Annotated in this window: 49 protein-coding genes and 1 pseudogene (1 of these 50 running past the window's edge); 14 read left to right on the top strand and 36 right to left on the bottom strand. The window is 58.0% G+C overall.

Going from position 1 to position 57,671, the window contains the following annotated elements:
- The 3 genes from A9Q02_RS23005 to A9Q02_RS23015 form a co-directional block, all read right to left on the bottom strand.
- Positions 1-1,812: DUF389 domain-containing protein (locus A9Q02_RS23005; RefSeq protein ID WP_097655422.1), on the bottom strand; the 1,812-nt coding region annotated here is incomplete at its 3' end.
- 13 nt (positions 1,813-1,825) lie between these two features.
- On the bottom strand, positions 1,826-3,850 hold the full coding sequence (locus tag A9Q02_RS23010; RefSeq protein ID WP_172451305.1) for an ArnT family glycosyltransferase: 2,025 nt from the start codon (positions 3,848-3,850) through the stop codon (positions 1,826-1,828).
- Between the two features lie 21 nt (positions 3,851-3,871).
- Entirely contained in the window at positions 3,872-4,768 is an 897-nt protein-coding gene (locus A9Q02_RS23015) for a YihY/virulence factor BrkB family protein (RefSeq protein ID WP_097655424.1), read from the bottom strand.
- 362 nt (positions 4,769-5,130) lie between these two features.
- On the opposite strand from A9Q02_RS23015, the gene A9Q02_RS23020 reads away from it, so the two are divergent.
- The 4 genes from A9Q02_RS23020 (at position 5,131) to A9Q02_RS23035 (ending at position 9,003) form a co-directional block, all read left to right on the top strand.
- The gene (locus tag A9Q02_RS23020; protein ID WP_245860825.1) at positions 5,131-6,108 is read left to right on the top strand and encodes an ATP-grasp domain-containing protein; all 978 of its coding nucleotides are present in this window, start codon (positions 5,131-5,133) and stop codon (positions 6,106-6,108) included.
- Positions 6,109-6,114: 6 nt separating this feature from the next.
- Positions 6,115-7,494: a circularly permuted type 2 ATP-grasp protein gene (locus tag A9Q02_RS23025; RefSeq protein WP_097655425.1), complete on the top strand. Its 1,380-nt coding sequence runs from the start codon at positions 6,115-6,117 to the stop codon at positions 7,492-7,494.
- 143 nt (positions 7,495-7,637) lie between these two features.
- A complete protein-coding gene (locus tag A9Q02_RS23030) occupies positions 7,638-8,201 on the top strand; it encodes a bifunctional adenosylcobinamide kinase/adenosylcobinamide-phosphate guanylyltransferase (protein ID WP_097655426.1) in 564 nt (187 codons plus the stop codon).
- Between the two features lie 13 nt (positions 8,202-8,214).
- On the top strand, positions 8,215-9,003 hold the full coding sequence (locus A9Q02_RS23035; RefSeq protein ID WP_097655427.1) for an alpha/beta hydrolase: 789 nt from the start codon (positions 8,215-8,217) through the stop codon (positions 9,001-9,003).
- 135 nt (positions 9,004-9,138) lie between these two features.
- On the opposite strand, the gene A9Q02_RS23040 is transcribed toward A9Q02_RS23035, so the two are convergent.
- From A9Q02_RS23040 to A9Q02_RS23050, 3 genes are read right to left on the bottom strand one after another with little or no spacing between them, the layout of a single operon-like run.
- Positions 9,139-10,491, bottom strand: coding sequence for a TrkH family potassium uptake protein (locus tag A9Q02_RS23040; RefSeq protein ID WP_097655428.1), 1,353 nt, complete (start codon positions 10,489-10,491; stop codon positions 9,139-9,141).
- Positions 10,492-10,496: 5 nt separating this feature from the next.
- Positions 10,497-11,849 carry a TrkH family potassium uptake protein gene (locus A9Q02_RS23045; RefSeq protein ID WP_097655429.1) on the bottom strand — a complete coding sequence of 451 codons (1,353 nt, stop codon included), beginning with the start codon at positions 11,847-11,849 and terminating at the stop codon, positions 10,497-10,499.
- Positions 11,846-12,520 carry a potassium channel family protein gene (locus A9Q02_RS23050; protein WP_097655430.1) on the bottom strand — a complete coding sequence of 225 codons (675 nt, stop codon included), beginning with the start codon at positions 12,518-12,520 and terminating at the stop codon, positions 11,846-11,848. The genes A9Q02_RS23045 and A9Q02_RS23050 overlap by 4 nt, the downstream gene beginning before the upstream one ends.
- Before the next feature lie 136 nt (positions 12,521-12,656).
- On the opposite strand from A9Q02_RS23050, the gene A9Q02_RS23055 reads away from it, so the two are divergent.
- From A9Q02_RS23055 to A9Q02_RS23070, 4 genes are all read left to right on the top strand, one after another.
- Positions 12,657-13,442: a TatD family hydrolase gene (locus tag A9Q02_RS23055; RefSeq protein ID WP_097655511.1), complete on the top strand. Its 786-nt coding sequence runs from the start codon at positions 12,657-12,659 to the stop codon at positions 13,440-13,442.
- 12 nt (positions 13,443-13,454) lie between these two features.
- On the top strand, positions 13,455-15,842 hold the full coding sequence (locus A9Q02_RS23060) for a DUF4129 domain-containing transglutaminase family protein (protein ID WP_097655431.1): 2,388 nt from the start codon (positions 13,455-13,457) through the stop codon (positions 15,840-15,842).
- A 54-nt stretch (positions 15,843-15,896) separates the two neighbouring features.
- Entirely contained in the window at positions 15,897-17,201 is a 1,305-nt protein-coding gene (locus A9Q02_RS23065) for a sugar ABC transporter substrate-binding protein (protein WP_245860826.1), read from the top strand.
- Between the two features lie 219 nt (positions 17,202-17,420).
- Positions 17,421-17,789: a roadblock/LC7 domain-containing protein gene (locus A9Q02_RS23070; protein WP_097655432.1), complete on the top strand. Its 369-nt coding sequence runs from the start codon at positions 17,421-17,423 to the stop codon at positions 17,787-17,789.
- 88 nt (positions 17,790-17,877) lie between these two features.
- Here the strand turns inward: A9Q02_RS23070 and A9Q02_RS23075 are convergent, their stop codons facing one another.
- The 3 genes from A9Q02_RS23075 to A9Q02_RS23085 form a co-directional block, all read right to left on the bottom strand.
- Complete coding sequence (locus A9Q02_RS23075) at positions 17,878-19,248, bottom strand: sensor histidine kinase (protein ID WP_097655433.1); 1,371 nt, start codon at positions 19,246-19,248, stop codon at positions 17,878-17,880.
- Positions 19,245-19,937 carry a response regulator transcription factor gene (locus A9Q02_RS23080; RefSeq protein WP_097655434.1) on the bottom strand — a complete coding sequence of 231 codons (693 nt, stop codon included), beginning with the start codon at positions 19,935-19,937 and terminating at the stop codon, positions 19,245-19,247. Before A9Q02_RS23080 ends, A9Q02_RS23075 begins: the two co-directional genes overlap by 4 nt.
- Before the next feature lie 85 nt (positions 19,938-20,022).
- Entirely contained in the window at positions 20,023-20,604 is a 582-nt protein-coding gene (locus A9Q02_RS23085; RefSeq protein ID WP_097655435.1) for a hypothetical protein, read from the bottom strand.
- Positions 20,605-20,792: 188 nt separating this feature from the next.
- Between A9Q02_RS23085 and A9Q02_RS23090 the strand changes: the two genes are divergently transcribed.
- On the top strand, positions 20,793-21,152 hold the full coding sequence (locus tag A9Q02_RS23090; protein WP_097655436.1) for a hypothetical protein: 360 nt from the start codon (positions 20,793-20,795) through the stop codon (positions 21,150-21,152).
- A gap of 76 nt (positions 21,153-21,228) precedes the next feature.
- On the opposite strand, the gene A9Q02_RS23095 is transcribed toward A9Q02_RS23090, so the two are convergent.
- From A9Q02_RS23095 to A9Q02_RS23190, 20 genes are all read right to left on the bottom strand, one after another.
- Complete coding sequence (locus A9Q02_RS23095) at positions 21,229-23,856, bottom strand: heavy metal translocating P-type ATPase (protein ID WP_097655437.1); 2,628 nt, start codon at positions 23,854-23,856, stop codon at positions 21,229-21,231.
- Positions 23,857-23,892: 36 nt separating this feature from the next.
- Positions 23,893-24,108 (bottom strand): heavy-metal-associated domain-containing protein, encoded by a 216-nt coding sequence (locus A9Q02_RS23100; protein ID WP_097655438.1) that lies wholly within the window; start codon positions 24,106-24,108, stop codon positions 23,893-23,895.
- Positions 24,109-24,123: 15 nt separating this feature from the next.
- Positions 24,124-24,402: a metal-sensitive transcriptional regulator gene (locus A9Q02_RS23105; RefSeq protein WP_097655439.1), complete on the bottom strand. Its 279-nt coding sequence runs from the start codon at positions 24,400-24,402 to the stop codon at positions 24,124-24,126.
- 113 nt (positions 24,403-24,515) lie between these two features.
- A complete protein-coding gene (locus tag A9Q02_RS23110) occupies positions 24,516-25,724 on the bottom strand; it encodes a DNA double-strand break repair nuclease NurA (RefSeq protein WP_097655440.1) in 1,209 nt (402 codons plus the stop codon).
- Between the two features lie 9 nt (positions 25,725-25,733).
- On the bottom strand, positions 25,734-27,716 hold the full coding sequence (locus A9Q02_RS23115) for an acetoacetate--CoA ligase (protein WP_097655441.1): 1,983 nt from the start codon (positions 27,714-27,716) through the stop codon (positions 25,734-25,736).
- 193 nt (positions 27,717-27,909) lie between these two features.
- Entirely contained in the window at positions 27,910-28,500 is a 591-nt protein-coding gene (locus tag A9Q02_RS23120) for a 2Fe-2S iron-sulfur cluster-binding protein (protein WP_097655442.1), read from the bottom strand.
- A 227-nt stretch (positions 28,501-28,727) separates the two neighbouring features.
- Positions 28,728-28,961 carry a ribbon-helix-helix domain-containing protein gene (locus A9Q02_RS23125; protein ID WP_097655513.1) on the bottom strand — a complete coding sequence of 78 codons (234 nt, stop codon included), beginning with the start codon at positions 28,959-28,961 and terminating at the stop codon, positions 28,728-28,730.
- Positions 28,962-29,040: 79 nt separating this feature from the next.
- Positions 29,041-29,673: an HD domain-containing protein gene (locus A9Q02_RS23130; protein WP_097655443.1), complete on the bottom strand. Its 633-nt coding sequence runs from the start codon at positions 29,671-29,673 to the stop codon at positions 29,041-29,043.
- A complete protein-coding gene (locus A9Q02_RS23135; protein WP_097655444.1) occupies positions 29,667-30,449 on the bottom strand; it encodes a glycosyltransferase family 2 protein in 783 nt (260 codons plus the stop codon). The genes A9Q02_RS23130 and A9Q02_RS23135 overlap by 7 nt, the downstream gene beginning before the upstream one ends.
- A 12-nt stretch (positions 30,450-30,461) precedes the next feature.
- Positions 30,462-32,468, bottom strand: coding sequence for a protein O-mannosyl-transferase family (locus A9Q02_RS23140; RefSeq protein ID WP_097655445.1), 2,007 nt, complete (start codon positions 32,466-32,468; stop codon positions 30,462-30,464).
- A complete protein-coding gene (locus A9Q02_RS23145; protein ID WP_097655446.1) occupies positions 32,468-32,833 on the bottom strand; it encodes a DUF192 domain-containing protein in 366 nt (121 codons plus the stop codon). Before A9Q02_RS23145 ends, A9Q02_RS23140 begins: the two co-directional genes overlap by 1 nt.
- A 3-nt stretch (positions 32,834-32,836) precedes the next feature.
- Positions 32,837-33,754 carry a type II secretion system F family protein gene (locus A9Q02_RS23150; protein ID WP_097655447.1) on the bottom strand — a complete coding sequence of 306 codons (918 nt, stop codon included), beginning with the start codon at positions 33,752-33,754 and terminating at the stop codon, positions 32,837-32,839.
- A gap of 2 nt (positions 33,755-33,756) precedes the next feature.
- Positions 33,757-34,752 carry a type II secretion system F family protein gene (locus A9Q02_RS23155; protein WP_097655448.1) on the bottom strand — a complete coding sequence of 332 codons (996 nt, stop codon included), beginning with the start codon at positions 34,750-34,752 and terminating at the stop codon, positions 33,757-33,759.
- Between the two features lie 81 nt (positions 34,753-34,833).
- On the bottom strand, positions 34,834-36,234 hold the full coding sequence (locus A9Q02_RS23160; RefSeq protein ID WP_097655449.1) for a TadA family conjugal transfer-associated ATPase: 1,401 nt from the start codon (positions 36,232-36,234) through the stop codon (positions 34,834-34,836).
- Positions 36,235-36,244: 10 nt separating this feature from the next.
- Positions 36,245-37,531, bottom strand: coding sequence for a CpaE/TadZ family protein (locus A9Q02_RS23165; protein ID WP_097655450.1), 1,287 nt, complete (start codon positions 37,529-37,531; stop codon positions 36,245-36,247).
- Positions 37,532-37,592: 61 nt separating this feature from the next.
- Positions 37,593-38,624, bottom strand: a complete 1,032-nt coding sequence (gene cpaB / locus A9Q02_RS23170) for a Flp pilus assembly protein CpaB (RefSeq protein ID WP_097655451.1) — start codon at positions 38,622-38,624, stop codon at positions 37,593-37,595.
- 86 nt (positions 38,625-38,710) lie between these two features.
- Positions 38,711-41,395 carry a Kelch repeat-containing protein gene (locus A9Q02_RS23175; protein ID WP_097655452.1) on the bottom strand — a complete coding sequence of 895 codons (2,685 nt, stop codon included), beginning with the start codon at positions 41,393-41,395 and terminating at the stop codon, positions 38,711-38,713.
- A 138-nt stretch (positions 41,396-41,533) separates the two neighbouring features.
- On the bottom strand, positions 41,534-44,473 hold the full coding sequence (locus tag A9Q02_RS23180) for a TadE/TadG family type IV pilus assembly protein (RefSeq protein WP_097655453.1): 2,940 nt from the start codon (positions 44,471-44,473) through the stop codon (positions 41,534-41,536).
- A gap of 203 nt (positions 44,474-44,676) precedes the next feature.
- A complete protein-coding gene (locus A9Q02_RS23185) occupies positions 44,677-45,348 on the bottom strand; it encodes a TadE family protein (protein ID WP_245860827.1) in 672 nt (223 codons plus the stop codon).
- A 28-nt stretch (positions 45,349-45,376) separates the two neighbouring features.
- Entirely contained in the window at positions 45,377-45,985 is a 609-nt protein-coding gene (locus A9Q02_RS23190) for a TadE/TadG family type IV pilus assembly protein (protein WP_097655455.1), read from the bottom strand.
- 686 nt (positions 45,986-46,671) lie between these two features.
- On the opposite strand from A9Q02_RS23190, the gene A9Q02_RS23195 reads away from it, so the two are divergent.
- The 3 genes and pseudogenes from A9Q02_RS23195 to A9Q02_RS25010 form a co-directional block, all read left to right on the top strand.
- The gene (locus A9Q02_RS23195) at positions 46,672-47,133 is read left to right on the top strand and encodes an SRPBCC family protein (protein ID WP_097655456.1); all 462 of its coding nucleotides are present in this window, start codon (positions 46,672-46,674) and stop codon (positions 47,131-47,133) included.
- Position 47,134: 1 nt separating this feature from the next.
- Entirely contained in the window at positions 47,135-47,380 is a 246-nt protein-coding gene (locus tag A9Q02_RS25005; RefSeq protein ID WP_245860828.1) for a hypothetical protein, read from the top strand.
- A gap of 12 nt (positions 47,381-47,392) precedes the next feature.
- A pseudogene (locus tag A9Q02_RS25010) lies at positions 47,393-47,716 on the top strand (redoxin domain-containing protein); the annotation flags it as partial.
- A 76-nt stretch (positions 47,717-47,792) separates the two neighbouring features.
- On the opposite strand, the gene A9Q02_RS23205 reads toward A9Q02_RS25010, so the two are convergent.
- The gene (locus A9Q02_RS23205) at positions 47,793-48,491 is read right to left on the bottom strand and encodes a hypothetical protein (RefSeq protein WP_097655458.1); all 699 of its coding nucleotides are present in this window, start codon (positions 48,489-48,491) and stop codon (positions 47,793-47,795) included.
- Between the two features lie 288 nt (positions 48,492-48,779).
- Between A9Q02_RS23205 and A9Q02_RS23210 the strand changes: the two genes are divergently transcribed.
- Positions 48,780-49,748, top strand: a complete 969-nt coding sequence (locus tag A9Q02_RS23210; RefSeq protein WP_245860830.1) for a thiamine pyrophosphate-dependent dehydrogenase E1 component subunit alpha — start codon at positions 48,780-48,782, stop codon at positions 49,746-49,748.
- A 46-nt stretch (positions 49,749-49,794) separates the two neighbouring features.
- On the opposite strand, the gene A9Q02_RS23215 is transcribed toward A9Q02_RS23210, so the two are convergent.
- Both A9Q02_RS23215 and A9Q02_RS23220 read right to left on the bottom strand, forming a co-directional pair.
- On the bottom strand, positions 49,795-50,151 hold the full coding sequence (locus A9Q02_RS23215) for a hypothetical protein (protein ID WP_097655460.1): 357 nt from the start codon (positions 50,149-50,151) through the stop codon (positions 49,795-49,797).
- A 534-nt stretch (positions 50,152-50,685) separates the two neighbouring features.
- Positions 50,686-51,135 carry an Hsp20/alpha crystallin family protein gene (locus tag A9Q02_RS23220; protein WP_097655461.1) on the bottom strand — a complete coding sequence of 150 codons (450 nt, stop codon included), beginning with the start codon at positions 51,133-51,135 and terminating at the stop codon, positions 50,686-50,688.
- A gap of 724 nt (positions 51,136-51,859) precedes the next feature.
- On the opposite strand from A9Q02_RS23220, the gene A9Q02_RS23225 reads away from it, so the two are divergent.
- A complete protein-coding gene (locus tag A9Q02_RS23225) occupies positions 51,860-52,549 on the top strand; it encodes a response regulator transcription factor (protein ID WP_097655462.1) in 690 nt (229 codons plus the stop codon).
- A 59-nt stretch (positions 52,550-52,608) separates the two neighbouring features.
- On the opposite strand, the gene A9Q02_RS23230 is transcribed toward A9Q02_RS23225, so the two are convergent.
- The 4 genes from A9Q02_RS23230 to A9Q02_RS23245 all read right to left on the bottom strand — a co-directional run.
- A complete protein-coding gene (locus A9Q02_RS23230) occupies positions 52,609-53,634 on the bottom strand; it encodes a Gfo/Idh/MocA family protein (RefSeq protein WP_097655463.1) in 1,026 nt (341 codons plus the stop codon).
- Between the two features lie 11 nt (positions 53,635-53,645).
- On the bottom strand, positions 53,646-55,121 hold the full coding sequence (locus A9Q02_RS23235) for a sugar transferase (protein WP_097655464.1): 1,476 nt from the start codon (positions 55,119-55,121) through the stop codon (positions 53,646-53,648).
- A gap of 96 nt (positions 55,122-55,217) precedes the next feature.
- The gene (locus tag A9Q02_RS23240; protein WP_097655465.1) at positions 55,218-56,567 is read right to left on the bottom strand and encodes an NAD(P)/FAD-dependent oxidoreductase; all 1,350 of its coding nucleotides are present in this window, start codon (positions 56,565-56,567) and stop codon (positions 55,218-55,220) included.
- A gap of 34 nt (positions 56,568-56,601) precedes the next feature.
- Positions 56,602-57,671, bottom strand: partial view of a DegT/DnrJ/EryC1/StrS family aminotransferase gene (locus tag A9Q02_RS23245; RefSeq protein ID WP_097655466.1) — the 3' portion only. Its footprint extends 31 nt past the window's final position; the window shows 1,070 of its 1,101 coding nt (coding positions 32-1,101); its start codon lies beyond the right edge, outside the window; the stop codon is at positions 56,602-56,604.

Genomic DNA, 57,671 nt, shown 5'->3' on the forward strand with positions numbered 1-57,671 from the left:
TGCATAGCCTGTGTTGAAACAGAACGTGTATCCCGAAGCGATATCATCTAGCCTCACACCTCTGGGCACGCTCCGCCCGAGGTTTTGCTCCATAGCCTCGCGCCCCTGCGCGACCTGCTCTCTGGTGAGCGGCATGTCGGCTGTCTGCCGCATCGTTGCAATAATGCGCAGCGGGTCACTCCGGCGTAGTTCGACGCTGACCAGTTCCGCATTGGGAAAAGCCGTCCGTAGTTCACGCTCGATCCGTGCATTCGACAGCGGATTGACGGCAAAGCCGACGATCAGGCTGAGGATGAGCCCAAACATTGCAATACTGATCAGTGAGCCGATGCGCCGGACGCGAGCGGCTTCGGCGGGGGGCGGGCGCATGCCAAGGTAGACAAAGGTTGTCGTAGCGGCAAACATGATGGCGCTAATGTTGGTGAGAAAGAGGAGGAGCCCCCCCTGGTAGAGGGGGCTGTCACCAATGGCGACGGCAATGCCGACAGTACAGATAGGCGGCATCAAAGCGGCGGCGATCGCGACGCCAGCCAGGGCAGCCGGAATATCTTTACGGGCTTGCGCGTAGGCGGCGATCACGCCGGCAGCGAGCGCGACACCAAGGTCAACCAGGCTTGGATTGCCCCGCGCCGCCATTTCGCTCGTCACGATCAACCCCGGGCTCAGCAATCCAATTATCCATGCCACCCCAAAGGCAACGACAAAGCCCTCAACAAGGGTCAACACGGCTTGCCGGATGATGCTCGTGCGCCCCCCGGCGATGCCGGACGCAAAGGCGATCAAGGGCGACATCAAGGGGGCCACGAGCATGGCTCCGATGATGACCGCATTGCTGTTCGATAAGAGACCCAAGGAGGCGAGGATGGCGGCAATCACGACCAGCACGTTGTAATCGAGACTCGTGCGGCTCATCTGGTCGGCACGACTCAACAATTCACGTTGCTCGACTGGGGTCACGGTTGGGCGCAGCCAGCGTTTGATCCAGGTGAACAACGAGGGGTTCGGGCTTGCCTGGGTCGCGCCTCGCTCGCGAATCACCAGCACGACAGGCCCGTCAGCGCCACGCAATAACGCTTTGGCGACCCGGTTGTAGAACCAGTCCTCTTCGTCGGCATGGGCGTAGTCGTAGCCCGTCACAAGCATTGTCTGTTCATCGGTACGTTTGAAAATGCCCCGTATCGGATCATCATCGTTGATATGGGTGCGCGCGAGATTCGGGTCAAGTGCCAGTTCCTCAAGCCTCCGCCGCAGATAACGCCGGGTTGCGCCACCGGTCTGGGCTTCGCCTACCGTCACCATCTGCATCGGACGCCCCAGATGTTCGGCCAGTTGGCTACCAACCCGTAAGGCTTCCTTCGACAGATCGGTCACATCGCAGGCCACCGTGATCTGCCTGATCTCGGCTGTGCCTGGACGGTAGATGACCACCGGGCACGGCGAGGTCGCCGCGATATTCTCGGCGATCGAACCAATCCCCGAACGTTGGGCAGGATCGCGACTGAGGCCAAGAAGAATCAGATTGCTCCCATATTCACGTGCAACATCAAGCACACCCCGTGCTACACTCGATGCATTGACGCCCAGCGTCTTGACCGGCGTGCCTTGCTCGTTCAGCCGCTTCACGACCTGCTCGATGGCACCGACATTCTCTGCTTCATCTTCCACCGAACCAAGCGAAACGGTTAGGACGATGATGCGCGCCTGATCGCCTTCCGAGAGCAACTCGGCAAGCCGAACCATCTCTTCAACTGGCTCTGGCTCATCGGCCGCGACAATGACGGTGCTTTTGCGTGAACGAAGATTTCGTGCCACGTATGATCCTCATCTACATATCTGGGCGATAGACAAAAAAGAGCGGCTCATCGTCAAGTGGCGACGGCACAACTTCAAGCGTACCATCGGGGAACCGGGGCGTGATGAACGCAAGCTCATCGCGACGTTCGGGCAGCAAGATAAAGACCAGGGGTTCACCAAGATTGGCAAGTTCGCCTCCGATGGGTGCTGTCAGTGGCTCGGTCACGTCCAGCCCTCGGCTTTCCCCTGTCAGATACAGAATCGTCCCGAACCCGTAATACATCCGTGGCGCTCCAAGAAAGACGACGAGTGCTTCCGGGTCAACCCGTTCAAGCACGTAGCCGGCCATGCTTGTCGCTACCAGGCTATTGGTGTGACCATAGATCCGGCGTGGTGTGTAATCAACGACATAATAGCGCACGCTGAGCAGGCTTAAAACAAGCGCAATCGTGCCAATGGTGAGCCAGAAACTGCGCCCCACTTGCACCGCGATCGCTGCCCAGACCCCGCGCAGAAAGAGCGCGAGGCCAAGGATGACAAAGAAGACCGCCGGCTGCGCCGTGGTGATCAACCGTTGCAATGAGGGCGGATTTTCGGTCAAGACCCCCCCAATAATGACGGCCCCGCCCCACCAGGCGACGAGTGGAAAGAGCCGCCGGTTCCCCAGATGCAGGATTGCATAGCCCAGGCCGAGAATGAAAAAGGCTCCTTCGACCAGCCCAAAGAGCGGATCATGCGTACCGTACCAGAACGTCGGATCAGAGATGGCATTGTAGAGCAGGATGGCCTTCCAGAACTGGGTCGTCATAATCTCCAACGCACTTTGACCCAGAATGACCTGTTCCCGCTCGAGCCACCCGCTCTGAAAGACGCCAACGGCATTGATGCGGGCGTTGAAATCGTCAGGAAACCGGAAGGCGTACTGAATCATTGGTGCCGCCGTCACCAGACCCACGCTCAACAGGGCGACGATCCCGCTCTGCTGCTCACGCCACAGCTGCTTCCCGTCACGGATCAGCAGGAGGAGCAGCACGGCAATCGCCAGCACAACTGTCAGGCGTGCGCCGGCGTAAAAGAAGTGCGCCAGCCCGATCACCATGCCGCTCAACCCCCATGCCAGTGGGTCGCGCCGATCGTACCCCCGATAGAGCAACAGCAGCATCAGGGCCACAAACAGGCCGTCGGCAATCTGATTCGAGCCGAGCCGCGAGAAGTGCAGATGGTAGTGAAACCCGGTCAGCAAGATCACCGTTCCCAGCGCAAGACCGGGGTTGGTCAGGCGGGCCACCAACAGATAGGTGACCGGGATCGTCAGCGTGCCAATCAGCGCCCAGGGCAGTCGCAACCCGACAAAGGTATGCCCAAAGAGCGCGATCGTCGGCGCGTTGAAGTAGAAACTCATCGTCGGGACGCCAAGCCACCCTGTACTAAAGGGATTGTTGATCTCGCCCCGCAAGACTTTCATTGCTTCGAGACCCTGTGACCCCTCGTCGCCGCCGAGGGTTGCCGGCATTGCGTCGAGTTGCCAGACCCGCAACACCAGCGCTACCAGCGTCAACCCCGCCAGTGGCATCCAGGGCTGTGCTTTGGCAAGGGTGGGCCAGCGCAGACGAGGCCATGTGCTCGGCGCTGGCGCAAAGGCCGCCAGACTGCACCCGATGGCGAGGATCCACAAGAGGGCATACCAATTGTATCCACTCGCCGGACTTGGCAGCGCCAGACCCGCCAGCAAGATGAGCGTGGCAACGACTGCGGCCATCAGCAACCCGATCCGCCAACGCTCGTCGGTCAATGTCACTGCTGGCACCGATGGCTGCGTCTCGCGTGGCGCGGGCCGCAACAGCATCTCGCGACTCACCCCTCTAAGGGCCAGCATCAGTATTGGTACCGCCAGTAAGGCGGACGCCAGTGCCCAGCCATCAAAAGCACGCAGGCTCAGCCAGCGCATCTGCGCAAAGAGAGCTAGCCCAAAGGCTGCGAGCAGCAACACCGGGATCAGCACCGTTTCACGATACGAGCTCTTGGCACCCGATGCAACGTTAGAGGGGGAGGGCATCTGACTTGAATCCATGCACATCTACTCAGTTTTTTGCAAGACCGCGATCGGCTGCCCTTTGCGTGTCCCAAAGATATAGGTCCAGGCAAACGAGATCTCGCCGCCGATCAAGATGACCTGGGCCGACAGAAAGATCCAGAGCAACAGTGTCATCATGCCACCAACCGCCCCATAGGAAGCATAATTGATGTTGGCAAAGATCAGGCTTGCCACCGATTGCAGCAGCGCAAAGCCAATTGAGGCGATAAAGGCAGCCGGAAAAACATCGCGCCAATAGATCCGCTGGCTCGGCAGCAGCTTAAACATCGCCGCAAAGACCAGGGTCAAGAGCACGAGCGTCACCCCAACCTGACCAAGCAGATACAAGAGATCTTGCCCTGGTAACCAGTCGGTATAGCTACCTACGATGCTCATCGCGACATTCGCCATCATTGCGAGCAGGATCACGGCGGCACTGATCAACAGCATACCAAACGCCGCCAGCCGATTCAAGATCATTGCGACTGCTGCCGCTACCAGCCCAGGCTTCTTGCCGTTCATCCCCGGTCGGATCTCCCAGATTACATCGAAAGAGCGACTGAGCGCGGCAAAGATGCCCGAAGCGGTCATAAAGAGCGTCGCAAAGCCGAGCAAGCCGGCATTGAGCCGATTATCGCGAAAATTCGCGAGCGTCTGGGTAATCAATGCCCGCACTTCGTCCGAGCCAACCAGCACCAGCAGTTGCTCTTGCACCTCGACACTATCAACATCAATCAAAAAGCCGACCAGACTCACGACGACGAGAATCATGGGAAAAAAAGAAAAGACCGCAAAATAGGCAATGGCAGCCGCCAGATTATTCACCAGATCTTTCTGGTATTTTGCCAACGTAACCTGCCCCAGCCGCACCACGGGATTCGCCCGTACGCGATCAAGCATCGTTATTACCCCTTCCTCCTAAGCTTCGGGTTGTCACACTCCAAACCCATGCGTGCGCTGGCGCAATGCCTGGGGCCATAAGGTAGCCTAAATGCAATACTTTTCAAATAAGCTCACGCGAAGACGCGAAGACGCGAAGGGTGAAGCTCACCTACGCAAAAACCTTTGCGCCTTTGCGCCTTTGCGTCAAAATAGCCGCCTTATTTGCAAGGTATTGAGCCTAAATGCTGCTACCTTGGCGTGGCGCGAAGCCAGCTTAGCTTGGCTTCGCGCCACGCAAGAAATCCTTGCATACGATACCACAGATAGCACTGTGTGGTACAATTCAAAGCGCTTGGCACGCCGGTATAGCAGGAGTAGATGTGAGCACCAAAAAAATTGGCGTCATTGTGGGCCGCGAATGGTCATGGCCCCCCGCCTTTATCGAAGAAGTTAATCGCCGCGATCAGGGTGTGACCGCTGAGTTTGTGAAACTCGGGGGTACGATGATGGCTGAACCATGTGAATACGATGTGATCATCGATCGAATTAGCCATGAAATTCCGTATTACCGAACGTATCTCAAAAATGCGGTGCTCTCGGGAACCCATGTTATCAACAATCCCTTCTGGTGGAGTGCCGATGACAAGTTTTTTGGCGCAAGCATCTGTACGCGGCTTGGCATTGCGCATCCGCGAACGATCGCGCTGCCATCCCACTCTTATGTTGAGGGCGTGGTCGATGAGTCGCTGCGCAACCTGAAATATCCTATTCCCTGGAGCGACCATGTTGAGTATGTCGGCGGCTTCCCCGTTATTCTCAAACCAGCCTGGGGCGGCGGCTTCAAGCAGGTCTACCGGGTCAATAATTTTGAGGATCTCTGGCGTGCCTATAATGAGACGACAACCGAGTGTATGATGCTCCAGGAGTATATCGCCTGGGAGAAATACGTCCGCTGTATCGTGATTGGCCGCAAAGAGATCATGACGATCAAGTTTGATGCCAATGCTCCATGGCCGCATCGCTACTTCCGCGATGACAACTACCTGACCCCCGAAGAGGGCCAGATCGTCACGGCGAATGCGCTCAAGATCAACGAGGCGCTCGGGTATGATATGAATACCGTCGAGTTTGCGTTGAAAGACGGCGTGCCTTACGCGATCGATTTTACCAATCCGGCCCCTGATTTTGATGTCAACTCTTTGACCCCGCACTATTTTGACTGGGTCGTCAAGAAGATGGCTGACTTTACGATTGATCTGGCGCTCAAGGGTCGTGCTATGCCGAGCGATTATGCCTGGGGCCGACTCATCGCAGCGGCGACCCCGGCCACTCCGCTGGCGTCGTCCCAGGGTGAGTGAGGTACTATGAGTCTCTCGGCTGCAATTGACGCCTACCATCGTCTGCTCTCCCCCGAATTGGCGACCGCTTCGTGGGCGCATCTTACCAGTGCCATGCGTGAGCGCCAGCTCTATTTCGGTGACCGTCCGTTGACGACCGTGCTGCGCCCGCGCCTTGTCAGCGAAACGCAATATGCCTGGTTGCAGCAGGGCGTCAACCTTGTTGCCGAAGCTGCCCGTACGGTCGTGGCCCCCGCTCGTGAGGGCGGGGCCGCTGGTCAGGCGGTGCGCGATATCCTGCTGTTGACGCCCCAGGAAGAGGCGCTTCTTGCGATGCATCCGGGCTACCTTGAGCCGAGCGCCCATTCACGCATGGATACCTTTCTGACCGTTGATGGCACGTCGCTGCAGTTTGTCGAGTATAACGCTGAGAGTCCTGCGGCGATTGCGTATGAAGACCTGTTGAGCGAGGTCTTTCTGGCGACGCCGGTGATGCAAGAATTTATGCGTCACTATACGCTCCGTGCATTGCCTGCCCGCCACCGTTTGCTCGAGACGTTGCTTGCCTCATGGCGCGAGGCTGGTTCGCCTGGCGGTGAGCCGACGGTCGCGATTGTTGATTGGTACGGCTTGCCGACCGCAACCGAATTTGTGCTCTTTGCTGATTTTTTTGCCGCCCATGGCCTCACGGCGGTGATCTGTTCACCTGATGAGTTGCAGTTCCGTGAGGGGCAACTTCTGGCTGAGGTCGCGGGCAAGACGACGCCTGTTACCATCGTCTTCAAGCGCGTGCTCACGACTGAGTTTTTGCTGCACTACGGTGATGCGGCGCTTGACCATCCGCTGGTGCAGGCCTATGCCGCCGGGGCGTGTGTCATCGTCAACTCCTTCCAGGCCAAACTGCTCCACAAAAAATCGCTCTTTGCCCTGCTCTCGGATGCGCAGTTTACCAGCGCGCTTAGTCAAGCGCAGCAAGCCGCTCTCGCTGCCCATATTCCCTGGACCCGTGTCGTTCGCCCTGGGTCAACAACCTATCAAGACGAGCACATCGACCTGCTCCCCTTTATTCGCGAGAACCGCGATCGTCTGCTGCTCAAGCCCAATGACGACTATGGTGGCAAGGGCATTACCATTGGCTGGGAAGCCAGTCGTGATGAGTGGGAGGCAGCCCTCACCGCCGCGCTCCGCGAACCGTTTGTCGTCCAAGAGCGTGTCCAAATTGCCTACGAACCCTATCCGACGCTTGTTGATGGCAAGGTCGAAATTACTCAGCGACTCGTCGATACTGACCCCTTCCTCTTTGGCTCGCACGTCGAGGGGAGCCTCTGTCGCTTGTCAACCGTCACGCTGCTCAACGTCACCGCTGGTGGCGGGAGTACCGTGCCCGTCTTTGTTATTGAAGCCTGATCCGTTGGGGCGCGGCGTGCGCTTACGGGACGCGCTGGGGCGCCGCGTGCGCTTACTGGGGCGTGGGGTGCGGCACGCCGCGCCCTTACTGGAAGACGGCTATCTATCCTGCCCTCATCTCAGGGTCGAGGTTTTTATCTGCTATGAGCGCAATTACCCTTTTTATTGGTGGCACCCGCAGTGGCAAAAGCCTTTGCGCCGAACGTTATGCGGCCCAATTCGAACTCCCGGTACTCTACATCGCAACTGCCGAACTTGATGATGATGATATGGAACTGACCATTCGGATCATGGATCACCAGATCCGTCGTCCTCTCTCTTGGACAACCTTTGAGCAGCCGACGAACCTGGTGATGGCGATGGAACATGCCCCACCTGGCACGGTTGTTTTGCTCGATTGCTTCTCACTCCTGGCTCACAACCTGCTGGAAGCTCATCGAGACGCTCCTGCCCAGGCTTCCGCAATCCTTGCCGGGGAACTGGATGCCATTCTTGCCATGACCAGTGAGCGGAACCTGACCCTGATCATCGTCACCAAAGAGCTTGGGATGGGGTTTGTTGCCGATAGACCCGAAGATCGGGCCTATCACAACCTGCTCGGGCTTGTCAACCAACGGATCAGCGCCGTTGCCGATGAAGTCTACCTGGTCATTGCCGGGCTTCCCATTGAGTTGAAACACCTCGCACCGGCCTGGCATCGTGCGTAGCAGGAAGGTGCCTATGCTTCTTCGTCTGCTTGTTCTCTGCCTGTTGCTCTATCTGCTCGTCTGCGTCGTCATCTTTCTCTGGCAAGAGCAGTTGATCTTCTTTCCTGAGCGCAATCAGCCGGGGACCCGGTATGTCTTTGGCCATCCTGCTGAGGAGGTCTGGTTGAACGCCGAAGGCGCTCAACTCCATGCCCTCTGGTTTCGTGTCCCAGACCCGCAGGGGGTTATTCTCTATCTCCATGGGAACGCCGGGAGTCTGCGGACATGGGGGGCGGTCGCGCCAGAGCTCGTGGCGTATCAGTATGATCTGCTCATCATTGATTATCGCGGGTATGGTCAGAGTAGCGGTCAGATCCGCCGTGAAGCGGATGTGTATGCCGATGCTGAAGCTGCCTATGCCTGGATCCTTGAACGCTATCGCGAGGATCAGGTGGTGCTGTATGGCCGCTCCCTCGGGAGTGCCCCGGCCACGCGCCTAGCGGCTGAGCATCAACCCCGTATGCTGATCCTCGAGACCCCTTTTTATAGCCTGGAGGCTCTTGCCCGCCGTCAGTTTCCCTGGTTGCCCCCATTCTTGCTCAAGTATCCGCTGAATGTCTCGGCCTCGCTTGGTCAGGTGAGTTGCCCGGTGGTCATCATCCACGGCACAGAAGACGAAATCGTACCTTTTGCTGATGGTGAACGTCTGTCCGACAGGATAACTGCCCCACTTCGCTTTTATCCTATCGCTGGCGGTCGGCACAATAATCTGGCAACCTTTCCTGCCTATTGGGACGCGATCACTGCGGCACTCGTTCAGTGACAGCGCGACCGGTAAACGGCGTTACTAGGCTCCGCTCCCAATGCATCGAAGCCATGCCGCATGGTCACCCCGAGTGCAGCGAGGGGTCTTCCGAGGCATCACGATTTGGGAGCATGCGTAGCTTGCCAACGACGGTTACCCAATTAAAATCTGCTCTTCCGGATACCGGATCATCTGCGCCTGACTCTGCCGGCGGGCAATGGCGATGACGATGGTCAGGGCGCCGAGTCTGCCCCAGAACATGACGCCCATGATGACAAATTGCCCAAAGAGATTCAATTCGCTGGTGAGCCCCAGCGAAAGACCGCAGGTGGCAAAAGCCGAGACAACTTCAAAGGAGGCGCGATCTAACGAGACATCATGGGTGATCAGAATCAGCCAGATGGCCGTGATGACGACGAGCAACGAGACGGTCAGCACGGCTCCGGCCTTGCGCATCGTCCCAACCGCCAGGGTTCGTCCGCCAAATTGCGCCTCACTCAGCCCACGGGCATAACTCCAGAGGGAAATCATCAGCGCGGCAAACGTCCCGGTTGTGATGCCACCCCCCATTGAGGCCGGCGCACATCCGATAAACATCAGCACAATCAAGAGCAACTCGCTCGCATCAGTAATATGAGCAATGTCGGGTATGCCGGCAAAGCCTGCCGTCCGTGCCGAGACCGACTGAAAGAAGCAGATCAGGAGGCGGCGCAGGGGCGGTTCATCAACCAGGGTTCCCCCAGGCTGGCCTTCGGCAAAGAAGAAACCGAGGGTTCCGACGACCACGAGAAAGCTGACCACCGTGAGCGTGATGCGGGTATGTAGGCTAAAGCGACGCTGGCGCCAGAAGAGCAGGAGATCGCCAATGACGGGAATGCCGAGGCCGCCAATGAAGATAAGCCAGCCCATAATCGCCAGGCTGAAATTGTCACGCGGAATGCCCTCGGGGTAGCCGGGAGTTCCGCTAAAGAGATCAAAGCCCGCATTGCAAAACGCCGAGACTGCGTGAAAAACTGCATAGAGCAGGGCCTGCCCTTCATTGAGGCGCGGATCGGTGCGCCAGTGCAGGTAGAGCAAGATCGCCCCAAGTGTTTCGATCAGCAAGACCATCGCGAGCACATTGCGGGTCAAGGTGACAATCGCCCCTGGGGAAAGCAGCCCCAGCGAGTCTTGCAGGGCGAGCCGATCAGTCAGACTGATCCGTCGCCCGATCAGGCGCAGAACCACCACGGCAATCACCATAAAACCGACCCCGCCACTCTGAATGAGGATCAAGAGTATCCACACCCCAAAGAGCGATAGGTCGGTGATGGGGGTAATCGTCGAAAGACCGGTCACGGTGAGGGCCGAGGTTGCCGTAAAGAGCGCCTCGTTCCAGGTTAGCCCGCCGTTCTGCCCTGAAATAGGCAGCCAGAGGAGAAAGGCCCCGATGAACATCAGGGCAACCAGCCCCAATACCAGCCTTAGCGGTGGTGGTAGAGGCCGCAATTGGTTTGCCAATGGCATAAAACTTATCCGATGAGAATCTGTTCTTCAGGAAAGCGTACCATCTGCAGGTTATTCTGCTGGCGTGTGATCGCGACGATCAACGTCAATGCCCCGAGACGGCCCCAGAACATCATAAAAACAATCACCAATTCACCAAAGAGATTAAGATCACCTGTCATCCCGAGCGAGAGCCCGCAGGTCGCAAAGGCTGAGACGACCTCGAAGGCAGCGACATCAAGCGCGACATCGTGGGTCAGCACAAGTAACCAGATGCTCGTGAACACAACCAGGAGCGAGACTGTCAGGACGGCGGCTGCTTTGCGCACCGTGCCGACGGCGAGCGTGCGCCCTCCAAACTGGGCTTCGGTCAGCCCTCGTGCATAACTCCAGACCGAAATCGTCAGCACGGCAAAGGTTCCTGTCGTAATGCCTCCCCCCATCGAGGCGGGTGCGCAGCCAATGAACATCAGCATGATCAGCAATAAACGAGTTGCAATGCTAATCTCGCCAAAATCGGGAATCCCGGCCAACCCACCCGCCCGTGCCGAGACCGATTGGAAGAGACTCATCACGAGGCGGCGATAGGCTGGTTCTTCGGCAAGGGTGCCACCTGTGCGCCCTTCCGCAATAAAAATCCCCACCATGCCCACGAAGACCAGGAAGGCAACCACCGTAAAGGTGATCCGGGTATGCAGTGAAAACCGACGCTGCCGCCAGTAGAGCAAAAGATCGCCGATCACCGGAATGCCTAGCCCCCCGAGAAAGATCAGCCACCCCATAATCGTCAGGCTCAGCGTATCGCGGGGAATGCCGTCAGGATACCCCGGGGTACCGCTGAAGAGTTCGAAGCCGGCATTGCAAAACGCCGAGACCGCGTGAAAAATAGCATAGAGGATCACTTGGCCCTCGCTCAGCCGTGGATCGCCGCGCCAGTGAAAATAGAGCAGGAGCGCTCCGACCGCTTCAATCAAGAGCACTGTTGCCAGCACATTGCGAGTCAGCGTGACAATTGCCGCCGGTGAGAGCAACCCAAGCGAATTGCTCAGGGTGAGCCGGTCGGCTAGGCTAATGCGTCGCCCGAGCAAACGCAGAATGACGACGGCAATCACCATAAAGCCGACGCCACCGATCTGGATCAGGGTCAGCAAGATCAGCATGCCAAAGATCGACAGATCACTGGTCGGGGTGATAATGGTCAATCCGGTTACCGTCAGTGCCGAGGTTGCGGTAAAGAGCGCCTCATTCCAGGTGAGGCTGCCATCACGTCCCGAGATCGGCAGATGGAGCAGGAAGGCTCCAAGGAACATAAAGCTGACGAGGCCAATGGCCAGGCGCACCGGTGGTGGTAGCGGTCGTCGTTGGGCAGGCAGGGTCATGATTGTGTCTGATGGCAGAAACTGCTAATCGAATGATCGGCCCCAATAATCAGCATCATATCACCACGCGCAAAAAGCATATCCGCTGGCGGGGTGACAATCATCTGGCCGTCCCGTTTAATGGCAAGCAGGTTGATATTGTAGCGTTTGCGGAGCCCGCTCATCATCAGCGATTGCCCTACGAGCCACTCGGGGACATGGATTTCGGCAACACTGAAACCCGAACCAAGATCAAGATGTTCCAGCACCCGTGGTTCGGCCAGCCGCCAGGCAAGCCGCGCCCCAGCTTCATGTTCAGGCAGCACTACCTGATCAGCCCCGATCCGCAAGAGGATCTGTTGCTGGCGTTCACTGATCGCCTTGCAGACGACACGGCGCACCCCCAGGCCCTTCAGGGTGACGGTGGTCATCAGATTATTCTCGAAATGGGTGCCGATCGCGACCACTACCGTATCAAACGAGGTAATATCAACGGCGCGTAGCGCATCTTCATTCGTTGAGTCGAGCGCCACTATCTGCGAAATACGATCCGAGAGCGTCTGCACAATCTCGGGGCTACGGTCAACGCCAAGTACCGTATAGCCCCGCTCGATCAAATTCAAAGCCACAGAACTGCCAAAGCGCCCTAGCCCAATCACAGCAAATTCTTCTTGCCGACTTGCGCGTGCCATAGTCTATCCTTCGATCCCCTTAGGGTGACAATGCGGCATCCTCAAAGATGGTGTCACATTGGCAGAGGTGCCAGCGTAGCTGGCACCTCTGCCAACAGTGAGTCATATTGTACCGCAGCTATGCTACAATGCCTATATGAGTGACGGTTCTATTCCCTTTATTGATACCCACGCGCATGTTGCGCTTGCGCAATTTGATGCCGACCGTGAGGCGGTGCTCACCCGTGCTGCCGCTGATGGCGTGACGCGGATCATCGAAATTGGCTACGATCTACCCTCTTCGCGTGCCGCTTTGGCCCTCGCTGAGGCGTACCCGCAGATCTTTGCGGTCGTTGGCGTGCAACCTAATCATGTTGCCGATCTGCCCCCTGACTGGCTCCACCAGGTGCGCGATCTCGCTCGTCACCCCAAGGTGGTTGCCGTTGGCGAGATTGGCCTTGACTACCATTGGATGCGGGCCTCACCTGAGGCTCAGGCGCTCGTCTTTCGCCAGCAACTCGATCTCGCACGGAGCCTCGATCTTCCGGTGGTGATCCATAGCCGCGATGCCCACGACGATACGGTGCAGGTGCTTGCCGAGTCCGCTCGGGGTGTGCCAGGGGTAATGCATTCTTTTTCGGGTGACTGGGCTTATGCCCAGATCTGCCTTGAATTGAACTTTTTGCTCTCGTTTTCAGGGCCGCTTACTTTTCCCAAAGCCACGATTCTGCACGAGGTGGCACGTCGTGCGCCTTTGACGATGCTGCTCACCGAGACTGATAGCCCTTATCTTAGCCCGCATCCCTACCGGGGCAAACGTAACGAGCCCGCCCGCGTGCGGCTCGTGACTGAACAACTTGCCGCCCTGCGTGAGCAACCGCTCGCCGAGGTGGCGACAACCGTAGACGCAAATGCCCAGCGTATCTTTCCACGGATGCGCTGATCGATAGAACGTATGACAACATTAACCACATCGGCCAACCGGCCTGCTCCCCGTGAGTGGAGCCGTGAACTGGCTGAGGTTTTACCCGGTTTTCTGCTAATCCTGTTGATGACCGGCGCGGTCGTCTGGTCGCTCTCGGTTTCCAATTGGGCCTCGGGCCTCGAGGTGTTGCGCCCGATGGCCCTGCTTGGTCTTGTCCTCGGGGCGATCTTTGCTCGCTTGCCCTGGCTTAATCCTGGGTTGGCTCATCTGCTCAGCGGGATGCTCGGGTTTACCTGGGCGATCCATCTGCTCGGCGAGCTGATGGATGCGCGCCTGATGACCTGGCGTGATCAGGCGACTGATCTCTTGATCCGTGGCCTGATCTGGACCCGCGTGATCGGTGCCGGTGGGCGCGGTGAGGATATCCTGCTCTTTGTCTTTGTCCTCTGCCTCTTGGTCTGGCTGCTTGCCTATAGTACGGCATGGATGGTCTTGCGCCGTGGCTGGACCTGGCGGCCCATTTTGCTCAATGCGCTGGTGGCGTTGATCAACTATACCTATGTCTTGCCCAAGCCGACGATGCCTTTTTTTGTCTTTCTCTGTGCGGCGCTGCTGCTGCTTGTCTATCAAAATGTTATCCAGCGTCAGGCGTTCTGGGACGCACGCCAGATCGAGTATCCCGATCTGCTCCCGCTGCGCTTTCTCTGGTCGGCGACGTTTGTCTGTGGCCTGTTGATCATCCTGACGGCCTTTTTGCCCGGTGAGGTCTCGATTGATCGCGCCACGCGTACCTGGACGATGCTCAGTAGTCCGTTTAAGGCCGCCCGCGAGCAGTGGGAGGATATGTTTAGTACAATTACCGCCCCGCCTGGTGCCGGTAGCGGGGCCTTTACGTCACGTGGCGCAGCCCTTGGTGGCTCTCGTCAGTTGACGGCTGATGCGGTCATGGAGGTGCGCTCGCTCGAGTATGATTACTGGCGGGCGGTCGCGTTTGATAAGTATACCGGCCAGGGCTGGCAAAATACGGTTGGTGAACAGGCTCGCGCTGCGCTTGGTGTCGGTGCCCCTGAACAGGCGCGTACCCCTCGCGAGGCTGATGAACCTCTTCCGGTCTCACCTGGGCAGGGCCGCCGTGAAGTTGTGCAGACGTTTACGATGAAGTCGGATCGGCTTGATGATCTGGTGATGGTGGGCGGTACACCGTATCAGATTAGCCTCCCTACCCTGGTTGAACATAACTACGCGCTGAGTGGTGGCGTAAATGTGCCCAATTTTGATGAACTCGCCCTCGTCGTGGCTCAAGAACGCCTTCGGGCCGAGCAGGTCTATACGGTGACGGCGCTGATGTCTTTTGCCGATGTCGCCAGCCTGCGTGCCTCGGGTAATGATTATCCGCAATGGGTGCGCGAGCGTTATCTTGCTCTTCCCGAGACGGTCACGCCGCGTACTTATGAACTCGCGGCGCGTCTCATCGCCGAAAATGGGGCGTTGACGCCCTATGACCAGGCGCTCGTGATCCAGGATTACCTCCGCACGATTCCGTATAGCGAGTCGATCACGACACCTCCACCGGATGCCGATCTGGTTGATTGGTTCTTGTTTGAAGAGCGAACCGGCTACTGTGATTATTTCGCTTCGGCGATGGTTGTCATGCTGCGCTCACAAGGTATTCCCGCCCGTTGGGTACGTGGATATGCGGGTGGCGAGTTTGATACCGAGCGCGGTGTCTATGTTGTCCGTGAAAATGTGGCCCATAGCTGGCCCGAGGTCTATTTCCCTGGTTTTGGCTGGGAGCGTTTTGAGCCAACGGCGGCAAGCTATACGGTTGTCCCGTCGCGCCGCCTTACTGCCAATCTCGGCTCGGATAGCAGTGATACTGGTGGCCCGCTTGCCCCGCTCACCCCCGATCCTGGCCGTTTTGATGAGCTCGATGAGGCTCTCGATCAGATTCCTGTTCCTGGTGTCCTGCAGACCGGCGGAACCTCTGCTAGCTCTGGAAACGCCTGGTCGCTAGGGCCGTTTGGGATGATCCTGGCTGCCCTTGGCTTGCTGGCGCTTGCCTTCTATGCCCGCTGGCGGTACGAGTTGTATGGGCTGAGTCAGGTGGGCGCAGCTTACGCCGGGATGGCGTTGCTTGCCCGGTGGAGTGGTCTCGGCCAGGCGGAACAAGTGACCCCGGCTGAATATGGGGCGCTGTTGGCCGCCGCATTGCCCGACCATCAAGCGACGATCGTTCAGCTTGCCAGGGCGTATGCCCGTGAACAGTATGGTGGGCCAGCTCAGGCTACCGGGCAACTCTTCCGTGGGGCACGTGTCGAACTTCCGTCTGATGAAGCGCGCAAAGCCTTGCATCGGGCGCTTGTCCGGCGCATCTTTACGGCTCTGCCCGATCGGATGAGCCAATTCCAACGCTCGTAGCACCATGCATGCTATACTTGCTCATTGTGTAGCCCAAAAGGAGCAGTGGTGCAGATGCTCTTGCAACTTAGATCTCTCCTGCTTGCCTGGCTGATGGGTGTATTGCTCGTTGCCTGTTCAACCGGCAGCACCTCGCCGCCACCGACGTCGCCTGCAGTTGCCTCGAATGAGCGTACCGTCTTGATCCTCTGGCATGCCTGGCCCCGTGCTGAGGCTCAGGTGCTTGCGGTGCTGATCGAGCGCTTTAATCGTACGACCCCAGGGGTGCAAATTGTCCTGCAAACTCGCCCTGCCGCGACGCTGCGCAGCGATCTTGCGCTTGCCGTGGCTGAAGGTGGCGGCCCCCATGTTGCGATTGTGCCGAGTCATACGCTTGGGTTCTTGATCGACGAGGCCGCCTTGCTCCCCGCTGAGGATCTGATCCCCGCGCGAACGGTGGCGCAACTCTTGCCCGTTGCGGTTGGCGCGGCGCGCACCGCAACCGTTGATGGCCCGGTGCTCTATGGCGTGCCAATCACCTTTGATACGCTGGCCCTCTACTATAATCGAGCGAATTTCACCGGAGCGCCGCCCTCTGATCTCGATCCGCTGCTCGCGACGGCGCGTGGCCTGACCGTCACCAGTAGCAACCCACCGATCTGGGGGCTTGCCTACAATCTCAACCTCGACCGTACGCTTGGTTATCTCTACGCCTTTGGTGGGCGGGTCTTTGATGATGAGGGCGCAATCGTCCTTGGCCTCGATGGGCGCGAGGGCACCGAAGCCTGGCTCAACTGGCTGCTGCAACTCCGTGAAGATCCACGGCTGCTTGCGCGACTCGATGGGGTGCGTGTGGACAATGCGGTGATGGCGCAGCAGGCCGTAATGACGATTGATTGGGCCCATGCCTTGCCGGTCTATCAGACGATCTGGCCCGGTAATCTGGGGGTGATGCCTTTGCCGCATCTGTCGGGGAGCAATCAACAGCCGCAACCCCTGGTGCAGAGTGATGTGTTGGTCTTCAATGCCCGCCTCGGCGAACAAGCCGAGCGGACGGCGGCGAGCGCCCTTGCCACCTATCTGCTGGACGAGGTCGCCCAGCGCGAATTGTTGCGCGCTGGCCGCCAACCGGTGTTGATGAGCCTCGATCTTGAAGCTGAAGATACCGGCCTTGATCCAGCCTTGCGTGATGCCGCCATTGCTTTTCGCACCCAGGCCCAGGTCGGCTTGCCAATGCCCAATGGCCGGATCGCCAACGAGGTTGTCTGGAATATTTTGCTCGATATGCATAGCAGTGTTTTGCGTCGTCTGCTTACCCCTGAGCAAGCAGTTGAACAGGCCGATGGAATGTTGCGTAACCGCCTCGAAACAAGGCCCTGATAATGGTATAATTACGACAAGCGCTAGTCATTACACTTGCACCCGTAGAGTCACCCGTTCTATCCCATTGGCACGAAGTAAACAAGTTGCCCGTAGTCTCAAGATGTAGTAGAATAGGCTAGGACGGTCATCGCGCTATGGCCCGTGTGCTTTGCCGGTAGAGACTGGCACATTCTCGCCTTTACCCCACAACTGGTTGATGGCCCAAGGAGGATATAAATGGCAAGCAGAACCGAAGAGATGGTGCGGCATCTGAAGGCCCTGTCAATGAATACGCCTGACATCGAGGCATCGGCTGTCGTCAGTGTTGATGGTCTCATCATGGCTTCGGCGCTGCCCGCTGATGTTGAGGAAGATCGGGTCTCGGCGATGAGCGCGGCAATGCTTTCGCTTGGTGAGCGGATTGCCAATGAGTTGCGGCGCGGTCAACTCGATCAAGTCTTTGTTCGGGGTGAAGAAGGATATGTGATTCTAATGGCTATCGGTGACGAGGCCGTCTTGACCGCTCTTGCGCAGAGTCGTGCCAAGCTTGGCCTGGTCTTCCTCGATATGCGCCGCACCGCCAACGAGTTGATTAATCTCGTCTAGGCTGTTTCCCAGGCTCTGTGTTACACGCGGGCAACGAGTTACGTAGATACTCGTTGCCCTTTTTGTTGTGGGCAAACCTTGGCTTTTTTTAATGCGGCGGCACCGGCAGGGTAAACCAGAAACATGTCCCCTGCCCTGGCGCGCTGGTGACCCCAAGGGTGCCGTTGTGCAACTTGATTAGTTGTTGCGTAATGGCAAGCCCGAGCCCGCTTCCCCCTCGATCACGGCTGCGGGATCGATCGGCACGGTAAAAACGCTCAAAGATGTGTGGCAGATCGTCGGCTGCAATGCCTGTGCCATTGTCTTCGACGGTGACCCGTACCAGCGATCCTTCGGCTGTTGCCTGCAAGGTGATCGTGCCGCCTGCCGGTGTGTGGTGCAGGGCATTGCTCACCAGGTTGCGTAACACTTGCGTCAGACGTTCAGCATCACCTGTCACCATCGGCAGTTCGGGTGCATACGTGGCGTAGAGCGTGATCTGCTGATTCGCCGCAAGCTCTTCAAAGAGCGTGACGGTCTGGTCAAGGAGGAGGCCAAGCGCTGTGGGGTTGAGGTGTAGTTCGAGTTGGCCGGCCTCGGCAAGCGAGAGTTCCCGTAGGTCGTCCACGAGTCGGCGCAAGCTCAACGTGGTATCGTAGATGGTCGCTACTTCGCTTTTGCTGAGCGGGTAGACATCGTCGAGCATGGCGCGCAAATTCCCCTGCACGACGGTGAGTGGGGTGCGTAGTTCGTGGGCAATGTCGGCGACCATGTGACGACGCTCGGTCTCGCCAGCTTGCAAACTGGCGGCCATTGCGTTGAAGGCCTCGGCAACCTCGCTTACTTCGGTGGGTCCGCCAGGCGGTACCCGTTCGTCAAGGTTGCCCTGGGCAATGCGTCGTGCGCCATGGGCGAGCCGATTGAGTGGTGCCGTCAGGCTCCGCGCTAGCAGCAAGCCGAGGATGAGTCCGATGCTGGCAGCAAGGAGTGCCGACCACCAGAAAATATCGTTCAGATCCTCCAAAAAACGCTCGGCTGCCCCGGGCAAGCTGCCGCCACGTGGGTCGCTGACGAGCAGATAGCCCACAGTCTCGTTGGCGACAGTGATTGGGAGGGCGTTGTTGCGTTCACGTACTGCCAGGCTGTTGCCCGTTACGATTGCGTTGGGATCGGCGATCAGTTGCCCCTGGGCATCGGCTAGCGCAACACTGCTCCGGGGTGCCCCCGACCCTTGCGCACCTCGCCCCTGTCCAGGGCCATACTGGGCCGCCAGGATTGTCTCAACCCCCTCCCACGAACCTTGCTCGCTGTAAAAACGCTCAAGGCGCCCGATCAGCCCCGAGTCGGTGACCTGACTACGTACGACATAGCCCCGAAAGGTTGTTGCTGCCCGGTTATTCGCCAGCAAGGCTACGGTCACGATGGCCGTCAGGGCCACTAAGCCGAAGCTCAAGGTCAGTTGGATCCAGAGGCGTTTCATAGGTTTCGTAAACGGTACCCGATGCCATAGACCGTCTCGATCAAGGGGCCTGCATCGATATCACGTTCGATCTTCTTGCGTAAATTTTTGATATGGCTATCCACGGTGCGCTCTAAACCGGCATAGCTATAACCAAGGCCCTGCTCGATTAATTCCGTCCGGGTAAAGGCGTGGCCTGGGTTGCGCATCAATAGTGCCAGCAACTCGAATTCTGTAGGCGTGAGTTCGAGCGCAACCCCCGCCACCGTCACCCGATGGGCATCAAGATCGAGCACGAGATCCCCCAAAGTCAGGCGTTGTGTGGCTACAGGTGTGCCTGCGGTACGGCGTAAGACCGCTCGGACACGCGCGACAAGTTCACGCGGATTGAACGGCTTGGTGACATAATCATCGGCCCCCAGTTCAAGCCCGACAATGCGGTCTGTATCGTCAATGCGCGCAGTTAACATAATAATAGGAAGTTGCGCATGAGCCGGATCGCTGCGCACCGTACGGGCAATCTCGAAGCCGTCGCGGTCAGGCAGCATGAGATCAAGCACGATGAGATCAGGCCGTTCAGTGCGGATGGCACGGAGGGCAGTTTCCCCATTATACACACCAGACGCACGAAAGCCTGCCTGCTCGAGATATGCGCAGACAAGCCGGACTATTTCGCGATCATCATCAACGACAAGGATTGTTTCTGGCATAGACGTTCTTCCTCGATCCTCCGTCTGTCTTCGCTGCGCTGCGGGCAACGAAGGAAGGCTTCGTTGCCCGCAGCGCTCACCGTACCTATCGCTTGCCTCCACGACGCTGTTGTCCACCACTCTGGTCACACGTTCCCGTGCCATCGCAGGTGCCATCATTGCTCTGCTGACGTGTACCCTGGTTGGCCCGATCCCGGTTGCCCTGGTTGCCATTGCTTCCCATGCTCAATGGCTGATTGATCCGCTCGGTGAGCTGCGTCTCAATTGTTGCCAGACGGGCGTCGGCATCAACCTGGGTCAGATGACCTGCGGCGACAGCGGCCTCAAGGCGCTCGGTACGCGAGGCAACCATTGTCTGCACGAATGCGGCTGGATCAACGCCCCCAGATTGGAGCGCGGCAGCAATGGTGCCGTCCGTCCCCAGTTGTGCGACCAATTCGGCACGAGTGAGGCCAAGCGCATCGGCAGCCTGGGCCACAAGCGATTGATCCGCCCGGCCCATGCGTCCGTTGCTGACCTGACTGCGGTCACGACTACTCGCCCCCTGCTGTGCCGCACTAGTGGGAGGCCCGCCCTGGGCCGAGGCTGCGGGTGCAAAGCTCAAGGCCACAATGGCAAGCAGCGCGAGGCCGATGCCAGTTGCAAAAAGTGAAAAGATGCGTTTCATGATGGTTCTCCATATTGTTGATCGAAGATCGTCTGGCCATTCCAGTGATCGCGTTCTCTCGATACTTCTACTATAGCAACTCTTTATGGAGAACCTATGGAGATAGGGGGTAGCTGTTGTGGATATACCCATATGGAAGGTGGCCCTGCACATCGCAGCGCTACCTTCCATATGCTACAATATCACCTATGCCAATCATGATGAACCTGACCACCGCCGAGCACGGCGGCACCCAGCCTTCCTGCGGGACGGGCGATCATAGTAGTTGTGGCCCCAACTGTTCGTGTGGCTGCCCCTATACTGGTATGCACGAGCGCGGTCTTGTTGAGCCCATTGCGCTCGTCGAGCCGCGCTATCCCAACGAGTGGTTGGCCTTTGTGATTCCCCCTGGTGAAGACGAGTATCACCCCGAACATGGCATGCTCGTTGTCCATAGCCCCGACGATAATGAAGTCTGGGACGCCGTCAGCCGCATTACCTTCAACCAGGTGGTGCATGTCTATTTTAATGGCTGCTTAGAAGCGTACCTCGAGCTTAATCATTTGTAGGACCGAATTTTACATATGAATTGGGCGCGAGAAAAGCCAGCGTAGCTGGCTTTTCTCGCGCCCAACTTTCTCTAACTCAGTTCAGGTTCACCTTCCGCAAACGCAGCGAATTCGTCACCACAAAAACTGAGCTAAACGCCATCGCCGCTGCGGCAAGCATCGGGTTGAGTTGCACCTCCGTGAACGGGTAGAGAATGCCGGCGGCGACCGGGATCAGCATGACATTGTAGATAAAGGCCCAGAAGAGGTTCCAGCGAATGGTGCGCATCGTCGCCCGACTGAGCGTAATCGCCTGGCTGACCCCGGCGAGATCGCCGCGCATCAGCGTGACCGCTGCGGCTTCTATCGCGACATCAGTGCCTGTGCCAATGGCAATGCCAACGTCGGCCTGTGCAAGCGCCGGCGCATCATTGATGCCATCGCCGACCATTGCCACGACCCGGCCTTCGCCCTGGATGCGTTTGACTTCATTGGCCTTATCTTCGGGCCGCACCTCGGCCAGTACCCGGTCAACGCCAACTTCGTTGGCAATGGCCTCGGCGGTACGCTGGTTGTCGCCGGTCAGCATGGCGACTTCGATGCCCCGGCTGCGCAGCAGTGCAATCGCCGCCGCTGAGGTTGGCCGCACCGTGTCGGCGACCCCAATGACCCCCAACGGGACGTCGTCTGCCGCGACAATCATCGCGGTCTTGCCTTTGCTCTGCATTGCGCTAATGGCGCTTTCGAGTTGCTCTGTCCCAATGCCGCGCTCGTCCATCAGACGGGTTGTCCCGATCAAGACGGTTGTGCCCTCGATCTCAGCCTCGACCCCGGCCCCGACGATGGCGGTAAAGCGCGTCGGGCGCGTTAGTGTCAGGCCCCGCTCGTGGGCCGCCTGGACAATCGCTTCGCCAAGCGGGTGCTCGCTCCGACTCTCGGCGCTCGCCGCTAGTTGCAAGAAGTGTCGCTCGACCTCTTCTGCGCTTCCGTTCCTGGTGACGCCTTGTTCCAGTAGAAGGCTCGCCTTGCTGACGCCATCCCCCGGGTCTTTCTCGCCTGTTGCGGCAGCGGCAACCGAGGCCGGCAGGACAGGCTGCACGCCCTGTGCGAGGACAATGATATCCGTCACTGAAGGTTTGCCGGCGGTGATCGTCCCCGTTTTGTCGAGCACGACGGTCTGAATCTTGGCAGCACGTTCGAGGCTTTCGGCATTCTTGATCAGAATGCCCCGCCGCGCTCCGACGCCGGTACCGACCATAATCGCGGTCGGTGTGGCAAGCCCGAGCGCACACGGGCACGCAATCACTAGCACCGAGACCGCAAAGATCATGCTGCGCGTAAAGCCGACATCGCCAATGAAATACCAGACCCCAAAGGTTGCCAGCGCGATCACGATGACCACTGGGACAAAGACCGAGGCGACCTGGTCGACGAGGCGTTGCACCGGCGCCCGGCTCCCCTGGGCCTCCTGAACCAGCCGAATGATCTGCGCCAGCGCGGTCGCCTTGCCCACGCGGGTGGCCCGCATCTGGAAACTGCCACTTCGGTTGATCGTCGCCCCGACGACCGGGTCGCCAACATGCTTCTCAACCGGCAGGCTCTCACCTGTCAGCATGCTCTCATCAACACTCGAAGCGCCTTCCAGCACCACCCCATCAACTGGGATCTTCTCGCCCGGGCGCACGATGACCACCTCACCTACGCGGACATCACCCACAGGGATGTCGATCTCTTGCCCGCCGCGTAGCACGCGGGCGGTGCGTGGTTGCAACCCGATCAGACTCTTGATCGCCGCGCTTGTCTGACTCTTCGCCCGCGACTCGAGGTATTTGCCCACCAGTACGAGCGTGATGATGACGGCGGCGGTCTCAAAATAGACATGCCCCGGTGCCCCACTGACGAGCAGGGCAATGCTGTAGAGGTAGGCCGTGGTCGTCCCCATGACAATCAGAGAGTCCATGTTGGCCGTACGCGCTTTGAGTGCCGTCCATGCGTGGCGATAAAAGTCGGCCCCGCTATAGAACTGCACCGGCGTTGCCAGCAGCAGAAAGAGCCAATTGAGCAGATCGTCGCGGGCGGCGATCTGGTGCATCATCGCCGCCATGGAAGCCCCGTGATCCTGGCGCATCATCTCGGCCCCGGCCCCGATCAACCAGGGATTGATGAGCCCGATATCGCGAGCCATCGCGATGAGAAAGAGGGGCAGGCTAAAGATGATGCCCACGGTCAATTGCCGTCGCTTGCGGGCAAGTTCTGCGGCGCGGGCGACGGTCTCGGCATCCTCGCTCTCACCCTCTTGCTCGGTCGTCTCGATCACCCCGTAACCGGCTTGTTCGACCGCTGTCTTCAGTTCGCTGAAACCGGTCGCCGCCGGTGAAAAGACCACGGTTGCGCGCTCAGTTGCCAGGTTCACGTCGGCGGTCAAAACTCCGGGTACCTTGCGCAACGCTTTCTCGACGCGACTGGAACACGAGGCGCAGGTCATCCCTGTGACTGGTAATTCAATGCGATCAGTCACAATGCCGTAGCCAGCCTGCTCGACGGCCGCCTGGATCTGCTGGGGCGCAAGTTGGGCCGGGTCAAACCGGATACTCGCCTGCTCGGTGGCAAGATTGACGCTGGCGCTTGCTACGCCAGGGAGTTTCTTGACCACCTTTTCGACTCGCATCACACACGAGGCGCAGGTCATCCCGGTCACCGGTACAATAAGTTCTTGTTCTGCCATAGGTTTTTAGGAGCGTTGCTTAGCTGCGAGCTACGCTCAGATAACTGGAGCAACTTCTTCATAACCCGCCTCGCGAATCGCGGCCACAATCGTTTCCGCTGCGAGCGTGTTCTCCGACGCAACGGTCACAACCTTGCTTGGCAAATCGACCGTGATACTGGCCACCCCGACTAGTTTCCCCACTTCGTCGGTGACCGCACGCACACAGTGCTGACACGAAATCCCCGGGACGTGAAATTGTTCGGTTTTCATCCTTGCGTTTCCTTCCTATGCACTCTGACGTGCTTCAAAGACGTCCAATAATTCGCGCACGACCCGTTCCCGTTCATCAAGGCTCTCACTCTGGATGGCCGTGGTGACACAGGTGTGCAGATGTTCATCGAGAATGCGCTGGTCAAGACTCGCCAGGGCCTGCCGGATCGCTCGTGTCTGGTTGAGCAAATTGATGCAATAGGTGTCCGCTTCGACCATGCGCTGCACCCCGCGCACATGCCCCTCGATTGTCTTGAGCCGCTTGAGCAGATCTGCTTTGTGTTCGCTGTTCATTGCCTCCTCCACCCCCTCCCCCCCGGGGGGGGTACAAGTAGTATACCATTTCTTGGGAAAAAAGCCAGCGTCGCTGGCTTTTTTCCCAAGAAAGATTTATATTGGTCGCCCGTTTAGCTCCGCGGAAACTGTTTGCTTGCTTGCTTGGCCGAAGAACTGGCCGGGGCTTCGGCGCGGTAGAGGCTTCCTTCGAGGATGCGCAGGAACGCACGACGGTCGGCGCTGCGCACGATGGCCTGTTCATGGGCACGGGCGAGCGCTACCGGGTACCCGTCGCCACGTACCGCCTGGTCATAGACGAGGGTATGCACCTGGTTCACCAGGTCTGGTTCGCGGGCGACCCATTGCGGGATCTCGATCCGACAGAGTTCACGGGCGACCCGTAGGTAGAAGAAGTGGATCAGATGCGGCCCGTAGCGTTCCAGGTTGATTCGGCTCATCGAGCAGAAGATTGGCCCGCGTTGCCCTTCGGCCAGCCCCGCCCCGAGAATGTCGGCATCAACAAGCCCCTGACAAACCATACACGAGGCTTCGCGTCCGGCACGAATGTCGCTACATTCGGCACAGACTGCACCTTGCCCTGCGGCTACATCGACATCGGGGCACAACATCAAGCGGATCATGCCCATCACTTCGGGTGATTGTGGACGGCTGATATACGAGGCAACCGGAAGGGATCGTCGTCGTAACTGTTCAAGATACCCAAGATAGGGTTCAAGAAAGAAGTCCTGGACAAAGCGCTCGGCCCCCGCCAGCGCCCAGCGTATCAGCGTTCCATCCTGCAAGGCAAGCGCCGGCAAGTCGTCGGTCAGGTACTCATCGGCCAGTTCGGCTAGTGCGACCCCTTCTTCGACATCGCGCCGCGCACTCAGGTACGCCCCTTCAATCGCCACGCGCCGCGACCCTTCCCGCAGATAGAGATCCTCTTCCCGGTAGTAGAGCGTTGGCTGCGAGGTGAGGCGCGCTGTCGGCTGGTGGCCGTACCGCAGAAAGACCTGGCCGATGTTCAGCAGGTAACAGCTCACGCTCCCGTGGCGATCAAGGTCAATCTGCGATCCATCGGTGGCAACGAGGGCATACGCGGCTGGGGGCGGGGGAAGATCGCGTACCGTTCCGATCGGCTCAATCGGGCGGGCCAGCAACCACTGGGCGGTCGGGCGGCTCAGGTCAACTGCCTGTGCCCAGTGCGCCTCGTTGCCATCGGCCTCAAGATAGTGCGCCCGTAGCGCGAGCGCCCGCGAGGCGGTCGCGGCGGCTGCACCAGCTGCTGCCTGGCTCATCTCACGGATCTGTTTGCTGAGCGTCGAGAGATCAAGTCCCATAGGCTTCGCTTACCGCGCTTTCAACTGCTCGGCCAACTCGACAAAGAAGGGCAGCAATTCGGGATTCTTGAGCGAGTCGGGATTCGCGGCACGTTCAACGGGTGCACCCATCAGGATCTTCTTGACCGGCACCTCAAGCTTTTTGCCACTGAGCGTGCGCGGCACATCGGGGATCGCAAAGATCTCATCGGGCACATGGCGCGGCGAAAGCGCTGTCCTGATCGCCGTTTTGATGCGCTGTTCCAGCGCCTTATCGAGGCTCACCCCGTCGCGCAGCACCACAAAGAGCGGCATATACGAGGCTCCACCCAGCCCTTCGAGGTCAATCACCAGACTATCGAGGACCTCGGGGATCGCCTCGACGGCCCGGTAGATCTCGCTGGTACCCATGCGAACGCCCTGGCGATTGATCGTGCTATCCGAGCGTCCGTAGATCACGACCCCACCATGCTCGTTAAACACAATCCAGTCACCGTGGCGCCACAGCCCAGGATAGACCTCAAAATAGCTTTCGCGGTAGCGACGGCCATCAGGATCATTCCAGAAATAGATCGGCATCGAAGGCATTGGCTCGGTAATCACCAGTTCGCCCATCACCCCCGTGACGCTGCTACCATCGGTATCAAAGGCCTGCGCATTGACGCCCAGCATGCGCCCCTGAATTTCCCCGCTATACACCGGCAACAGGGGCGTGCCGCCCACAAAACAGCCACACACATCGGTGCCCCCGCTGACCGAGGCCAGCCAGAGCTCTGCATTGACTTTGGCATAGACCCACTCAAAGCCCTCGGGTGGCAACGGCGACCCAGTTGAACCCATCCCCACAAGCGTATGCAGATCGTACTCGGCACCCGGATGCACATCAGATTTCATTAGGGACGTAATGTAGCCTGCGCTCGTCCCAAAAAAGGTTATGCCCGCCTGTTCGACATACTTCCAGAGCACCCCCATATCAGGATAGCCCGGGCTTCCATCGTAGAGCGCAATCGTACTGCCCGTTAACAGCCCACCCACCAGTAAGTTCCACATCATCCAGCCGGTTGTCGTAAACCAGAAAAACCGGTCACCGGGCTTGAGATTCAGGTGAAGGGTCAACTCTTTTAGATGCTGGATCAGAATGCCGCCCTGGCTCTGCACAATAGCCTTGGGGAGACCGGTGGTGCCTGAGGAATAGAGTACCCAGAGGGGATGGTCGAATGGGACGTGCTCGAACTGCAACGTCCCGGGGGTTGCGCTTGCCGTCGCCCATGTCAACACCCGGCCTTCGAGATCGTTGCCAGTCGCTGCTGGATCAAGATAGGGCACCAGGATCGTCGCTTCAAGCGTCGGCAACGCCGCGTGAATCTCGCGCACCGCCCCCAGGCGTTCGTGCGCTTTGCCGCCGTACCGATACCCATCGACAGCAATTAGCACCTTGGGCTCGATCTGCTGAAAGCGATCAATCACACTCGGACTGCCAAAATCGGGCGAGCAACTCGACCAGACCGCCCCGAGACTCGCCGCCGCGAGAAAGGCCACTAGCGCCTGCGGAATATTCGGGATATAGCCAACCACCCGATCACCGGCACGCACCCCAAGTTCACGGAGCGTTGCGGCAACGCCGGTTACCTGGGACTCCAATTCAGCCCAACTCACCTCGGTTAGTGGCCTGCCCTCAGCTTGAAAGATCGCCGCAGGATGGCTCGTCGTCGCCTGGCGAAAGATATGCTCGGCATAATTGAGCCTTGCCCCCTCAAACCAGCGTGCCCCGGGCATCGTATGGCTCGACAGCACTGTCGTGTAGGGTGTGGACGACTGAATACCGGAATATTCCCAGATCGACGCCCAGAACGCCTCGATTTCATCAACCGACCAGCGCCATAATTCATCATACGTCGTAAACTGCAACCCACGGGTCTCGGCAAGCCAGGTCATATAGTGCTGCATATTGCTCTGCTGCTTTAGTTCAACAGAAGGTGACCAGAGCAACATCGGGGCAGGCTCGTTCGGCATCGAACACCTCCAGAGAGTATTGCATCACGATAAGCGCCTCTTATTGTACCCTATCTTGCCAGGGCAATCACAAGATGGCAAGACCTCACAGGGCTTCAAGCCCTGTGAGGTCTAGTCTAGCGGATTCATTCGAAGCTTTGCGTCTTTGCGCCTTTGCGTCACACAATCTGCCTGATGCGCTAAGGCACTTGTCTTAGCTAGACAGCGTCTCTTCCGAAGACTTGACCGTTTCACGTGGTTTGCGCTCGATCCGCTCGACTCCCGAGTTCATCCGTTCAACCAGACGGCTCATATCTTCAACAAAGCGGTCAGTATCCTGGATCGGGAAGGCAAAGCGCACTGGCCCGAGCTCGTTGAGGCGGCTCAGGATGTTACGCGGGAAGAGGGCCAGTTGATCGGCAAAGTCGGTCAGCAGATTCTTGACCAGGGGCTCAAGATTTTGCGCGGTATTCGTGCTCGGAGGCGGGTCAACCAGGGTCAACACGAGTTGGCGAATATATTCGGCGTAGCTCTGGATCTTGACTTCGCCCTGTTCACGGACGATCAGTTGACACGCGAGCCGCTGGCCTTCGGCGAGTTTCGCCTCGGGAATCCAGGCTTTCTCGGCCTCACTCGGCGGGCTCAAATACTCGGCCCCTTCCTGCACCTGGCAGCGACAGAGTTGGCAGGTACCCGCGTTATCGCACAGGAAACCGATATGCGCCGCATTGCGTCGGGCAACATTCAAAACCCGCTCGCCGACCTTCGCTTCCATCGCGACATCGTTCATAATGATGGTAGACATGTCTGATCTCCTCTGGCTGGAGCTTGGGGGGGCCGCATGTACCTAGGTTAGCCTTCACAATAACATAGGCGATAGATCGCGTCAAGCAACGTGATGAGGGTGCTAAGCTTGCGCTCACTCCAGCACATCAAACCCAAGGGCAAAGCTTATCGCCTCGCGTAACTCGCGGAGCCTTTCTGGTGCAAGATGTGTAATATAACCGGCGAGCTTGGCTTTGGCGATCTGATTCATTGCTCACCCCATGCTTGCTCAGCGTCCCAAACATCAAACTCACCTGGCGCAACGGGATGTTGCGCATAGCCTCTGGCATGCTGCTGCTCTTTTTCAAGGATGGCGTGATGGCGTAATGCGAGTTGGAGGGCTGAGCGAATAAATGCCGAACGGGTGGTTTGCAGCGCTGCCGTCAGATGATCCACTTCAGCCAGCAACTCGTCATCAATGGTCATTTGGATCGTTTTCACAATGCACCTCGTACGCTCGGTCGCATCAGCTTCTGGTGCTGGCACCGGCCAGCTACGCTGGCCGGTGCCAGCACCATCCTTACACCCCCCCAATGCCGAGGCGCGTTGCGTTGCTGCGCAGCGCGACAATGACTTCGGCGATGAGGTCGTCGAGCGGCATTGCAATCACGTCGGCCCCGTGGCGAATGCCGTCACGACTCACTTTGGCGGCAAAGGCTTTGTCTTTCATCTTTTTCTTGACCGACGAGACTTCGACGCTCGCGATGTTTTTGTCGGGGCGTACCAGCGCTACGGCGGTGACAAAGCCGCTCAATTCGTCAACTGCATAGAGTGTCCGTTCCAGCACCGAGACTGGCGCGATGCCGCTGTAGTCAGCATGACTCAAGACGGCTCGCAAGACTTCTTGATTCCATCCAGTTTCGCGTAGATGCGCGACCCCGTAAAAGGGGTGCCCTGGCAGCGTCGCCGGCAGAGGCTCGCCAGCAAGGATGGCCTCGGCTAGCGCGGTCGTGGCTGGCCCTGCCTCGGGCATGCTCGGATATTGCTCGAAGTCCATGTCATGGATCAGGCCCACCGCTTCCCAGAGATCGGCATCTTCCCCGGTCTTGTGGGCAAAATGAACCATACACGTCGCGACGGCCTCGCAATGTTTGCGCAGGCTCTCCGCCTTGACCCACTCGTACAGGGTCGCTCGGGCACGCTCACTCAACATACATGATCCTCTTTCTTCTTGATCCCACATGCGTTGTGCAGGCTCCATAATAGCAAAAAAGTGACGAGCTCGTGCCATGCCATGGTGGCACAGAGCAAGAAGCCTACGGGCCCGTCGCGCCATCCTCCGAGTTGTCCATAGCGCCGCCAAAATTCGCGTGCCGGTGCCCCGAGCAGGTTGCGCCAGCGCATGATGCGCCCTTGTCGGTAGAGGGTCTGCGCTTCGGCGAGCGCGTAGCGGCTCTGTTTGTGCCACAATTCGGCGAGGCGCGTGATATTTTCGTGCCAGAGATGCTCGTGCGTTGAAGCGATGGCTCCGTCCAGGCTCGCCGCTTCATGCACCAGGCGGCTTTCGTCAAAGTGTGCCGCATTCCGCCGGAGCAGCCGGAGTTGATGATCGGGATACCAGCCGCCTCCCTGCAGGATCTGGCCGAAAAAGCGATTGTATCGGGGCAGACGAAAACCTGCTGCGGTTGGCTCGTTCTGCAAGGTTGCCCTCAGTTCGTTGGCAAGCGCGGGTGTAACCAGTTCGTCGGCATCAAGGAAGAGCACCCAGGGTGTACTGGCGAGTTCCAGGCCCCGGTTGCGTTGCGCTGGAAAGCCACGCCAGGGTTCGCAGACGACCCGTGCCCCGTGACTCTGCGCTCGTTCCGCCGTACGGTCAGTCGTACGGTCGTCGAGCAGCACGATGAGCTCGTCGGTCAGGCCGCTCACACTGCTCAGGCACGCCTCGATATACGCTTCTTCGTCGCGGGCAATGATCACCACGGCTAGCATGGCTGCTCCTTTTCAGCGCTGCAATTGGATCGACGCAAGCACAATGCTCCCGCCGTCACCGACGCCAACGGGATCGAGCCGCAGGCCGGTAATGATCCCCTGCCATCCAGGCGCAGCGGCAAGATCGAGACGATAGGTGGCGAACTCCTCGCCTTCGATCAGCGTCCAGCGCATTGAACGCGCCTCGTCGGTCTGCCCGTTCTCGTCAAGCCAAAAGAGTTGGGCATCGCGGGCGGCTGTTGTGGCGGCCATTGTGATCTCGATATTTGCAAACGCTGCCGTATCGAGGCGCATGGGCGGGCTGATCAGGGCTGGGTCAATGCCTGGTTCGAGCCTCCATCCCTTGGCGTCGCGCCCGAGCGTGGTTGCATTGAGCACCCGCCAGCCCCACTCCAGACGGGCGAAATCCCAGCCGGGCTCCTCGGCGAGGGTTTGGGTTCCAGGGAGCACCCCGTACCTCGGCAGGGGCGCGGCAAGTTCAAGAGGGCGTAGGGCCTCTCGGTAGGGCGCATAACAGGCTGCTACCTCTTCGGGGGCCAACCCGAGCCGTTCGCTGGGTGTCGGTGGCTCACCGGGGGGCGCTGGGGGCGGATGAATTGCATCGTCGGCAATGAAGACGGCGTAGCCGCTGGCGAGCGCCGTCGCAATGTGTTCCTGGATCAGCGCACACGCGGCAGGCCAATCATTGCCAGTCAGCGCAACCGCCTGATTCAGCGAGATTACGTTGGGGTGTTGCTCGTAAAAGGGGAGGTAGAGTTCGGCAAGGCCATCAGGTACGACCAACAGATCACCTGGGGCTGCAAGGTCAACCAGGCTCGTCGCGGCAAGGCGTTGCAGATCGCGCTGCGCATCGCCACGTTGCTGGATGGTCGCCCAGTTGAGGCCAAGCATCGTCACCCCGATCCCAAGGACGAGCAACTGGGTGAGTTGATGCCTCCAACCGGGAGCCTGAGGATCGCGCTGGTTGCTGGCAGGATGCGTTGCCAGCAAGAGCAGCAAATAAAACGGTGGCAAGCTCGCGATCCAGAATTCGATATTGTCCGGCTCCCACCAGAGAAAAAAGGCCCCATAGACCAGCAACCAGCTCGTAGCGATCACTAGGCTCCCCGGCGGTGCGGTGCGGCGCAGCGGGCGCAGGTGGAGGAGCAGCAGGCCAAGGAGCAGCAGGCCCAGGATCGCCCCGCCTGGCTGGGCAATGGTGTCGGCGAGCCCCTGCCCCAGCAAGCTGAGTTTCGCCTGATCGACTGGCCCCCCCCAGAAGCCGGTGGTGGTATAGCCGGCGGCCCAGGTAAAGAGATCGGTTGCGTTGCGGAACCCACTGACTCCCAGGCCAACCCACAGATAGGCCCCACCAACCACCAACGCCAGAGGCAACCCATAACTGAGCAGGGTGACAAGAAGGCCACGCCAGTCGGTCGGCCCTGCCTCTTTTTGCTTGACATAACTGTAAGCTAAAGCAAGACCAGCGGGTACACTCAGCAGCACATTCGTCTGGTGAAAGAGCACCGCCACGCCTTGCACCAGGCCGAGGCCAGCGGCAAGGGTTGGTGAGGCAGGCCTACGGGCTGCGCGGAGCATCAATGCGAGCGCAACGATCAGGAAGATGGCCGCAATCGTATAGACTTCGACCTCAATCGCATAGTACCAATAGGCAAAACTGCTCGCGAGCAGTAACGCCCCGAGCAGCGCCGGTTGCCATGCCCACGTCTGCGACTGACCGCGACCGATGAGGCGTCCGATCACCATCCCAAAGAGCGTCACCCCAAGCGCACCTGCCAGTGCATTGGTCAACTGTAACAAACGTTCGGCCCCACCGGGCCACCCCAGGCCCCTGGCAACGGTGTGGATCAATGCCCCGAGAGGGCCATAGGCGAGGTGGTGCGGATGGAACAACTCTTGCCAGGGCTTGCGTTCGACATCAAGGATATACGAGAGCGCATCGTAGGTATGCACATCGGTGAGGGTCAGCACATAGAGTGCCGCGCAACAACAGAACGTCAGGAGGGCAAAACTTCGCATTAACGCACGGCATCCTGTCGTTCAATGCTTACCTGATCCCCAAGGGCGGTACCGGTAGCAGCAATCATGCCAGCGGGCAGTTCAACCACATAATGGGCGCGCCAGGCACCAGCAAAAGGGCGATTGGGGGGCAGCGCACTGGTCAGACCTACCACACGGTCGTGCCGATTGACAAAGACAACATCAATCGGAAAGCGCATAAAAAAGCTATGCACACTCGAACACGGCACAATCAGCAACCCCTCACCGGGTGCAAGGCCGGGGTGCCCAATCAGGCCTTTGCCGCGCGCCAAAAAGCTACGGGCCTCGGTACAGGCCAGGGCGAGTGGAACACCTCGCGTTTGATTATAGACGGCTACGGTCACGCTTCACCCACCAAAAGACTGCAACAGGCGTGGCACAGCAGGCCCGAGGATCACCACAAAGAGGGCCGGAAAGATCAAGAAAACCATGGGGAAGAGCATCTTGATCGGGGCCTGTTGAGCCAGGGCCTCGGCGCGTTGGCGGCGTTTGACGCGCATCTGATCGGCCTGAATGCGCAAGATCTTTGACATCGACACACCGAGCTGATCGGCTTGAATGATCGCCGAGGTAAAGGTCTGCACATCTTCCACACCGGTACGTTCAGCAAGATCCTTCAGCGCCTCGCGACGCGTACGACCGAGGCGAATATCGGACAGCACCCGTTTGAACTCACGGCTCAGTTCATCGTCCCATTTTTGCGTAACGCGTTGGAGGGCAAGATCAAAGGCGAGGCCAGCTTCAACGCTAATACAGAGCAGATCAAGGGCATCGGGCATCGCCTTCTGGATGGCCTTTTTGCGGTCAGCAATCTTGCGGCCCAGCCACATCACGGGCAACATATAGCCCAGGACAAAGCCAATGACACTATAGAGCACCGCCTGGCCCGTCTCCATCGTACTGAACGAGACGACCATAATAATCAAGCCGAGCATGAGCGTCAGAGCGACGCGCAGGCCGATAAACATCGCCGGGGTAATATTGCCTGGATTACCGGCCAGTTGCAAATTCAACTTGAGCCGATCCATACTCTGGCGTGGCCCATACTTGCCCATCGTCGTCAAGAGACTGCGCGTAGCCGGCAGAATCACCCGCTGGCTAAAGGGTTGCTCGAGCTCCATCTCTTCGAGGGTCATCGCCCGTTCAGTAAACTGATTGAGGCGTGCCTCAATCGCATCTGAACGGCGGGAACCCATTAGCACAAACACCATGAGCCCGATCCCGCCGAGGATAAGCACCCCAAATACGAGTACCAGAGGACTCATTATCACACCTCAATATCCATAATCTTCATAATAGCAAAGAAGCCGATCACGATCATGACCATTGATGTCACGGGCAGGCAGCACCAGTTTTCGGGGGGAAGGCCAAAGGTAAAGATCGGGGCCATATATTCGGGGTTGACCATAGAGATAAAGATCGCCAGACCAACGGGCAACCCGGTAATCACCCAGGCCGAGATGCGGCCCTGGGCCGTCAGCGTATTAATCTCACCTTTGATCCGCACCCGTTCACGGATGGTATGCCCGATCGTATCGAGGATCTGAGCCAGGTTACCGCCCACTTCCATCTGAATGTTCACCGCCGTGATCAACAAATCGAGGTCTTCAGAAGGCACCCGGCGTTGCAGATTGGTCAGCGCCTCTTCGGTTGAGCGTCCGAGACCGACCTCCTGGACAACCCGATGAAACTCATCATTCACGGGATAGGGGGCCTCTTTCGAGACCATATCAAGGGTTTGCAAAAAGCTATAGCCACCGCGGAGGGCATTGGCCATCATGGTGACCGTATCACCGAGGCGATCATTAAATGACTTGAGGCGTTGCTTCATGCGGATCCCGAGATAGAGATTGGGCAGGAAGGAGAACAGCACCGCCCCAACGAGCCCCGACGCGAGCATTGCCATCGGGGTTGCACGACCAACAAAAGCGCCGACCCCTGCACCGAGGAGCGCGGTACCGAGTTTGGTGATATAGAACTCGGCCACCGTCAACTTGACGTCAGCGCGGGCGAGGTCGCGGGCGGTATTGCTCCCCTGTTTGCTTTTGGCAACAACCTTATCAATGCGTTCAAGGGCCTGACGCGGATTAGCTTCATCGGTTGTTTGCTCGCCACGCCCGGCAAACTCATCGAGGCGTGAAGCGACGCTATCGCCCTGGCCGCTGCGCAGCATCACCACAACTCCAGCAACGATCAACACCAGCAGCAAACCCAGGCCACCGAGGGTAATTGGCATCATCTCAGGCGAAAGTAGTCGCTCCATACCATGTTCCTCAGGATAGCAGAACCACACACCTGCTCTTGCCCGGAGGCACCCATCGGCCAGGTACCGGGTTCTCGATCCTTAAAAACTAAGTCGATCACTCGAGCCAAAAATTGTTGGCGAGAGATAGATATTCATCGACTCAAACTTCTCGATAAATTTGGGGCGTACCCCGGTGGGGCGTAGGGTTCCCACGATCTTACCCTTTTCATCAACGCCCGTCTGTTCAAAGACAAAAATATCTTGCATCACGACCACATCACCCTCCATGCCGGAAAGTTCGGTAATCTGAGTGACCTTACGTGAGCCGTCCTGGAGGCGGGACTGTTGGACAATCAACTGCACTGCCGAGACAATCTGTTCACGGATGGCGCGAGCGGGGAGATCCATCCCGGCCATTAGGCACATCGTCTCGATACGAGCCATCGAGTCTTTGGGGGTATTGGCGTGCAGCGTCGTCATCGAGCCATCGTGCCCAGTATTCATCGCCTGCAACATATCGAGGGTCTCGCCGCCGCGACACTCACCGACAATAATGCGTTCAGGCCGCATCCGGAGGCAGTTAATCACGAGGTCACGGATCGTCACCTCGCCGCGCCCCTCAACATTTGGTGGGCGTGACTCAAGGCTAATCACGTGATCCTGGCGAAGTTGCAACTCAGCCGCATTTTCGACGGTAATAATGCGCTCATCATTGGGAATAAACGACGAGAGCACATTCAGCAGGGTCGTCTTGCCTGAGCCGGTACCACCCGAAACGACAATATTGGTCCGCGACTTGACGCAGGCCGCCAGGAACTCGCCCATCTCCTGGCTCATCGAGCCAAAGCGAACGAGGTCATTGATCGTCAGATTATCTTTGCGAAACTTCCGGATCGTCACGGTCGGGCCATTGAGGGCGAGGGGCCGAATAATGGCATTGACGCGTGACCCATCGGGCAAGCGCGCATCGACCATTGGTGACGACTCATCCACGCGGCGTCCAAGGGGGGCGACAATGCGGTCAATAATGCGCATCACGTGGGCATCATTACTAAACGTAATATCAGTATGGATAAGCTTCCCAGCTTTTTCCACATAGATCTGTTTCGGGCCATTGATCATAATTTCACTGATAGCCGGATCAGCGAGCAACGGTTCAATCGGGCCAAGCCCAATAATATCAGCCTCGATAGCCTCAAACATACGCTGGCGTTCCGACTTGGTCAGCACAATGCTTTCGCCATCGAGGATCGCCTGAAACGCCTCTTCGACCTGTTTGCGCACGCGAGCTTTATTGCTCAGATCCATCCGCGGATCGAGTTCACTAATCAAGCGGGTTTGCACCCGTGTTTTCAATTCATTAAAACTCGCATCAACGGTCGCCTGATGGGGGCGAAGGGTATTGGTGAGTGGTTGAACCGGGCGAGCGGCGGGTGGGGCTGCGCCAGCCCCGAGTTCACTGGTTGGAGGAGCGCCCCCTAGTCGTTTGAGTAGTGACATCTAGCGCCTCCTAGCGCTTAAAAAACCGAAAGAACCCACCCTGAGCGGGCTTCTCTGCCGCTTTGCCAGTCTTCTCGGGTAGCCCCTTACCGGGATTTCCCTTTGCGCCAGGGGCGCGTGTGGCGGCCGTCAGATCACGGGCGAGATTCAGGATATCACGCGAAAACTGGTGATTGGGCTTGCTGATAATCAGGGGCACCCCCTGGTTGATCCAGAAGGTCACATCATGTCCGGCATCACCAATTTGATAACTCACCTTGCGCTGGAGACTCTTCTCGATATCTTCGGCCTTGATGCCGGTGCGATTCGTTGCTTTATTGAGCACGAGCATCGTCTTTTCTTGCGGATACCCCAGCAAATCGGCGACTTCGAGGAAGAGGGTAAGATCGCGGATGCAGTGCATCTCGAGGGTAATCAGCGTCACAATCCGTGTCGCCAGATCGAGTGAGGCCAGGGATCGATCCTGAAAAGAAGCCGGCGTATCAACGATCACAAAATCAAACGAACGCCGGAGGGCTTCGAGAATGGCACGCACATGCTCGGCATTGACCAGTTCACCGCGTTGGGGATCAGGCGGGGCAAGTAATACCTTGACCTGCGATGTATGCGTAGCGAGTACATCTTCGAGCAGTTCTTCATCAAGCTCATCCGTCCGCTGGGCAAGATCGATGATCGTTTTATCCGAACGCAGATTGAGGATGACCGCGAGATCACCAAAGATGGCATTGGCATCAACCAGGGCCACCTTTTTACTGGTGAGTTGGCGGATCGCAATCGCAAGATTCGCGGCGACGACCGAGGTACCCACCCCGCCTTTGGGGCTAAAGACTGCAATGATCTGTCCGAGTTCGACCCCCCGCTGAGGCGCATTGATCCCCCCGCTCTCTGCCAGGTTGATCGTCTTGGGACGGGTGGCAGCGAGTTTATGGACATGGCGAATGGACTTATAGAGGTCATCAGCACTGATGGGCTTGGTTAGGAACTCACGTGCCCCGGCAAGCATCGCCCGGCGCAGATAATCCGTTTCGCCCTGCACACTCATGATGATGACCTGGATCGCCGGATCTTTATTCATGATCGCTTCGGTGGCGGCGATTCCGTCCATATCGGGCATATTGATATCCATGAGGATGACGTTGGGGTGCAGTTGACCAGCCATCGTAATGGCCTCACGGCCACTACTTGCTTTGCCAACAACCTCAATATCTTTTTCGAAGAAGAGTAACTTCTCGAGTTGTTCGCGTGTGTCAACAATATCGTCGACGATCAGCACGCGGATTTTTTCACCCTCGGCCATCGGTCTCTCCTCACTGGTTATCAGGCGGTCACAGCGCACTTCTCAGCCAGAGGCACCGAGCTTATGGGGCGCGTACAGGTGCTGGTGTCCGGGTCGGATCGGGCGTTTCGAGTTCTTCCTGGCTATAGATCCGTGGCGGCAGTGACTCGGGCAAAGGTACGCCAAACTCGGCCGTGAGCAGATCCAGGGTAGCCCCGATCGTCTGTTCGACGGCATCATCACCGGCCCCACGGAGGACAAGCACCAGGCGTGCCTCTGTTGAAATCGCCAGTTCCATCAACTCAGCTTCTTGATTATTCAGTGCCAGCACAAGCGTCCAGAACCCTGGGGTAATTGTGCCTGCGGCAGCACTGTCTGGCGGAACGACCGGATTGTTGATATCCTCGACCGCAACAATCTCTTGACCCGCTTCGCCTTCGGGGGCCGGGGTGCCATCAGCGGGTGGGGGTGCAGGGCGGACAATACGCAGCACCTGAGCGCGTTGAATAATCGTCTTGGTACTCGGAAGTTGCTGCTGGTTATCCTGGAAGACCAGTTGTGGCGGTCCACCGGGTTCCGAGGGGGGGAGCAGGACTGGCTCGCGTTCGCGGCGGTTAATCGTGAAGGTTGCCACCACATCGACAAAATCGCCGGGTTTGATCTGATCAGCGACCCCCGAGAGGTTATTGACCAGGAAGGGATAGGCTTTATCGGCGGGGCGATCGGGTTCGGCGGTTGGAATTTGTTGAGAGAGCCCTGGTTCCGTCAGCGCACTGCGCGGAATGCGCTCGCCAGCGCGAAACGCCCGCATCGTCAGTTGGCCGATGACTTCACCGGGGGTCGAAATATCCTGGCGTTCCACAAATTCGGTCTGCGGGATCGCGATGACCTCGAGGGCGGCCAGATCGTTAATGACCGTATTGGCGGGAATATCAACCCGAGCTCGTACCACATCAACTTCGGGGATGGCCGTTGGCTCAGCGATGATGGTCGGCAACTCAGGCCCCCCGCCAATCAGGCTACTTCCTCCTGGTTGCAGAAAGAAAAATGCGGCTGCCCCACCAACGATCAAGATCAAGCCAATGAGTAAGATGAGCACGCCACCACGCTTCATAGCGGGGTATCCTTCCTATTCAGGAGCGGTCGTGCAGATGCACTGACCGTATGCCTGGCTATCATTATAGCATATGCCTTTAACCATTACCTTACCACTGTGGGCAGGTAGAGCCTGTTGGTTGACAGGATTGTGAACCGACGGATCAACGGCGTCGTGTCGCCCTCGGTCAGGTTTTCGCCGCGATTATTGGTCTTGCCGAGGCCGCCTTCGGCAACCAGATTGAAGGGGTCAATCAGGGCGGCCACAGCATAGTGGCCTGGTGTTGCGAAGAGCGTGCGGAGATCGGCGAGCGGTTGATCCTGACCAAGCTCGGGCAAGAGTGGATGGGCATTATAGTTGGTGTACCAGCCTGTATTCAGGGCCAGCGTGACATCGGGTGTTGTCTGGGCACGGTTCACCCAGCGGTAGACTGGTGCGCAATCAACGCGGTTATCGTCGTCATTCTCAATGGGGAGGGTCGGCACCACGAGCTCGGGCTCGGGTTGTTCAAGTTCGCTATAGGCCACACAGAGCACCACGGGGAAGAGGTCGGCCCCGACGAGCGCGGTTTCGCTTCGTCCGTCAGGATGCAGATTCTTCATCGCGAGGTCGAAGCTGTCGAAACGACCTTGTTCCGTGACACTGACCTCAAAACGCTCGATCCAGAGGTCGGGTTCACCGGGGATCGTCTTTTCAACGCTGATATTGAGCAGTTTTGGCGTTCCAGTGATATCAATCGGTGGGATCAAGCCGCCTTCGGCAGTGCGGCCATTCTGGGTCAAGAGGGCGCGATACTGGAAGCAGGTTGCATTGAATTTTTCTTCGCCAAACACCTCCTTTAATTCAACGCGGTTGTTGCCAGACTGTGAAAAGAAAGACGAACTGCGATCACCATCGAGTTGAACCCAGGGGGTATTGGCCGGAAACGCGCCCTCATCACAGCGTGCATCGGCGCGGCGTACCCGGCGAAACTCGATGATCAGATCAGCGGTCGAGTTGCGCGACCGGTCGATCTCGGTGGTCCAGTTGATCGCGAGCACGCGGGCGGCCCCATCGGCTGCGGTTGACTCGTCACTATCGATGCGGATATCAAAAAAGCGTGAATAGTACGACCCCTCGACGCTGCGGCGGGTTGCGTTGGCTTCCGCGAGCCCCCCGATTGAACCACGCCAGAGCACCCCACTGGTAGTGCCATTGCGATCACGGCCCCCGAGTGAAATGGCCCAGGCTGTGCCGGCCCCAGCGGGGGCTTGCACGTCTTCGGGGTAGCGGGCGGGTACAATCACAATGCCGGCATTGGCAAGCGGATCGAGCAGCGGATTGGCGGGATTGTTATTGCCGATGAAATACTCGGTACTCTCTTCGGTGATCGTCTGGAGATCAAAGCGATCATTGTGGATCGCCGAGGTGATCGAGTCAAGGGCTGAATTGGTGGCACTGGTCGTCGTCCCGCCAACGACATAGAGCCGGTTGTTGTAAGCAAAGCTCGAAAGCCCAGTACGGGCCACACCCTCGGTATTGACCAGGCGATTGGCGAGATTGGGCCGCTGGCTCCAGGTTAAGGCACCGGTGTCGGGATCGACGCTGGCGCGGTAGACATACTCGTTACGGAAGGTGCGGGCGGGATTGACATAGCCACCGGCAATGAAGATGGCATCACGTGTCACCGTCACCCCATCCTCAACAACGGTGATCCGCGAGGTCATCGCGCTATGATCAAAGAGGCCCGGCGTACCAGCAAAGCCACTTGGTGGCACAACAGGCATATTGCTGGTGCGTAGCCATGGATCATCGGCGGCATTCGTCTCGGGATGCCTGAGCCTGCCTGTCGTTTGATCAATCTTGGCATAGAAGACGGCTGCTGTGGCAAGGTCGGGAAGATTGGTGGCGACCATCAAGCCGCCGGTGACATACAAAAACGCATTATCACTCGATGTCCGCACGATCACGGCGGCAGCATCGGCCACCCCGAGCTTCCGGTCGCCTAGCGCGGGCGGGCCTTCATCAACAATCGGGGGACTCGGCAGCATAAAGCCGACCCCCTCGTCGTTGGCCGTCCAGGTGATGTTGCCATCAGCCGTCACCGTACCAATCTGCACCAGCGGGGTAGTCAGGTTGCTCTGCGAACACTGGGTGGCCCGGATAAAGCCGCCAATCGCATAGAGGTACCCGGTGTTGCTGCCCGCCGGTACTTCGAGCGCGGCTGCGGCAACATCGCTGCGGGGCGCAAGGGTCTGTACCCGCCCACTACATTCGTCAGCGGTGAGCACCACGGCCGGGGGCAAAGGATCATCGAGGAAAAAATCGTTGGCACTGGTTGCCCCTGTCGGCAGCGTTTCGTCAGTATAGCCGTGCGCAACGACAAAGCCGTTGGCCTGATCGACGGTTGCCCAGAAGGTCGAACTGATGGTTGTACTCGCCTGGAGCGAACCCTGGCTGCCGGCAAGCGTATAGATCCGGTTGCCGAGCGCTGCGACGCCGTGGCCCTGGACACCCGGATTGGGCAGCGTTTGTGGGTCGCGGCTCCACTTATTGAGCAGGCCGATAGGGGTTAGCAAGACGGCCCCTTCGAGATCGGTGCCAGGAGGTGACTGCACATCGGCGCTGATCGAGGTACGCTGAACCGTGCCTCGGGCGAAATCGCCCTGACTATTGTCAAGCATTTCGGTAAAGATCGTGACAGCGGCTCCGGCCTGGCCGCCAGGAATCAAGACAACCACCAGCATGAGGATCATGAGGGTGGCATATGCGACCGCACGGGTACGTCGGACACGCGAACGCTTATGCATGAGGGGACTCCTGTGGACTACGGGCTGAGAGGGGGGATACGTGAAGACTGTCTGTCAGGAGAAGGGGTGGGGAGGGATAACCCTCCCCAACGACATCGCAGGTACCCACCCGACCAGGCCGGGCTTGCTTGCTCATATTTATGGCTGCCACGAACGTGGTTTATTATCTGCACAGACATTGACGTCAATGGTGGATGGGAAGCGCATATGCAGATCAACTTGGGTTGACGGTTTGAAACTGCCCACCTGGGTGCGTGCCGAGACCTGAATGGTTGTATTTGGTTGGGCCGTCACACCATCCCAGAGCACATCATAGCGACGGGGCATGGCATAGGGGTCTTGATCATCGCTATCGTGATACAAGAGCCATGCATTCAAGGTATAGGTTCCGGGACGTACACGATCAGTGAAGCGATAGTAGAGCTGGTTGGTAGCCTCGTTTACCTTGATTTCGGTCACTAGGTTGCCCCCGCTGCCGCCCTCGGTTGGGGTGAGTGTGACCAAGCCCACCGTCGGCCACTTGATTTCTTTGCCATCTTTGAGTTTAAAAATGAGGTTCGTTGAACCAGGCGAGAGATTCTCCTTCCTCATATCGGTGCGCACATCGCCTTCACGGGGCACACAGGCAAGATCCTGCACCTGACGGCCAATTGACTCGAAGAGAATATCGAGGTTGTTCCTGCCCGTCACCGGATCGGTTTCGAGCGTCGAGACCACATAGCCCGTCTCGAAACCATTAATCGGATCCGAAGCAATCTGCCCACTGCTTAAGCCACCGTACACCTGGTTGAGCGGGGAAATGCCGACAGCGTAGACAATCGTTTGTGCTTTGCGATCATCAGGAATATAGTCACGGGTATCGGTCGCGGTACCTTTGAGCCAGGTATTGCTGACCTCAATCGACTGATTGATCGGACGATTATAGAGTACATTATCTTTCACATAGGTACCCCCACCGCTATTCGTATGGCAGATCGCTGTATCAATGAGTTGTTTCGTCTCCAGGCCCCGGCAGAAGGCCCGGTGGGTGCCTTCCACCGCACCTGGGCGGCCCTGGCCCCATGTATCGGCTCCATATGTACCCGGCGAACTGAAGGCGTGATAGTTGCCCGCGTTTTGATTAAAGAACTGATTCGAGACCCCGTCGGTGATGAAGAGCACCACGCGGAGATAGGTAAACTCCCGGGGGGTTACTGTTGGTGGTTGCCCATCCTTCGGCCAAGGCTCCGTTGTAGCACGAGAAGCGCTTAGCACGCGCGAGGCCCGGAAGAGGCCAGCAGTACCGTTGGTGCCGCCATTGCTGACATAACGCTTGCCGATCTTGTCAGGGCCAAAGGTCGGATGGGTCGTATCGCGCTCTGGTACGTCAATGGTACCGGTTGAATGCTTGTCAATCTCTTTTTTCAGCACAGCTTTGTTGCTGCTGAAGTAGGATTGGCCGCTGCCCGGCGTGCCAATGCCCACATAGCTCCCGTCACTTTCTTTGAAGATGAAGGCATTACCATTACTATTAACATCGCCTGTATACCAGATATAGGCAAACTGATCGGGTGGACGGTTGGGATCGTCTGTGCCAAAGTAGGCCGTATCAATGAGTTGCTGAATCGCCTGTTTGGCAATAAACATCCGCCGCTCGGTATATTGCCGCCAGTAGCGTGATGCGCCGGTACCATCAGTCTCCGAATTACCATCAATGGTTGAGCCATTAGGGCGGGTATAGACTGGCCCGTTGGTACACTGGGTAAAGACCGAGGGTTGGGGTACACCATCCACCGTCAGAGGCCCCTGACTGGAATAGATATTGCCGCCACCGCCAACATCGCACTGCCCATTGAAATTGGCGCTCATCGAGCCAGACTGGTCGAGCACAATCACCCACTGGATCGGATTATACTCGGTGGGCCGATTCTGATAGGCCGGCGTCAGCGCCACATCGCCCCACACCTCGCAGCAATCTTCCTCGTTGGGTGGCACCGGGCTAAACGAACACGCCCCGAGCAACGCATCTTCCTGCCCAAGGTAGACGAGGTCGAAATAGGTATTATTCTTCCCTTTGTTGTCTGAGGCGAGGATCACAAAGACCCCGAAGCCAGTCACGTTATAGCGGGAATTAGCCCCATTGTCAGCGGCCGGAGGATTATAGAGTGGCAGGATCATCCTGGTGCCAAGGGCTTGATGTTCCTGCATTGCGTCCCATGCTTTGCCAACCATCATCCCGGTCGAGCCCCAGACCCAGTCACCAGGACTGAGGATGCCAGGGAGGGCGGGATAGTTGACATCCACCACCCCTGAAGGCAAGGGAGCCTCTTCAAAGCCATCGCTGAGATTGCCAAACCCACGGAGGCTATTCTCGGCATCGACGGCGCTCTTATTGGCTTCCTTCCAGCGCAAGAACCCAAAGTTGCCAGGGCTATCGTTATCTTTTGGATAGACGCGTCGTGCCGTATAGGTAGCAAAAGGCCCACTGGGAATGACGCGCCAGTTGGCATCATCCACTTGCCTGAACTGACCCAAATCATCGGTGAGCGTCTGGCGGTCAATCGCAAATGGATAGACGCCCTGGCCTATCGGGCACTTACCGGCATAGGCACTGGCCCCGATGGGCAGATCGTTGCGCCCGACGACGCGCGCAAAGTAGGTGTCAACCTGACCTTCGAGGCGCACCTGGATAAAGGCAACATCATTGGTCGGGATCGCGTTGGTATTATCAGGGGTGATCGACGAAGCCCCGGCAATAGCCCGGCCATCTTTATCGAGATAGACAGCGGTTAGTTGTAGCTGATTGCTGTTTGGTGTCTGCCCATAGGCGGCCACGTCAATGCCATTGGCAGTCAGCACCTGCAGGATCTGGTTGTAGACCATTGCGCTGGTATCACCAGCGCGGCTATTGAAGACAAAATTCATGCCAGCGATCGACGAGGCATTGGCCGCCGCGACCACCCGGCGCTCTTGCGAAAAGGTATTGCCAACATCCACCGAGAGCCCGACCATGGCGACAAGCACCACGATCATGAGGGCGATCAGCGGGATGCTTTGGCCTAACGTTCGCCTACGATACTTCTTGGTTCTTGTTTCCATGATCTTTACCCTCCATCTACCATCAATCTACGATCTTGATTTTTGCTTTGAACTGTCTTCGCAGTTCGTAACGTATGTTTCCGGGGTTTGGTCACCCTGAGTACTCCATGGCCTTTGGGCGCTTATCAGAACTCACAGGTCTTCAAGACCGGTGAGGTCCTAGACCGGTTTTGTTTTTTAGGAGCAAAGGGTCTCAGGCGTCCCTAAGGTGTTGTATAGTACTGGCTGCGTATCGGCATCAGGTGTGAGGCCTGCAAGCGCACCGTATTGCCAAAGGCTGGCGCAAAAGGAAAGAAAAAGCTATATTCATACCGCACCGTCACACGGATCCAGCACCCGCTCCCGCCGGCCTGCAGATCACGGCCCCGGACATTGCCAACACAGGAAGGCTGCAGATTACTCGTATCAAAGCCGAACAGGTTTTCGACATAAATGTAGCCATTTGCGTTGGTGGCAACGTTCGCGTGCAAATTCTGGGTCAGATCATCAACCCCATTGCCGTCGAGATCGCGCAGATTAGCAAAGCCATTGCCTTGATCGCCGGCGGCTCCGTAGACGCGGTTGGCAATTTCGGCATAGGGGATGACAAGTTGGGTAATATTGCCGTCTTTATCTTTCACGGCGTGCGGATAGCTCCCATAGACGGCCCCCTCCTGGGCGGCGACGCGCAGGGCCTGCATGGTAAAGTAGATCAAGCCCAAGTCAACGACGGCGGCCAGCAGAAAGAAGATCATCGTGGAGGCAAGGGCAAACTCGACGACGGCCTGGCCCCATTGCTTTGGGTGGCGTTTGGGCAACGTCGGGTGAGCAGGCTCAACCCTGGTCTCACCTTGTCGCCTTGCCTTCAGCATTAAGGATGTGATCAACTTCTTCATAGCACTTGCTCACTGCTCACAACATTATTTATGGCGTAGGATCAGGATTGATCCGCACCCACTCGGTCTGATTGGCAGCACAGGCCACCCCGATCTGGCGCGTGGGGTCACGTCCAAGGTTTTCGAGCGAGCGACGCTGGGTGACCCGCATTGTCACCCCATCGTTCATACCAAGCAAGCCAAAGAGAGGGGTCAGGCTATTGACCGGGTAGGTGATCGAGATCTCAATTGGCCCACGCACAGCCAGATTACGGGTAGCGCCGCCATTGGGATAACGGATGGTCACATACTGAGCCTGGGCGACCGCATCTTGTTCATTAACCCCCATGCCAAGCAGGGTTAGCTGTGACTCAATCGCCACATAGATCCCATTGACACAATTATCTGAGCGAATGCTGCGCGGCGCCCAGACATTGGGGTCTTGATTGAACCCAGCAGGATTCTGGTTCAGCCAGGACTCGTGCGGAGGCAACTGGGCGGCCACTTCGGCACCATTGCGGGCAGCCTGCGAAATGGTCGAATAGGCAAAGATCAGCCAGCCAAACTCGATGATGCCAAAGATGACGATCAAGAGAATGGGAAGCATCAAAGCCATCTCAACGATGGACTGCCCTTTTTTGTGTTGCGTATGCGCCATGACCGGCCTCCGTGCAGGGTCTTCTCGTCCAGCCTTATTATAGCTCTAGGGCAAGGAGATGCTCAATAGTCTAATGGTACCGTATTGGGGCACGGCGTCGCCGCGCCCCAACGGCGGCACGGGGCGGCGGGGCGGGGGCACGGCGGCGGCGTGCCCGTACGGGGGGGCGGCGAGGGCGGCGGGGCCGTGCCCGTACGGCGGGGCGGCGGGGCGGCGGGGCGGGGGCACGGCAGGGCCGTGCCCGTACGGCGGGGCGGCGAGGGCGGCGGGGCGGGGCAACGCCAGCCATGTCATTCCGAACGGAGTGAGGAATCTTCGCTGCGGTGCATCGGTGCATAGAAGACCCCTCGCTGCGCTCCTAAGAAACAAACCGTGTTGTCAGTTCCAGTGTGTCCTCTGTCATTCCGAACGCAGCGGAGCGCAGTGAGGAATCTGCACTGATCGTCATGGAAGACCCCTCACTCCGTTCGGGGTGACATGGGCGGGCCGGTGCAACACACTGGTTTCTCTCGGCACCACTGGCCCGCGGGCCACTTGGCACTCGGGGTGACAAGGACGCGCGACGGGGGCACGGCGGCGCCGTGCCTGTACGGGGCGGGCCTGTGCAAAAGGTGGACAATGCACAGATTTGGGGGTATACTGGGTGTAAGAGGATGCAAAAAGAAAAAAGATATGGGTGGAGTGGTATGATAGAACGAACGCATTTATTGGAAGAGTTTGTGGTTGTGCGTGCGCCGATGGGGCGGGTTGAAGCGGTGATGACTGAGCGCGACCCGATGTTGCGTTGGATGTCTGGGGCCGTGCGCTTTGAGCCGGTGGATGGCGTCTGGACATTTGACCAGGGGACACGGTGGCAGTTGACGTTGAGTGGCCTTGGACGTTTGTTGCAAGCGTCGTATGTTGTCCATGAGCGTCGGCCTGGATTGATTCTGTGGGCGTTTGATGGGTTTTGGGAAGGTTTTGATGCGTGGCACTGGATGCCGCAGCAAGACCCTGAGCATACATTGATTCAAAATCGCATTGAATATCAGCTGCGTGTTCCGGTGATTGATGTCGTCTGGCCAGCGACGGTGGGGCCACTGATGGGCTGGGATGCGCGGGTACAGATGCAACGGCTCAAGCAGGTTTGCGAAGAGCAAGGAGGCTAGGATGGCACGTCCGTTTATTCCGATGACCGGCAAATGGCGCCGGGAATTCATTCAGCCCCGTGGGCCTAAAGGAGTACCGCAGGTAGGTGAACTGGCACCTGATTTCACCCTGCCGTACGCAAAGATGGTCACAGGACCTGAGGGCGAACTACAGATCGAATATGGGCGAACAATCACGTTGAGTGCGCTGCGCGGTCGTCCGGTGGTGCTGAATTTGTCACGGATTGTGAGTGATCGTTTCTTCTGACCGCACTGTGCGCCGCAGCTGGATGCTTTGCGGGAAGCTCATGGTGAATTCGTTGCGCGGGGGGCTGAATTGCTGGTCGTCAGCAGCACCGAGCTTGAGATGACGAGCTTTGTTGCTGAGACGCTGAATGCCCCGTATCCGGTGTTGAGTGATGGTGACTGGTCGGTCTTTCATCGGTACGGCATGGGTTCGGCGATGGGGGTGCCGTTGCCGAGTACCTTTGTGATTGATCCCGAAGGGATTATTCGATGGAGTTGGGTCGCCCCGCTCTCGGTCGTTTTTACGCCGCCGACACCCGAGACACTGCTCTCGATTCTGGATCAGTTGTTTGGATAGTAGTTGTTCTGTAGGCAGCAAAAAAGCCAGCTTAGCTGGCTTTTTTGCTGCCTACAGAATGAAATGACCGGAAGATCTAGAATGCTGCTGGGCTGACGACCATACGGCGAATGTAGCTGGTCTCGATGGCCTGGCTATACTGCCATGCGCCGAGGGCGAAGAGGGCCTGGGCGATTGTCTGGCTGATCTGCTCGAACCAGACGACCGCGATAGTATCGAAGGTCATATTGGCCATCTGGGACATCAGCAATACCACAAGCATTGTGGTCAGGAAGAGAGCGCCGGTTGTCCACATCTTGCGGCCCCAGGCGGCCAGGATGAGCATGATCAGCATCCCGATGTTGCCAATCGAGGCCAACAAAATCAGAGGCACGCGCCACGGGCCACCAGCCTGACCAATAAAGGCGGAGAAGACGACAAAGAGCCCGATCACAATGGCGGGAACGATCCAGGGGCGCTTGAGGGGGGGCTGTTCGCGGAGCATGCGGCGTACCTGATAGAGCGACCAGGCAAAGATAGTAAAACCAGGGGCGATCAAGGGGAAGAGGCCATGGTACATCCAGCTGATCTCGGTACCAGTGGCCGCAATGATTAGTTTGCCTGAGGCTTTGAGGAGCCCACCGAGCACGATCAAGATGGCACCGATGGTTGCCATGCGCCCAATTGAACGATCCATCTGGATCATCATCCGGGTCAAAATGATCAGACCGATCGCCGAAAAGATAACCGTCATGTAGTCCTGCAAGCCCAGTATCACCGTGTATTGATCTTGCATCGTCTCCGCTCCTTTGTGGCAGACACCTTCTACGTAACGTATATTGTATATATGTCACACGATTCTGCAAGTTGATTGTAGTACAGAGTCGGGAGAATCTGGTGGAGAGATCTGGAAGAAAGAGGGAGAACTGACAACCAGGGTAGGGGCGAGGGCAGAACGTCCTCGCCCCTACCCTGGTGAAAGGGTAGGTAACGGGAGTTGGCGGGTTGGCAGAAAGGGTCAAGAGGGCCTACAATAGAGGGAGGCGAACCGGGACGCCCCGGCCGTGTGAGCGAGGGAGCGACGATGCATATGGAACTGACGGCTGACAAGCTGATTGAGGCGCATTACTGGATGCGGCTGACGCGGGCGTTGGATGACCGAGGAACCTTTTTGCACAAGCAGAGCAAGATTGTCGGGGGCTACTTCTCGCAGATCGGGCACGAGGCGTTGAGTGTCGCGGCGGGGATGGCACTTGGGCCTGAGGATGTCTGTGCGCCGATGCATCGTGACCTTGGCACATACCTGGTGCGTGGGTTGACGCCACGGCGGATTGTGGCGCAGTTTCTTGGGCGGAGGACTGGGGTAAGTCGGGGGCGTGATGCGAATCTGCATGGGATGGGTGATTTGAGCCTGGGGCTCATCGGTTTTATTAGCCACTTGCCTGCCTCGACCCCGGTCATTGTTGGGGTCGCCCATGCCTTCAAGCTGAAAAGCGAGCCGCGGGTTGCCATGGCCTTTTTTGGTGATGGTAGTGCGAGTCAAGGCGTGGCGCATGAGGCGCTCAACTGGGCCTCGGTCTTTCAGGTACCGGTGGTTTTTATCTGTGAGAACAACCAGTACGCCTACTCGACGCCGTTATCGCGGCAGATGCGGATCGAGCATATTGCTGATCGTGCAGCGGGGTATGGCATCCCTGGGCAGATTGTTGATGGCAATGATTTCGAGGCGGTCTATGCGGTTGTGCATGAGGCCGTCGAACGGGCGCGGGCAGGTGGCGGGCCGACGCTGATCGAAGGCAAGACGATGCGCATGCGCGGGCACGCCATTCACGACAACATGGCGTATGTGCCCAAAGAATTGTTGCAAACGTGGGCTGCGCGTGATCCGATTGTGCGCTTTGAGGCTACGCTGCGGGCGCGAGGGTTGCTTGATGATGTGCGTCTCGCCGCCGTGCTGGAACGGATTGAGACCGAGCTAGATGAGGCCCAGGCGTTTGCGGAAGCATCGCCGTATCCTGACGGGGCTGAGGTGCGCGAAGGGGTATATGCCTAGGAAGGCTTTGCGTCTGATGCATCGCCTTCACTAGGCATACTGAAGCCTAGCCGAGGACAAAGATTTGAGCGACGGCACGATCCTGGAAGAGCAGGACAACGGCTTCACGGGCGGGATCGTAGTCGTTCAGGATCGCTGCGAGATTGGGAGGCCACTCATCTGAGCCAGCATCAGCGGGATAGTAGGCGATGGGGGCAGTGCCGGTGGCGGTGCGGAGATCAATGCCACGCAGGTCAATCTCGATGACCCCGATGCCATCACGCTTGTACGATTGGGCCGCAAACGCGAGTAACTGTTCACTAATGACGGTTACGTAGCTCCCAGCGATCTCGGTGGGATCACTTTCGGGTGTTTCGAGTAAACGGCGTAGATAGAGCAAAGCCTCTTGTTGCTGTGAATTCATAGGGTTCTCCGGGTGATACACGCGACTGCCCCTATGATACCGCATGTAGAGAGGAATGGCACAAGAGAGGGGCGAGCAAGGCTCGCCCCTCTCTTGTGCCCGTATGCCGGGCTGATCGGGGCACCCGCGAGGGGTGCCCGTACGCCGGGCCTGATCGGGGCCCCCGCGAGGGCCCGTACGCCGGGCCTGATCGGGGCCCCCGCGAGGGGTGCCCGTACACCGGGCTGATCGGGGCACCCGCGAGGGGTGCCCGTACGCCGGGCTGATCGGGGCACCCGCGAGGGGTGCCCGTACACCGGGCTGATCGGGGCACCCGCGAGGGGTGCCCGTACGCCGGGCTGATCGGGGCACCCGCGAGGGGTGCCCGTACACCGGCCTTGACACGGGGCACCCGCGAGGGGTGCCCGTACGCCGGGCTGATCGGGGCACCCGCGAGGGGTGCCCCTACTTCATCATGCCCATGCTCAGAGCAGGTGAAACCCTTTGGGGTGTAGGATCCTTGCGGCCCTACACCCGTTGGCTTGTGCTTGGTGCCTAGTTGACGTTGATACTGATGCGGCGCGGCTTGACCTCTTCGGCTTTGGGGATGTTGAGGTGGAGCACACCGTTTTCGAGGTGGGCGGTGATGTTATCGCCGCGCACTGTTGTTGGCAGGGTAATGCTGCGGGTAAAGCGGCCATAGCGACGCTCGATGCGATGATAGTTGCGCTCTTTGCTCGCTTCGCTCTGCTTGATCTCGCCACTCAAGGTCAACACTCCATTCTCGAAGGTAATCGCCAGATCCTCAGCCTTCATCCCAGGCACAGCGGCCTCGATGAAATAGGCATCGGCAGTCTCACTCAGATCCAGGTGCATCGCGAAGGTGCCGCCATTGCCGGTGCGTGCAACGACGCCTGGCACAACACTCTCTTCAAACAGACGATTCATCGCCTCACGCAGGGTCACCGCCTCTTGCACAGGATCCCACCGGGTCAACGTAGCCATAGGTAACCTCCTTATCATTGCGTTGCTATCTTTTGTTTGTTCGCTTCTTCAGTTGGGCAAGGACGATAGATAATTTTGTTGTGCTTACTATAGGCTACGAGTGTTAGATGAGCATCGGTGGGATATTAGAGCGATGTTAGCGTGCGCTTGCCTTGCTTGCGCATGGGTCGCAGCCCTAAACCGCTAGCTTGGGTTGAGCAAAAGCAAGAGGCAAGTTGGCGTTATGAGTAAATTGTTATCTTGACAGAAAGATCATTCGTTCGGGTTGTTTCAGGCCTCGCTGGGACTCTCTTCTGAGCGAAGATCTCAACGCTATTTTTATCATAACCTGAGAGTCTTGTTTGAGGAAATGCCGTTTTATGGCGTTCTGATGGGGGAAATGGTGGATGATGTCGCATCCGCAGTGTCGTGCAAAACGTAAAAATTATTTAACCTTAGGTGAAAAGGTGTTTATCTTAACCCACCTTTTCACCTGAATGTACGGGTATTAACTTTTTCAAAACGTTGACATCTCTGGTGCAGAAAGCTACTATGTTACTTGCAAGATATGACACCAAGTCGAGAGATTTTCATTCAAGCACAGGTGCCACGGAGCGTACCGTCGAGCAAAAACGGTATCCAGGGCTCAGCCTTGCTGTCCTCATAGCGAGCAACTTGATCTGACGCAAGTTCACCGAGAGCTGTCGAATAGCTTTATGTAGAGGCAGATTCAGGGGGGACAATCGTGCGAATTTTAATTACCAGCGGCGAGTTGATGCAGTCAAAAATGACTCGCTTCCTGCTAGAGGAAGTTGGTTATAGTGTTGAGCATGCGGCAACTGCATATCAAGCTGAACACATTCTTGATCGTGGCAACATTGATTTAATTCTGCTTGATGAGCATTGTCCCGACATTGGTGGTGTGAGTCTTTGCCAGAAATTGCGCTCACAGTATCACATCCCGATCATTTACACCGCTGAAAATTGCCCGGTTGCCGAACGAGTGATGGCATTGAAGATGGGTGCTGACGATGTCTTGCCCACACCATACAATCCACACGAATTGTTAGCGCGGATTGAAGCGGTGATGCGCCGCTATGGTGATGAAAGCATCCGGCTCTTTTCAACCTATCAGCCAATCGCGGTCGGCGAGTTGCGGCTTGATCCTGTGCAGCGCCGGGTGGTGATTGGCGACAATCGCGAAGAGCTCTTGACCGAGCGAGAATTTCAACTGCTCTATTATCTTGTGCAGAATGCCCGTTGTGTCTTGAGTTCACGCCAGTTGCTCCAGAAGATCTGGGGGATGGAAGACATCACCGAGAGCAATCTTGTGCCCGTCTACATCGGGCGATTGCGTCGCAAGATCGAACCCAATCCCGTGAAGCCCAAGCACATTGTGCGGGTGCGTGATCTCGGGTACAGTTATCATCCATAGCACTAACACCTTCTGAATTGAAAAACGGGCGCACGCGGTCAACCGCGTGCGCCCGTTTTTTACATTCCTACGGCACGTTCGAGCAGGCCAGGCTGAAAGCGTTCAGCATTGCCTGCGGCGATGATCTGATTGGCGATGGCGAGGGCGGCAATGCCGGCTTCGCCGCTGACGACGGGCGGATTACCGGTGCGCACAGCCTCGCAGAAGCTGCGGAGTTCTTCGACGAGCGGCTCGCGGCGCTGCACCTTCTGGCGAATGCTCCGGCCTTCGCTGACGCCGATCAGCGCCAACTCGGGCCATGCTTTGCCCTGACAGGAGTCATTCTCGTAGAAGGTGAGATCCTGGGTCAGATAATTCGCAACGTACATCCCCCGTTCACCCACCACACTCAATTCACGGATCTTGGTCGGGGTCAACCAGTTAATATCGAGCATCCCGACCACCCCATTTTCAAAACGCAGCACGGCAGACAACATATCCTCGTGCGTCTGATGGACGTGGCGATGGAGTTCGACGTGCATACGTACAATCGGTGAGCCGATGAGATAGTTGAGGATATCGACCTCGTGGGTTGCCAGGTCAATCACGACGCCAACATCTTCGATGCGGGCGGGAAAGGGCCCGACCCGGCGGGCCGAGATCTGGAAGACATTGCCCATTTCGTGGTCATCAATTTGTTCTTTGAGCGAGATGATGGCCGGATTGAAGCGCTCGATATGGCCGACGGTGAGCGTGACACCGCGGCGGCGGGCGGCGTCCACGAGGGCATAGCCCTCTTCGACAGTGGCAGCGATCGGTTTTTCGATCAAGACGGACACACCATGATCAATCACCTCAGCGGCAACGCGATAATGGTGCTTGGTCGGGACAACAATGGAAACGAGGTCGAGATCCATCTGTGCAAGCATCAACCGGAAATCGGTATAGGCGGCACAGCGATAGGTGTGAGCTACCTTGCTCACGATTTCGGTGCTGGAATCGCACACGGCGACGAGGTCAACTTCTTCCATACCTGCATAGGCCCGGGCATGATTACGTCCCATACTTCCGACACCGATCACCCCAGCGCGAAGTCGTCTCGTCATCCTACCCTCCTTTAGTAAGCACCGTGTCCGTTGAGGACAATCGGAATTGTACGGAAAATAATGTAGAGATCGAGCCAGATCGAGTAGTTGCGGATATAGTGCATATCAAGACGAACGCGGTCTTCGTAGCCAAGATTGCTGCGGCCACTGATCTGCCAGAGACCGGTGAGCCCTGGGCGCACCATCAAAAGATTGTGCTGCCAGCGCCCGAAGTGGTGCAGTTCGTCCTGGGTGATCATGCGGGGACCAACCAAACTCATCTGACCAAGCAAGACATTGAGGAGTTGGGGCAATTCATCGAGGCTGGTGCGGCGCAAAAAGTTGCCCAGGCGCGTCACCCGTGGATCTTCTTTGAGCTTGCCACTGGTCGCCAATTCCTGCCGCTGTTCAGAGGTCAGGCGGGCATTGCCATCAGCATACATACTGCGGAACTTGAAGGCATCGAAGGTACGGTTGCCTGCGCCCATCACGCGGCGGCGATGAATAATTGGCCCCGGACTATCGAGGCGAACGAGCAGGGCAATGAGCAGCAGCAGTGGACTAAAGATGATCAAGGCGGCCAGGGCCCCGCCGCGATCAAGGATCGCCTTGCCGCAGGCGTGCAGGCCCGTAATACGGGTCTTGTTGAGCGTAAGCAGGGGCACATTCGCCTGCTCGCGCACCTGAACCCCGATGGTAAGGAGATCGAAAAGCCCGGGTGAGAGATGCACATTCAGTTGACTGAGGGTTTCGATCGCCCCTCGAATGGTGGACATACGTTCGCGTACCAGATTGGTATCAGCGATAATGACCGCATCGGCGCGATGTTGAAGGACAACCTGTTGGAACGTCGTACTACTACCGAGCACATAGACATCGGGCAAGACTTCCGTGCCCACGTCGAGGGCATCGTCAACAAAGCCCACGATGTGGGAGCCTGCGATCGGCGCGGCCTTGAGTTGCATTGCCACGGCGCGGCCCTCGGCGTTGGCCCCGAGCACAACGACACGCTCGGTGAGCCAGCCCTGGCGCCGTAGTTGGTACATCCCACGGCGGGCACTGAAGCGCCAGAGGATCGTGAAGCTGACCGACGCAAGCCAGGCGAGCAAGAGCCAGGCGCGGGCGACGACAACATCGGGGATGAGGAAGGTGAGAATGATCACCAGCAACATCCCGAGGGTACAGGCATTAAAGACCTTGGTGTACTCTTGGGTACCACCACCGAGATAGTGTGGCTTGTAGAGCCCATAGAGCGCAAAGAGAGCAATCCACGAAGGTACGAGGGCGAGCATCAAGGTCGCGTAAAAATGGGGTTCATTCGAACCTTCGTTGAAGATCGGCCAATTGGTATAAAAGCGCAGGAGATACGCCAGCATAAAGGCCGCGATCAGGGCAATGATATCCCCTATGGCCAGGATCGTGAGCATAGCGGGCCAGCGATCGCGCCAGATACGGGGGTCGTTCTGGAGGCGTTTTCGTGCCACGCGGTCAATGGTCGGGCTGCTCATAGAAACCTCTTCGCTGTACTATTCCTTCAACCAGCGGCTCGTCTTTGCGAAGCTTGACTTCGCGGGCTACGTAGTGTGTGAATGATGTTCTCTGACTTAGGATGACGCAGTCAGGGCGATGGCGCCGACAGCCGATGCATTGATCTGCTGGCCGGCAACCCGGGCGGCGACGCCACGGGCAAAGGCACACACCGATTCGCCGTTGGTCAATTGTGGATAGATCTGCCCGGTATTGGCGAGATAGAGCCCGTTAACCGCACTGGCGACAGGCGGGATCAAATCCGTTGCGCCGATAGGATGCAGGGGCTCGACATACCGCTCGCGCCCGATCCGGATAGCGGCGATATCATCGTCGCGCAGATCAGGGAACATTTGGCGCAGATAGCCAAGGAAAGTTGTCTGCAACTCGTCATCACCCATACGGGCATAGGGACTGCCGGGGGCGACATACTTGGGCAGATAGACCAGATGGTAGCCACCGGCATCGCGAGGACTGATCAAGTTGGTTGTTTCGATCACACCGGTGAAGGGGATGCGTTGGTCGGTAATGTTGAGGGTATAGTAGGGCGTGAGCGAGCGCCGCATCACGAGCAGCATACAGACAATGCCGAGGTAGCCTTCGAGTTGCCCCCAGCGGGCCGAGACGTTGGCGGCTTCGGGTGGCAAGAGGCGGCGGGCGATCGGCGTCTGCATCGTAATAACGGTTTTGTCACTACTCAGTTCCTGCCCATTGACCGACAGACCGACGACGCGGTCGCCGACGACGCGGATCTGGTCAACCGTCGCGCCAGTCGTAATGGTACCCCCACGGGTGCTGACAGCGTGGGCGAGCGCATCGACCAGTTCCTGGTACCCATTGGGCAGGTAGCACATCAACTCCTTACCCTTACTACGGGTATCAGTCGTCCGTACGAGGCGTGACCAGATATAGGTTGCTGGCACCTGCGAAAAATCGCCGTCAAACTTGGCGCGCAGCAAAGGTTCCCAGATATGGCGCACGGTACGTTCGCCGCTGAGCCCAGTCAGCCAGTCAGCGACGGGCATCTGCTCGAGCTGGCGCCAATCTTTGACCTGGCGACAGGCAAGAATGGTATAGGCAAGGCGAGCCCGATCCACGAAAGTGAGTGGCGGAAAGCGCAGGAATTCGAGAGGTGTCGTCATCGGGTACGAGCGGCCATCGTGATAAAAGCCCATTTTGGTCGAAACCATCTTCAGGCGATCACGTAGCTTCACCTCATCCATCAGCCCCATAAGCGTACGATCGCTATTCAAAATCGCATGATAATAACGATCGCAACTCATATGACCAAGTTCTGGGAAGGATGTGCGCCCCATCAGCCCACCGAGGGTGGCCGAGCGTTCCCAGACGCGTACGGACTGACCTTGCTTGAGCAACTCGTAGGCGAGGGTCAGACCAAGAATACCGCCGCCAATCACATCAACCATGAGCGCATCTCCCTTGAATGGTCATCCCAACTACTCAGACAGCCTGGGCGAGGGGAGCTTCAATCTGCAAGGCATTGACCGCCCGCGCAATCTGATGAACCTCATCAGGTGTCAGGCCGGGATGCACCGGTAGGGCCAGAATTTCGGTACTAACGCGGTCGGCAACGGGTGTCGTGGCTTGGTAGCCGAGTTCGCGATAGATCGGTTGATTAGGAATGGTGAGCGGATAGAAGATCGCGGTTCCGACGCCAGCTGCGGCGAGTTGTTGTGCGGCGGCATCGCGGTCACCAAGAATGCGGACGGTATACTGGTGAAAGACGTGGTGAATACCCGGCCGCACCTGCGGCTTGATCACCTGGGGATGCGTGATCAGCTGATTGAGCAGCTGAGCATTGGCGATCCGCCGGGCGTTAAAAGCCTCACACTTGCCAAGTTGCACCCGTCCGATGGCGGCGTGGAGATCAGTCATACGGCAATTGTAGCCAAGGCACTCGTGGTAATAGCGGACACGGCTGCCGTGATTACGGAGGAGGCGAAGCTTTTCAGCGATAGCATCGTCATCGGTCGTAATCATGCCACCTTCGCCACTGGTAATATTCTTGGTGGCATAGAGCGAGAAACATGCCGTACTAAAATTACCGGTTGGGCGCCCGCGATAGCGAGCGCCGACGGCCTGAGCGGCATCTTCAATCACAGCGAGGCCATTGCGGCGCGCGATCACCATAATGGCGTCCATCTCGGCGGGATGCCCATAGAGATGGACGGGCATAATAGCGCGGGTACGGGGGGTAATCGCCGCCTCGATCTGGCGAACATTGAGATTGAAACAATCCTCATCAATATCAACAAAGACGGGGCGAGCGCCGGTCATCAAGATGCTATTGGCGGTCGCGACAAAACTAAACGGCGTCGTGATGACCTCATCGTCGGGACCGATCTCGTGCGCGAGCAGGGCGAGAAAGAGGGCGGTTGTGCCACTGGTCACCGCGACCGCGTGGCGCACCCCGCACAACTCAGCGAAGCCTTGTTCGAGCCGTTCCACTTCTTCCCCCTGGGCGAGCTTCCCTGAGCGTAGCACAGCGAGCACAGCGGCTTCTTCTTCGG

It is taken from the genome of Candidatus Chloroploca asiatica (genome assembly GCF_002532075.1).
In the GTDB taxonomy this organism is placed as follows: Bacteria; Chloroflexota; Chloroflexia; order Chloroflexales; family Chloroflexaceae; genus Chloroploca; species Chloroploca asiatica.

What these genes read in the sequence shown, in the direction of transcription:
- A9Q02_RS23010 (WP_172451305.1), bottom strand. Translation starts at nt 3,850, where the DNA reads ATGCCCTCCCCCTCTAACGTTGCATCGGGTGCCAAGAGCTCGTATCGT.
- A9Q02_RS23015 (WP_097655424.1), bottom strand. Translation starts at nt 4,768, where the DNA reads ATGCTTGATCGCGTACGGGCGAATCCCGTGGTGCGGCTGGGGCAGGTT.
- A9Q02_RS23025 (WP_097655425.1), top strand. Translation starts at nt 6,115, where the DNA reads ATGAGTCTCTCGGCTGCAATTGACGCCTACCATCGTCTGCTCTCCCCC.
- A9Q02_RS23030 (WP_097655426.1), top strand. Translation starts at nt 7,638, where the DNA reads ATGAGCGCAATTACCCTTTTTATTGGTGGCACCCGCAGTGGCAAAAGC.
- A9Q02_RS23035 (WP_097655427.1), top strand. Translation starts at nt 8,215, where the DNA reads ATGCTTCTTCGTCTGCTTGTTCTCTGCCTGTTGCTCTATCTGCTCGTC.
- A9Q02_RS23040 (WP_097655428.1), bottom strand. Translation starts at nt 10,491, where the DNA reads ATGCCATTGGCAAACCAATTGCGGCCTCTACCACCACCGCTAAGGCTG.
- A9Q02_RS23045 (WP_097655429.1), bottom strand. Translation starts at nt 11,849, where the DNA reads ATGACCCTGCCTGCCCAACGACGACCGCTACCACCACCGGTGCGCCTG.
- A9Q02_RS23050 (WP_097655430.1), bottom strand. Translation starts at nt 12,520, where the DNA reads ATGGCACGCGCAAGTCGGCAAGAAGAATTTGCTGTGATTGGGCTAGGG.
- A9Q02_RS23055 (WP_097655511.1), top strand. Translation starts at nt 12,657, where the DNA reads ATGAGTGACGGTTCTATTCCCTTTATTGATACCCACGCGCATGTTGCG.
- A9Q02_RS23060 (WP_097655431.1), top strand. Translation starts at nt 13,455, where the DNA reads ATGACAACATTAACCACATCGGCCAACCGGCCTGCTCCCCGTGAGTGG.
- A9Q02_RS23065 (WP_245860826.1), top strand. Translation starts at nt 15,897, where the DNA reads ATGCTCTTGCAACTTAGATCTCTCCTGCTTGCCTGGCTGATGGGTGTA.
- A9Q02_RS23070 (WP_097655432.1), top strand. Translation starts at nt 17,421, where the DNA reads ATGGCAAGCAGAACCGAAGAGATGGTGCGGCATCTGAAGGCCCTGTCA.
- A9Q02_RS23075 (WP_097655433.1), bottom strand. Translation starts at nt 19,248, where the DNA reads ATGAAACGCCTCTGGATCCAACTGACCTTGAGCTTCGGCTTAGTGGCC.
- A9Q02_RS23080 (WP_097655434.1), bottom strand. Translation starts at nt 19,937, where the DNA reads ATGCCAGAAACAATCCTTGTCGTTGATGATGATCGCGAAATAGTCCGG.
- A9Q02_RS23085 (WP_097655435.1), bottom strand. Translation starts at nt 20,604, where the DNA reads ATGAAACGCATCTTTTCACTTTTTGCAACTGGCATCGGCCTCGCGCTG.
- A9Q02_RS23090 (WP_097655436.1), top strand. Translation starts at nt 20,793, where the DNA reads ATGCCAATCATGATGAACCTGACCACCGCCGAGCACGGCGGCACCCAG.
- A9Q02_RS23095 (WP_097655437.1), bottom strand. Translation starts at nt 23,856, where the DNA reads ATGGCAGAACAAGAACTTATTGTACCGGTGACCGGGATGACCTGCGCC.
- A9Q02_RS23100 (WP_097655438.1), bottom strand. Translation starts at nt 24,108, where the DNA reads ATGAAAACCGAACAATTTCACGTCCCGGGGATTTCGTGTCAGCACTGT.
- A9Q02_RS23105 (WP_097655439.1), bottom strand. Translation starts at nt 24,402, where the DNA reads ATGAACAGCGAACACAAAGCAGATCTGCTCAAGCGGCTCAAGACAATC.
- A9Q02_RS23110 (WP_097655440.1), bottom strand. Translation starts at nt 25,724, where the DNA reads ATGGGACTTGATCTCTCGACGCTCAGCAAACAGATCCGTGAGATGAGC.
- A9Q02_RS23115 (WP_097655441.1), bottom strand. Translation starts at nt 27,716, where the DNA reads ATGCCGAACGAGCCTGCCCCGATGTTGCTCTGGTCACCTTCTGTTGAA.
- A9Q02_RS23120 (WP_097655442.1), bottom strand. Translation starts at nt 28,500, where the DNA reads ATGTCTACCATCATTATGAACGATGTCGCGATGGAAGCGAAGGTCGGC.
- A9Q02_RS23130 (WP_097655443.1), bottom strand. Translation starts at nt 29,673, where the DNA reads ATGTTGAGTGAGCGTGCCCGAGCGACCCTGTACGAGTGGGTCAAGGCG.
- A9Q02_RS23135 (WP_097655444.1), bottom strand. Translation starts at nt 30,449, where the DNA reads ATGCTAGCCGTGGTGATCATTGCCCGCGACGAAGAAGCGTATATCGAG.
- A9Q02_RS23140 (WP_097655445.1), bottom strand. Translation starts at nt 32,468, where the DNA reads ATGCGAAGTTTTGCCCTCCTGACGTTCTGTTGTTGCGCGGCACTCTAT.
- A9Q02_RS23150 (WP_097655447.1), bottom strand. Translation starts at nt 33,754, where the DNA reads ATGAGTCCTCTGGTACTCGTATTTGGGGTGCTTATCCTCGGCGGGATC.
- A9Q02_RS23155 (WP_097655448.1), bottom strand. Translation starts at nt 34,752, where the DNA reads ATGGAGCGACTACTTTCGCCTGAGATGATGCCAATTACCCTCGGTGGC.
- A9Q02_RS23160 (WP_097655449.1), bottom strand. Translation starts at nt 36,234, where the DNA reads ATGTCACTACTCAAACGACTAGGGGGCGCTCCTCCAACCAGTGAACTC.
- A9Q02_RS23165 (WP_097655450.1), bottom strand. Translation starts at nt 37,531, where the DNA reads ATGGCCGAGGGTGAAAAAATCCGCGTGCTGATCGTCGACGATATTGTT.
- cpaB (WP_097655451.1), bottom strand. Translation starts at nt 38,624, where the DNA reads ATGAAGCGTGGTGGCGTGCTCATCTTACTCATTGGCTTGATCTTGATC.
- A9Q02_RS23175 (WP_097655452.1), bottom strand. Translation starts at nt 41,395, where the DNA reads ATGCATAAGCGTTCGCGTGTCCGACGTACCCGTGCGGTCGCATATGCC.
- A9Q02_RS23180 (WP_097655453.1), bottom strand. Translation starts at nt 44,473, where the DNA reads ATGGAAACAAGAACCAAGAAGTATCGTAGGCGAACGTTAGGCCAAAGC.
- A9Q02_RS23185 (WP_245860827.1), bottom strand. Translation starts at nt 45,348, where the DNA reads ATGAAGAAGTTGATCACATCCTTAATGCTGAAGGCAAGGCGACAAGGT.
- A9Q02_RS23190 (WP_097655455.1), bottom strand. Translation starts at nt 45,985, where the DNA reads ATGGCGCATACGCAACACAAAAAAGGGCAGTCCATCGTTGAGATGGCT.
- A9Q02_RS23195 (WP_097655456.1), top strand. Translation starts at nt 46,672, where the DNA reads ATGATAGAACGAACGCATTTATTGGAAGAGTTTGTGGTTGTGCGTGCG.
- A9Q02_RS25005 (WP_245860828.1), top strand. Translation starts at nt 47,135, where the DNA reads ATGGCACGTCCGTTTATTCCGATGACCGGCAAATGGCGCCGGGAATTC.
- A9Q02_RS23205 (WP_097655458.1), bottom strand. Translation starts at nt 48,491, where the DNA reads ATGCAAGATCAATACACGGTGATACTGGGCTTGCAGGACTACATGACG.
- A9Q02_RS23210 (WP_245860830.1), top strand. Translation starts at nt 48,780, where the DNA reads ATGCATATGGAACTGACGGCTGACAAGCTGATTGAGGCGCATTACTGG.
- A9Q02_RS23215 (WP_097655460.1), bottom strand. Translation starts at nt 50,151, where the DNA reads ATGAATTCACAGCAACAAGAGGCTTTGCTCTATCTACGCCGTTTACTC.
- A9Q02_RS23220 (WP_097655461.1), bottom strand. Translation starts at nt 51,135, where the DNA reads ATGGCTACGTTGACCCGGTGGGATCCTGTGCAAGAGGCGGTGACCCTG.
- A9Q02_RS23230 (WP_097655463.1), bottom strand. Translation starts at nt 53,634, where the DNA reads ATGACGAGACGACTTCGCGCTGGGGTGATCGGTGTCGGAAGTATGGGA.
- A9Q02_RS23235 (WP_097655464.1), bottom strand. Translation starts at nt 55,121, where the DNA reads ATGAGCAGCCCGACCATTGACCGCGTGGCACGAAAACGCCTCCAGAAC.
- A9Q02_RS23240 (WP_097655465.1), bottom strand. Translation starts at nt 56,567, where the DNA reads ATGGTTGATGTGATTGGCGGCGGTATTCTTGGTCTGACCCTCGCCTAC.